At 69.3% G+C, this 56771-nt stretch carries 54 protein-coding genes and 3 pseudogenes (2 of these 57 cut by a window edge); 8 read left to right on the top strand and 49 right to left on the bottom strand.

Annotated elements, in window-relative coordinates:
• A protein-coding gene (locus QM714_RS03250; RefSeq protein WP_415097518.1) for a VOC family protein crosses the window boundary here: on the top strand, window positions 1-399 show its 3' portion. 132 nt of this gene lie to the left of the window's left edge; the window shows 399 of its 531 coding nt (coding positions 133-531); its start codon lies beyond the left edge, outside the window; it ends in the stop codon at window positions 397-399.
• A gap of 143 nt (window positions 400-542) precedes the next feature.
• Here QM714_RS03250 and QM714_RS03245 read toward each other — a convergent pair whose 3' ends face one another.
• From QM714_RS03245 to QM714_RS03225, 5 genes and pseudogenes are all read right to left on the bottom strand, one after another.
• Entirely contained in the window at window positions 543-956 is a 414-nt protein-coding gene (locus tag QM714_RS03245) for a type II toxin-antitoxin system VapC family toxin (protein ID WP_415097516.1), read from the bottom strand.
• Window positions 953-1225 carry a FitA-like ribbon-helix-helix domain-containing protein gene (locus tag QM714_RS03240; protein WP_415097514.1) on the bottom strand — a complete coding sequence of 91 codons (273 nt, stop codon included), beginning with the start codon at window positions 1223-1225 and terminating at the stop codon, window positions 953-955. The genes QM714_RS03245 and QM714_RS03240 overlap by 4 nt, the downstream gene beginning before the upstream one ends.
• Before the next feature lie 154 nt (window positions 1226-1379).
• A complete protein-coding gene (locus QM714_RS03235; RefSeq protein WP_415097512.1) occupies window positions 1380-3005 on the bottom strand; it encodes an ABC-F family ATP-binding cassette domain-containing protein in 1626 nt (541 codons plus the stop codon).
• A gap of 150 nt (window positions 3006-3155) precedes the next feature.
• A complete protein-coding gene (locus QM714_RS03230; protein WP_415097510.1) occupies window positions 3156-3605 on the bottom strand; it encodes a GntR family transcriptional regulator in 450 nt (149 codons plus the stop codon).
• Window positions 3606-3672: 67 nt separating this feature from the next.
• Window positions 3673-3867: pseudogene (locus QM714_RS03225) on the bottom strand (GntR family transcriptional regulator); the annotation flags it as partial.
• Window positions 3868-3985: 118 nt separating this feature from the next.
• On the opposite strand from QM714_RS03225, the gene QM714_RS03220 reads away from it, so the two are divergent.
• From QM714_RS03220 to QM714_RS03205, 4 genes are read left to right on the top strand one after another with little or no spacing between them, the layout of a single operon-like run.
• Complete coding sequence (locus tag QM714_RS03220) at window positions 3986-5467, top strand: amino acid permease (protein ID WP_415097508.1); 1482 nt, start codon at window positions 3986-3988, stop codon at window positions 5465-5467.
• Between the two features lie 3 nt (window positions 5468-5470).
• Window positions 5471-6919, top strand: coding sequence for an FGGY family carbohydrate kinase (locus QM714_RS03215; RefSeq protein ID WP_415097506.1), 1449 nt, complete (start codon window positions 5471-5473; stop codon window positions 6917-6919).
• A complete protein-coding gene (locus QM714_RS03210) occupies window positions 6916-8313 on the top strand; it encodes an NAD(P)/FAD-dependent oxidoreductase (protein ID WP_415097504.1) in 1398 nt (465 codons plus the stop codon). Before QM714_RS03215 ends, QM714_RS03210 begins: the two co-directional genes overlap by 4 nt.
• The gene (locus QM714_RS03205; protein ID WP_415097502.1) at window positions 8306-9613 is read left to right on the top strand and encodes an NAD(P)/FAD-dependent oxidoreductase; all 1308 of its coding nucleotides are present in this window, start codon (window positions 8306-8308) and stop codon (window positions 9611-9613) included. The genes QM714_RS03210 and QM714_RS03205 overlap by 8 nt, the downstream gene beginning before the upstream one ends.
• Before the next feature lie 15 nt (window positions 9614-9628).
• Here QM714_RS03205 and QM714_RS03200 read toward each other — a convergent pair whose 3' ends face one another.
• The 20 genes from QM714_RS03200 to QM714_RS03105 form a co-directional block, all read right to left on the bottom strand.
• Window positions 9629-10918 carry a dihydroorotase gene (locus QM714_RS03200; protein ID WP_415097501.1) on the bottom strand — a complete coding sequence of 430 codons (1290 nt, stop codon included), beginning with the start codon at window positions 10916-10918 and terminating at the stop codon, window positions 9629-9631.
• A complete protein-coding gene (locus QM714_RS03195; RefSeq protein ID WP_415097499.1) occupies window positions 10915-11865 on the bottom strand; it encodes an aspartate carbamoyltransferase catalytic subunit in 951 nt (316 codons plus the stop codon). The genes QM714_RS03200 and QM714_RS03195 overlap by 4 nt, the downstream gene beginning before the upstream one ends.
• Window positions 11862-12452 carry a bifunctional pyr operon transcriptional regulator/uracil phosphoribosyltransferase PyrR gene (gene pyrR / locus QM714_RS03190; RefSeq protein WP_415097497.1) on the bottom strand — a complete coding sequence of 197 codons (591 nt, stop codon included), beginning with the start codon at window positions 12450-12452 and terminating at the stop codon, window positions 11862-11864. Before pyrR ends, QM714_RS03195 begins: the two co-directional genes overlap by 4 nt.
• A 251-nt stretch (window positions 12453-12703) precedes the next feature.
• Window positions 12704-14095 carry a MinD/ParA family ATP-binding protein gene (locus QM714_RS03185; RefSeq protein WP_415097495.1) on the bottom strand — a complete coding sequence of 464 codons (1392 nt, stop codon included), beginning with the start codon at window positions 14093-14095 and terminating at the stop codon, window positions 12704-12706.
• Window positions 14096-14203: 108 nt separating this feature from the next.
• Window positions 14204-14689 carry a transcription antitermination factor NusB gene (gene nusB, locus QM714_RS03180; protein ID WP_415097493.1) on the bottom strand — a complete coding sequence of 162 codons (486 nt, stop codon included), beginning with the start codon at window positions 14687-14689 and terminating at the stop codon, window positions 14204-14206.
• Window positions 14689-15252 (bottom strand): elongation factor P, encoded by a 564-nt coding sequence (gene efp / locus QM714_RS03175; RefSeq protein WP_415097491.1) that lies wholly within the window; start codon window positions 15250-15252, stop codon window positions 14689-14691. Before efp ends, nusB begins: the two co-directional genes overlap by 1 nt.
• A gap of 144 nt (window positions 15253-15396) precedes the next feature.
• A complete protein-coding gene (locus QM714_RS03170) occupies window positions 15397-16179 on the bottom strand; it encodes an SIMPL domain-containing protein (protein ID WP_415097489.1) in 783 nt (260 codons plus the stop codon).
• A gap of 66 nt (window positions 16180-16245) precedes the next feature.
• Complete coding sequence (locus QM714_RS03165; protein ID WP_415097487.1) at window positions 16246-16692, bottom strand: type II 3-dehydroquinate dehydratase; 447 nt, start codon at window positions 16690-16692, stop codon at window positions 16246-16248.
• Window positions 16689-17807: a 3-dehydroquinate synthase gene (gene aroB / locus QM714_RS03160; protein ID WP_415097485.1), complete on the bottom strand. Its 1119-nt coding sequence runs from the start codon at window positions 17805-17807 to the stop codon at window positions 16689-16691. The genes QM714_RS03165 and aroB overlap by 4 nt, the downstream gene beginning before the upstream one ends.
• Window positions 17800-18339: a shikimate kinase gene (locus QM714_RS03155; protein WP_415097483.1), complete on the bottom strand. Its 540-nt coding sequence runs from the start codon at window positions 18337-18339 to the stop codon at window positions 17800-17802. Before QM714_RS03155 ends, aroB begins: the two co-directional genes overlap by 8 nt.
• Complete coding sequence (gene aroC / locus QM714_RS03150; protein WP_415097481.1) at window positions 18336-19514, bottom strand: chorismate synthase; 1179 nt, start codon at window positions 19512-19514, stop codon at window positions 18336-18338. Before aroC ends, QM714_RS03155 begins: the two co-directional genes overlap by 4 nt.
• 34 nt (window positions 19515-19548) lie before the next feature.
• Window positions 19549-20301, bottom strand: coding sequence for a prepilin peptidase (locus QM714_RS03145; protein WP_415097479.1), 753 nt, complete (start codon window positions 20299-20301; stop codon window positions 19549-19551).
• A gap of 16 nt (window positions 20302-20317) precedes the next feature.
• Window positions 20318-21175, bottom strand: a complete 858-nt coding sequence (locus QM714_RS03140; RefSeq protein ID WP_415097477.1) for a shikimate dehydrogenase — start codon at window positions 21173-21175, stop codon at window positions 20318-20320.
• On the bottom strand, window positions 21169-22407 hold the full coding sequence (gene mltG / locus QM714_RS03135; protein ID WP_415097475.1) for an endolytic transglycosylase MltG: 1239 nt from the start codon (window positions 22405-22407) through the stop codon (window positions 21169-21171). Before mltG ends, QM714_RS03140 begins: the two co-directional genes overlap by 7 nt.
• Window positions 22404-22862: a Holliday junction resolvase RuvX gene (gene ruvX / locus QM714_RS03130; RefSeq protein WP_415097473.1), complete on the bottom strand. Its 459-nt coding sequence runs from the start codon at window positions 22860-22862 to the stop codon at window positions 22404-22406. The genes mltG and ruvX overlap by 4 nt, the downstream gene beginning before the upstream one ends.
• A gap of 3 nt (window positions 22863-22865) precedes the next feature.
• Window positions 22866-25544 (bottom strand): alanine--tRNA ligase, encoded by a 2679-nt coding sequence (alaS, locus tag QM714_RS03125; RefSeq protein WP_415097470.1) that lies wholly within the window; start codon window positions 25542-25544, stop codon window positions 22866-22868.
• 60 nt (window positions 25545-25604) lie between these two features.
• Window positions 25605-26957, bottom strand: coding sequence for a replication-associated recombination protein A (locus QM714_RS03120; protein WP_415097468.1), 1353 nt, complete (start codon window positions 26955-26957; stop codon window positions 25605-25607).
• Between the two features lie 49 nt (window positions 26958-27006).
• The gene (locus QM714_RS03115; protein WP_415097466.1) at window positions 27007-28152 is read right to left on the bottom strand and encodes an acyl-CoA dehydrogenase family protein; all 1146 of its coding nucleotides are present in this window, start codon (window positions 28150-28152) and stop codon (window positions 27007-27009) included.
• A gap of 33 nt (window positions 28153-28185) precedes the next feature.
• Window positions 28186-28821, bottom strand: coding sequence for a response regulator (locus QM714_RS03110; protein ID WP_415097464.1), 636 nt, complete (start codon window positions 28819-28821; stop codon window positions 28186-28188).
• Window position 28822: 1 nt separating this feature from the next.
• Window positions 28823-30034 (bottom strand): sensor histidine kinase, encoded by a 1212-nt coding sequence (locus tag QM714_RS03105; protein ID WP_415097462.1) that lies wholly within the window; start codon window positions 30032-30034, stop codon window positions 28823-28825.
• 157 nt (window positions 30035-30191) lie between these two features.
• Here QM714_RS03105 and QM714_RS03100 point away from each other — a divergent pair, with 157 nt between their 5' ends.
• Both QM714_RS03100 and QM714_RS03095 read left to right on the top strand, forming a co-directional pair.
• Entirely contained in the window at window positions 30192-30986 is a 795-nt protein-coding gene (locus QM714_RS03100; RefSeq protein WP_415097460.1) for an ABC transporter ATP-binding protein, read from the top strand.
• Complete coding sequence (locus QM714_RS03095; protein ID WP_415097458.1) at window positions 30983-32401, top strand: FtsX-like permease family protein; 1419 nt, start codon at window positions 30983-30985, stop codon at window positions 32399-32401. Before QM714_RS03100 ends, QM714_RS03095 begins: the two co-directional genes overlap by 4 nt.
• A 120-nt stretch (window positions 32402-32521) precedes the next feature.
• On the opposite strand, the gene QM714_RS03090 is transcribed toward QM714_RS03095, so the two are convergent.
• The 9 genes and pseudogenes from QM714_RS03090 to QM714_RS03050 form a co-directional block, all read right to left on the bottom strand.
• Window positions 32522-33691 (bottom strand): ABC transporter ATP-binding protein, encoded by a 1170-nt coding sequence (locus QM714_RS03090; RefSeq protein WP_415100955.1) that lies wholly within the window; start codon window positions 33689-33691, stop codon window positions 32522-32524.
• Between the two features lie 146 nt (window positions 33692-33837).
• Window positions 33838-34614, bottom strand: a complete 777-nt coding sequence (locus QM714_RS03085) for an ABC transporter ATP-binding protein (RefSeq protein ID WP_415097456.1) — start codon at window positions 34612-34614, stop codon at window positions 33838-33840.
• Window positions 34615-34720: 106 nt separating this feature from the next.
• Window positions 34721-34951 (bottom strand): annotated as a pseudogene (locus tag QM714_RS03080) (ATP-binding cassette domain-containing protein); the annotation flags it as partial.
• Window positions 34948-35949 (bottom strand): ABC transporter permease, encoded by a 1002-nt coding sequence (locus QM714_RS03075; RefSeq protein ID WP_415097454.1) that lies wholly within the window; start codon window positions 35947-35949, stop codon window positions 34948-34950. The gene QM714_RS03075 and the pseudogene QM714_RS03080, both read right to left, overlap by 4 nt.
• 111 nt (window positions 35950-36060) lie before the next feature.
• Window positions 36061-37857, bottom strand: a complete 1797-nt coding sequence (locus QM714_RS03070) for an ABC transporter substrate-binding protein (RefSeq protein WP_415097452.1) — start codon at window positions 37855-37857, stop codon at window positions 36061-36063.
• A gap of 59 nt (window positions 37858-37916) precedes the next feature.
• A complete protein-coding gene (locus QM714_RS03065) occupies window positions 37917-38927 on the bottom strand; it encodes an ABC transporter permease (protein ID WP_415097450.1) in 1011 nt (336 codons plus the stop codon).
• Window positions 38928-39084: 157 nt separating this feature from the next.
• Window positions 39085-40872, bottom strand: coding sequence for an aspartate--tRNA ligase (gene aspS / locus QM714_RS03060; protein ID WP_415097448.1), 1788 nt, complete (start codon window positions 40870-40872; stop codon window positions 39085-39087).
• Window positions 40869-42272 carry a histidine--tRNA ligase gene (hisS, locus tag QM714_RS03055; protein ID WP_415097446.1) on the bottom strand — a complete coding sequence of 468 codons (1404 nt, stop codon included), beginning with the start codon at window positions 42270-42272 and terminating at the stop codon, window positions 40869-40871. Before hisS ends, aspS begins: the two co-directional genes overlap by 4 nt.
• Before the next feature lie 7 nt (window positions 42273-42279).
• Window positions 42280-42999 carry an MBL fold metallo-hydrolase gene (locus QM714_RS03050; RefSeq protein ID WP_415097444.1) on the bottom strand — a complete coding sequence of 240 codons (720 nt, stop codon included), beginning with the start codon at window positions 42997-42999 and terminating at the stop codon, window positions 42280-42282.
• A gap of 166 nt (window positions 43000-43165) precedes the next feature.
• Between QM714_RS03050 and QM714_RS03045 the strand changes: the two genes are divergently transcribed.
• A complete protein-coding gene (locus QM714_RS03045) occupies window positions 43166-44395 on the top strand; it encodes a DUF349 domain-containing protein (RefSeq protein ID WP_415097442.1) in 1230 nt (409 codons plus the stop codon).
• Window positions 44396-44408: 13 nt separating this feature from the next.
• On the opposite strand, the gene QM714_RS03040 is transcribed toward QM714_RS03045, so the two are convergent.
• The 15 genes and pseudogenes from QM714_RS03040 to pdxS form a co-directional block, all read right to left on the bottom strand.
• Complete coding sequence (locus QM714_RS03040; protein WP_415097440.1) at window positions 44409-46709, bottom strand: RelA/SpoT family protein; 2301 nt, start codon at window positions 46707-46709, stop codon at window positions 44409-44411.
• A gap of 138 nt (window positions 46710-46847) precedes the next feature.
• Window positions 46848-47411 carry an adenine phosphoribosyltransferase gene (locus QM714_RS03035; protein ID WP_415097438.1) on the bottom strand — a complete coding sequence of 188 codons (564 nt, stop codon included), beginning with the start codon at window positions 47409-47411 and terminating at the stop codon, window positions 46848-46850.
• Complete coding sequence (gene secF / locus QM714_RS03030; protein WP_415097436.1) at window positions 47408-48640, bottom strand: protein translocase subunit SecF; 1233 nt, start codon at window positions 48638-48640, stop codon at window positions 47408-47410. The genes QM714_RS03035 and secF overlap by 4 nt, the downstream gene beginning before the upstream one ends.
• Window positions 48640-50418, bottom strand: coding sequence for a protein translocase subunit SecD (gene secD / locus QM714_RS03025; protein ID WP_415097434.1), 1779 nt, complete (start codon window positions 50416-50418; stop codon window positions 48640-48642). The genes secF and secD overlap by 1 nt, the downstream gene beginning before the upstream one ends.
• A gap of 1 nt (window position 50419) precedes the next feature.
• Window positions 50420-50785 carry a preprotein translocase subunit YajC gene (gene yajC, locus QM714_RS03020; RefSeq protein ID WP_415097432.1) on the bottom strand — a complete coding sequence of 122 codons (366 nt, stop codon included), beginning with the start codon at window positions 50783-50785 and terminating at the stop codon, window positions 50420-50422.
• 85 nt (window positions 50786-50870) lie between these two features.
• Window positions 50871-51950, bottom strand: coding sequence for a Holliday junction branch migration DNA helicase RuvB (gene ruvB, locus QM714_RS03015; RefSeq protein ID WP_415097430.1), 1080 nt, complete (start codon window positions 51948-51950; stop codon window positions 50871-50873).
• Window positions 51951-51952: 2 nt separating this feature from the next.
• Entirely contained in the window at window positions 51953-52555 is a 603-nt protein-coding gene (gene ruvA, locus QM714_RS03010) for a Holliday junction branch migration protein RuvA (protein ID WP_415097428.1), read from the bottom strand.
• The gene (gene ruvC / locus QM714_RS03005) at window positions 52552-53088 is read right to left on the bottom strand and encodes a crossover junction endodeoxyribonuclease RuvC (protein WP_415097426.1); all 537 of its coding nucleotides are present in this window, start codon (window positions 53086-53088) and stop codon (window positions 52552-52554) included. Before ruvC ends, ruvA begins: the two co-directional genes overlap by 4 nt.
• 98 nt (window positions 53089-53186) lie before the next feature.
• Entirely contained in the window at window positions 53187-53951 is a 765-nt protein-coding gene (locus QM714_RS03000; protein WP_415097424.1) for a YebC/PmpR family DNA-binding transcriptional regulator, read from the bottom strand.
• 72 nt (window positions 53952-54023) lie between these two features.
• Window positions 54024-54647 carry a pyridoxal 5'-phosphate synthase glutaminase subunit PdxT gene (pdxT, locus tag QM714_RS02995; protein ID WP_415100954.1) on the bottom strand — a complete coding sequence of 208 codons (624 nt, stop codon included), beginning with the start codon at window positions 54645-54647 and terminating at the stop codon, window positions 54024-54026.
• A 484-nt stretch (window positions 54648-55131) separates the two neighbouring features.
• Window positions 55132-55215: pseudogene (locus QM714_RS02990) on the bottom strand (SipW-dependent-type signal peptide-containing protein); the annotation flags it as partial.
• A 196-nt stretch (window positions 55216-55411) separates the two neighbouring features.
• A complete protein-coding gene (locus QM714_RS02985) occupies window positions 55412-55483 on the bottom strand; it encodes a SipW-dependent-type signal peptide-containing protein (RefSeq protein ID WP_415100953.1) in 72 nt (23 codons plus the stop codon).
• A gap of 102 nt (window positions 55484-55585) precedes the next feature.
• The gene (locus QM714_RS02980; RefSeq protein WP_415097422.1) at window positions 55586-55927 is read right to left on the bottom strand and encodes a type II toxin-antitoxin system PemK/MazF family toxin; all 342 of its coding nucleotides are present in this window, start codon (window positions 55925-55927) and stop codon (window positions 55586-55588) included.
• Window positions 55924-56172 carry a CopG family ribbon-helix-helix protein gene (locus tag QM714_RS02975; protein WP_415097419.1) on the bottom strand — a complete coding sequence of 83 codons (249 nt, stop codon included), beginning with the start codon at window positions 56170-56172 and terminating at the stop codon, window positions 55924-55926. The genes QM714_RS02980 and QM714_RS02975 overlap by 4 nt, the downstream gene beginning before the upstream one ends.
• Before the next feature lie 40 nt (window positions 56173-56212).
• Window positions 56213-56771, bottom strand: the 3' portion of a protein-coding gene (gene pdxS, locus QM714_RS02970; protein WP_415097417.1) for a pyridoxal 5'-phosphate synthase lyase subunit PdxS. It continues 383 nt past the right edge of the window; 559 of the gene's 942 nt are visible here — the last part of the coding sequence; its start codon lies off the right edge, out of view; the stop codon is at window positions 56213-56215.

The raw sequence follows: 56771 nt of genomic DNA, 5'->3' as shown, positions 1-56771 counted from the left end.
GACTTCTTCGGCGTCGAGTCCGACGACCCGTCACTGAAGATCGGCTGGCTGCGCTTCCCCGGCGGCGCGGTGGCCGAGATCTTCGAGTTCACCCCAGGACTGCCCGCCGAGGAGGTGGTCTGGAACCGCCAGGGCATCACGCACTACTCCCTCAACGTGCGCGGCACCGAGAGGTGGCACGACCACTGCGTCAAGAAGGGGGTCGAGATCGTCGCCCCGCCCCTGCAGTCACCCAAGGGGCACACCTTCTTCTTCGTCAAGGACCCCGACGGCAACCTGATCGAGCTGATCGACAACAAGCACATGCGGCCGATCCTGAAGTGGCTCGGCCCCTTCGGCGGCTGGGTCTTCCGGCACACGATGTACAAGAGGTACTACCAGCCGTCCGCCGAGGGCTGAGCCGGCCCGGCACTCATCTCTCGCTGGTCTGTGGGTGCTCGCACCCAACTGGTGCGCGGCTATCAGGGCTGGGCGCCAGGTAGACCAGGCACTCAGCGCCCACAGGGGCGCAGGAGACGCATGAAGACGGCGGCAGCGCCGGGCTAGCGCGCCCAGGGGTCGACGAGATCCAGTCCGAGCCCGGAGAAGTCGGCGAGGTTCCTCGTCGCGAGCGTGGCTGCGGACTCGCGGACGATCGAGGCGATCAAAGCGTCCATGGCCGCGATGGGCCGACCCATCGCACGACGCGCTGCGGTGATGTCCGCGAAGTGCTCGGCGCAGCGGTCGGTGAGCGGCAACACCACTCCCAGTTGGCCGAATGCCGTCGTTGCGGCCGTCTGCAGCCGTCGCTTGGTCTGTCCGTTCGGAAGCACCGCGAGACCGGCCAAGACCTCGGCGCGATTGATCACCGTGGTCACCGGCCGGGTCCGGAGCCGACGGAGGAAGGCGCGGACGCGCTCGTCGGCGGACAGACCACGCATCGCCTCGGAGACGACGTTGGTGTCCAGGACGATCACTCGGCGACGGCCCGTTCGTCAACCAGTGCGGTGAGATCAGGCGCGTCGTAGGCCTCGCGAGCCGCTGGCTCCAGCTCAACCCCTCCAACCTCATCGGCCACAGCCATCAACTGCTCGATCCAGGTGAGATCGGCGCGCACCGGCTCCGCCAGGGCGGTGGTCAGGATGTCCCTGGCTTCGGCCTCCATCGACTGCCCGTGTGCCGCAGCCCGCATCCGCAACCGTTGCTTGGCGTCGTCGGGCAGTTTCCGGATCGTGATGGCGGCCATGCAGCAATGATATCAATGCGTCAGCTGCAGGTGCTGTCTGCTCCACAGGAGGGCGGCGCAGGTTCGCCGTTTGGGCCCAAACCGCATGCGACACGCCGATGGAGTTGCCGTTTGGGCCCAAACCGCAACGATCACCGGCCAGACGCTCCCCCGATCACAGCGCCACCACGGAGCCCTGCCATCGACGCCGGAGCCAGCGGTCGTGGGTGGCCACGACGACGGTTCCGGGGCTGCGCTGCAGTGCCGTCTCCAGCTCGTCAGCCAGTGACAGGCTGAGGTGGTTGGTCGGCTCGTCGAGGAGCAAGAGGTCCGGGGTGGCGGCGATCGCCAGCGCGAGGGAGAGCCGCCGCCGCTGGCCTACCGAAAGCAGGGCCACCGGCTTGCGCAGGTCGGCAGGTGGCAGCAGCCCAAGACCGCGCAACGGCCGCTGGTCCGCGAGCTGCTCCCCCACCGCGACGCGATAGGTCGCCTCGGCGGAGCGACGCGGATCGACGAACCGCGGATCCTGCTCGAGCTCCGCGACCCGCCGAGCCGTGACCTGGACGGTGCCCCGCCAGCCAGCGAGGCGACCCGACAACACCCCGAGCAGAGTGGACTTGCCCGACCCGTTCGGCCCGGCAACCAAGACGTGCTCCCCCGCGTGGACGTCGAGCCGGGCCAGCTCGATCCTGTCCGGCACCACCAGATCGCGGACCACGATCACCCGCCCGTCGCCACCACCGGACTCGGGCAGCGGAGCCGCGAAGACCAGCCGCGCGGGCGGCTTCCGGACCTGACCGCGCTCGGCTTCTTCGAGGCGCCGTTGCGCATCCTTCTTCCGCCGGGCCAGGGTGCGGTCGACCCGCGTGCCTTTGAAGCCGTAGATGAAGCGATCGTTGTCGCGCGGCCGGCGATCGTGCGCGATCGCGCCGGTGCCGATCCGGGACGTGGCGCGCAAGTCGGCGATCTGATCTTGCTGTTGGGCGTAGGTCTCCTCCCACCGACGACGGGCCGCCTGCCGATGATCGACGTACTCCGACCAGCCGCCGCCATACCGCCGGCCGCCGAATCCGTCCGTGCCGAGCTCGGCGGGGTCGAGATCGACCAGGTCGGTGCAGACATCGTCAAGCAGCACCCGGTCGTGGCTCGCCAACAGGACTACGCCGGGGAGGCTCACCACGAACTCGCCGAGGACCGTGATCGCGTCGTCGTCGAGGTGGTTGGTCGGCTCGTCGAGGAGCAGCGCTGACGGGCGCGTCGTCATCAACGAAGCCAGCGCTAGCCGGGTGCGCTGGCCGCCCGACAGCGTGCCGATCCGGCGTTGCGGGTCGAGCAGACCGAGCCCGAGACGCTCGGCGGCAGCAGCAGCGCGGCGGTCGGCATCCCAGGCGTCGTGCGCGACCGCCCAGTCCAGGGCGCACGCGTACGCCGCCCCAGCGTCGGGGCGGTCGAGCTCGGACGCCAACTTCTCGACGGCTGCCACCGCCTCATGGAGCGGGGCGAGGGCCATCGCCAGCACCTCGGCCACCGTGTCGCTCTCACCGAACGGTGGCTCCTGGCCGAGCATGGCGAGGTCGTCGGGCCGGTCGACCTGCCCGGTGGCCCGAGCGAGCCTCGGCAGGTCGCCGGCGATTGCTCGAAGCAGCGTGGACTTGCCGACGCCGTTCTCGCCGACCAAGCCGATCCGACGGCCGGGTTGGCCGACCAGGTCGATCCCGGTGAGCACCTCCCGGTCGCGGAAGGCGACCGAAAGATCTCGGACGACGACGGGACGGAGTGTTGCTGCGGCGGGATTGGACATGCACCGACCTCGAAGAAGGCAGAGCGAGGACTCAGCGGGCGAAATGCCGCGGGCGTGAGCCGGGTCAGCGTGCGATCCACATGATGCGGCCAGCCTAGACATCCGCAGCATTGGGCGCGACCGAGTTTCACGGCCCGGCGCAACGACCGGTCAGGGCTCGGGGATGATCGCCTCGACCTGGAAGCGGGCCCGGTCGGCGCGATAGACGTCGCGGGCGAACTCGACGCATCGGCCGGACTCGTCCCGACTGCATCGGGTCAGCAGGATGCCGGCGGAGGCAGAGCGGACGTTGAGGCGCGCGCAGCTGGCGTCGTCGATCACGATCGACTCGATGGTCGCGGTGGCGCTCACCGGCACGACGTCGTACTTCGCGCGAAGCAGCTCCCACAACGAGCCGTGCAGCTCCTCGTCGAGCATCCCGGGGGTGAGCTCGGCGGGGAAGTACGTCGTCTCGATCGCGATCGGCTCGTCGTCGGCATAGCGCAACCGTTGCAGCGCGTGCACGGCGTCGTCCGGCCCCATCTCGAACGCCTCCTGGGCCGACACCGTCGGTGCACGACGCTCGGCCCAGAGCACCTCGGCCCCGGGCTCGCGACCCATCCGGACGATCTCGTCGGTGAAGCTTCCCGATCCGGAACGGCACCCGCGGCTCCGCGACGAAGGTGCCCCGCGGCGGCCGACGGTAGACGTACCCCTCGTTCTCCAGCAGCGAGAGCGCATGTCGCGCAGTCATCCTGCTCACGGAGTACTGCTCACCCAACTCGCGCTCCGACGGGAGCAGCGTGTGCGGCGCCAGGCCCTGACCGAGGATCCGGTCACGCAAGTCCCCTGCGATGCGGACATAGGCCCGCGGGACCGCCACCGGACGGTCGGAGGCCGAGCCGCGGCTCCGACGAGAACTGGTCGACACCCTTGACACCCTAGTTCACTCCGCTATACAAAGCGGTCTAGTGCATATGGTCTATACCAAGGGAGACGACATGTCAGACCACTCCGCGCAAGACGCGCAAGAGCTGGCCCGGTTCGGCTACAAGCAGGAGATGGATCGCCGCACCGGCAAGTTCGCCTCGTTCGCGGTGGCCTTCGCCTTCGTGTCCATCGCGACCGGCATCTTCACCACCTTCGGCTCGGTGCTCAACACCTCCGGACCGATGGGCATCTGGACCTGGCCGATCGCGACTATCGGGCAGCTGGCGGTGGCCTTCCTGCTCGGCGGCCTCGCCGCGAGGATCCCGGTGACGGGCTACCACTACCAATGGTGCTCGCGCCTGGCCAACCCGGTGCTGGGCTGGATCTTGGGCTGGATCTCGTTCACGTTCTTGGCGATCGTGGTGGTCGCGGTCGACTACACCGTCGCGTCCACCGTCTTCCCCGTGCTCTTCAACTTCGAGGGCACCGCCAACAACTGCTGGGTGGTGACCGGGTTGATCATCTTGGCCCAGGCCGTCCTCATCGCCGTCTCCACGAAGGCCACCGAGCGGGTCAACAACACCGCGGTCAGCTTGGAGCTGATCGGCATGGTCGTGCTGACCGTGCTGCTCTTCATCGTCGCGGCCGCCCGCGGCATGACCGACTTCTCGAACCTGACCAGCAAGGGCGTCGTGCCCGCCGAGGGCTACTGGAGCTTCGGTGAGCTGACCTCGGCCGGGCCGTGGATGCTCGGCTTCCTGCTCGGCGCCTTCACCATCGTCGGCTTCGAGTCGGCCGCCAACCTGGCCGAGGAGACGAACGACCCCGAGACCGTCGTACCCCGTGCCATGTGGCAGGCCGTCGCCGCCTCCGGCGGCCTCGGCTTCCTCTTCATCGTCGCGGTCACCCTGGCCATCAAGGACCCGGTCGCGCTGGCCCAGTCGGGCACACCGATCGCCGACGTCATCCAAGACACCCTCGGCGGTTTCATCAGCACCTTGTTGCTGGTGCTGGTCAGCATCGCGATCTTCGCCTGTGGCCTGGTGATCATGCTGACCGGCGTCCGGCTCACCTGGGCGATGTCGCGCGACGAGCGGTTCCCCGGCTGGCAGGTGCTGCACCGGATCCACCCGACCTATCGCACGCCGCTGGCGGCCACCGTCTTCTTCATGGTGCTCGCCGAGGCCGTGCTGGCGATCTTCTCCCAGGACACCGACGTGCTGTTCACCCTCTTCGGTGCCGCCACGCTGCTGCCCGCGATCATGTACGCCAGCACGGTCACGCTCTACATCGTCAAGCGGAACAAGCTCCCCCACAGCGACAAGTTCGACCTCGGCGCCTGGGAGATGCCGCTGATCGTGGTGGCGGTGATCTGGCTGGTCTTCGAGCTGCTGCTGTTCCGCGACGCCAGCTTCGCCGACGCCTGGAAGTATGTCCTCGTGATGATGGCGATCGGCGCGGTCTACCTCGCCTACCTGCTGGTCTCGAAGGGAGTGCACGGACTCTCCATGCCAGACATGCACTCCATCGACGCAGAGCTGGACAACGAGTAGTCCATGAGCGCGATCCTGGCCATCGACCAAGGCACCTCGGGGACCAAGGCGATCGTCGTCGGTGAGGACGGCGCTGTCCTCGCCATCGCGGAGGAGCCGGTCCGACCGGACTACCTCGCCGGCGACGGGGTCGAGGTGGATCCGGAAGCGCTCTGGCGGTCGGTGTTGGACAGCGGGCATCGGGCCGTCGCCGAGGCAGGCGTCCCGTTGGCGGCGGTGGCGCTGGCCAACCAGGGCGAGACGGTGCTCGCCTGGGATCGAGCGACCGGTCGGCCGCTGACCCGCGCGGTGGTGTGGCAAGACGGTCGGTCGCGCAGCGTCACCGGCCGGCTGGCCGCGGACGCGGAGACGGTGGCCGCCCGGACCGGGCTGGTGCTCGATCCCTACTTCTCTGCGCCGAAGATGCGCTGGATCAGGGAGAACTGGACCAGCTCCGGCGTGGTGACGACCACGGACACCTGGCTCGTGCACCGGCTGTGCGGGGCATTCGTCACCGACGTCTCCACGGCCAGCCGCTCCCTGGCGTTGGCCATCGACGAGGTCGCCTGGGACGCCGGGCTGCTCGACCTGTTCGGGCTCGGTGGAGAGGAACTGCCGACCATCGTCGCCTGTGACGACGTGGTCGGCACTACCTCGGTCTTCGGGGCCGAGGTGCCGGTGTGCGGTCTGGTCGTCGACCAGCAGGCCGCCCTGCTGGCGCAGTCCTGTCTCGAGGCGGGCACGGCCAAGTGCACCTTCGGGACGGGTGCCTTCTTGCTGGCCAACGTCGGTGATCACGCAGTCCGGTCGAGCACCGGGCTGACCACCTCGGTCGCCTGGCGGCTGTGCGGCGAGACGACGTACTGCATCGACGGGCAGGTCTACACCGCCGCCTCGGCCGTGCGCTGGCTGGTGGATCTCGGCCTCCTCTCCGACGCCAGGGAGCTCGACGCGGTCGCGGCGGCAGAGTCCGGCGGTGTGCTCGCGGTGCCCACGCTGGCCGGCGCGGCGGCTCCGTGGTGGCGGTCGGACGCGACCGCCTCCTGGCACGGGATGACGCTGGCCACCGGACGCGGCGAGCTGGTCCGGGCAGTGCTGGAGGGCATCGCCACCCAGGTCGCCGTGCTCGCGCGCTCGGTGGCGACCGACCTGGGCAGCCCGACCTCGGTGCTGCGGGTGGACGGCGGGCTCACCCAGTCGGCTGCCCTGATGCAGGCCCAGGCCGACATCGCCCAGACGCCTGTCGAGCTCTATCCCGGTGCCCATGCCACGGCGCTCGGCGCCGCCGCGGCTGCTCGACTGGCGATCGATCCCGATCTCTCTGTCGCGGACGCGGTGGGCGACTGGGAGCCCGAGCGCCTCTACCAGCCGCAGTGGTCGGCCGATCGTGCGGCGACCCATCTCGACCGGTGGATCCGAACTCTCGAGTCCGGTCTCTCCGCCGACGAAGACTCTCCCTCGGGCGTCGCATGACGACCTACGACGTCGCGGTCGTCGGCGCGGGAATCGTGGGCGCGGCCATCGCGCGAGAGCTCGCCGGAGCCGACCTCTCGGTGGCCCTGGTCGAGGCGCGGGTGGACGTCGGTGACGGCACCAGCAAGGCCAACACCGCCATCTTGCACACCGGCTTCGACGCCAAACCGGGCACGCTCGAGTCGCGGCTGGTCGCCCGTGGCTACGAGTTGCTCGGCGCCTATGCCGAGCAGACCGGGATCCCCGTCGAGCGGACCGGCGCCCTCCTGGTCGCCTGGACCGAGGAGGAGCTCGCCGCACTCCCCGCGCTGAAGGAGAAGGCCGAGGCCAACGGCTACCACGCCTGCGAGCTGGTCGACGCCGATGCCGTCTATGCGACCGTTCCTGCCCTCGGCCCGGGCGCCCTCGGCGGCCTGACCGTGCCCGGCGAGTCGATCATCTGCACCTGGACCACCAACCTCGCCCTGGCCACCGACGCCCATCGACGTGGTGCCGCCGTGCTCACCCGACACCCGGTCAGTGGTGTCGAGGTGGGCGACGGTGTGACGCACTTAGAGACCCCGAGCGGCCGGGTGTCGGCCCGCTGGCTCGTCAATGCGGCTGGTCTCGGCGCGGACCACCTCGACGCGTTGTTGGGCTTCGACCGGTTCACGGTCACCCCCCGCCGCGGAGAGCTGCTCGTCTTCGACAAGCTCAGCCGCCCGATGGCACCAGTGGTGGTGCTCCCGGTGCCCTCCTCGAAGGGCAAGGGGGTGCTGATCAGCCCCACCATCTACGGCAACGTCATGCTCGGCCCCACCGCGGAGGATCTGACCGACCGAGGTGCGACGGGCACCAGTGAGGCCGGCTTCGACTTCCTGCTCGGCAAGGGCGGCACCCTGATGCCCGACCTGCTGGACGAAGAGGTCACGGCTGCCTACAGCGGTCTGCGCGCGGCTATCGACCATCCTGACTACCTGATCGAGCTGGACGCCGATCTGCGCTACCTGTTGGTCGGCGGCATTCGGTCGACCGGCCTGACCGCCGGGATGGCGATCGCCGAGCATGTCGTCGGGATGCTCACCGACGCTGGCCTGGACTGCACCCAGCGCGCGGAGCTGCCGGCCCCGCCGCAGATGCCCAACCTCGGCGAGGCGACGCTCCGGCCCTACCAGGACGACGCGCGGATCGCCAACGATCCGGCCTACGGCACGGTCGTGTGCTTCTGCGAGCGGGTCACTGCCGGGGAGATCCGGGACGCGCTCGCCTCCGACCTGCCCCCCGCCGACCTGGACGGACTGCGCCGCCGGACACGCGCGATGAACGGGCGCTGCCAGGGCTTCTACTGCGGTGCCGTGGTGAGTGAGTGTCTGGCCGAGGGATCGGTGCCGCCGGAGGTGATCGCCCATGGCTGAGAGCGACCTGCGGCGGGTTCGGGTGCTGGTGATCGGGGGCGGGCCGTCAGGGCTCGCAGCGGCGACCGCGCTGGCCGACTCCGGCCAGGTCGTCGTGGTCGAGCGCGAGCAGTGGGCCGGCGGGATCCCTCGACACAGCGACCACACCGGCTACGGCCTGCGCGACCTGCGCCGGGTGATGCGCGGACCGGCGTACGCCGAAACGTGGCGCTCCCGTGCGCTGGACGCCGGGGTCGAGCTGCTCGAGTCCACGATGGCGACCGAGTGGGCCGGCGACCGGACCGTCCGGCTCACCTCGCCGCGTGGGCGGACGACGATCACCGCCGACGCGGTCGTGCTCGCCACCGGTGCCCGAGAGCGGCCACGGACCGCCCGCCGCATCCCCGGGGACCGGCCACCCGGCGTCCTCACCACGGGGCAACTGCAGAACCTGGTGCACCTCCAGCACGCTTCGGTAGGCAACCGGGCCGTCGTGGTCGGCGCGGAGCTGGTCAGCTGGTCGGCCGCGCTGACGCTTCGCGAGGCAGGCTGCCGGACGGTCGCGATGACCACCGTGCACGAGAAGAGCGAGTCCTACTCCGCCTTCCGTCTCGCCGGCCGCGCCGCGCTGCGAGCGCCGGTGCTCACCCGCACCGAGGTAGTGCGCATCGACGGTCGCGAGCGAGTGGAGTCGGTGCTCGTCCGCGATCTCGACACGGGTGCCGAGCGCGCGCTCGCCTGCGACACCGTGGTGATGACGGGCGACTGGATCCCGGACCACGAGCTCGCCCGCTCGGGTGGCCTCGACTTAGACGCCGGCACCCTGGGCCCGAGCGTCGACGCCGCGCTGCGCACCAGCGCGCCCGGGGTCTTCGCGGTCGGCAACCTGCTCCACCCGGTGGACACCGCCGACGTCGCAGCACTCGACGGCCTGCACGTCGCACCGGCCGTGCTGGAGTGGTTCGCGACCGGCTCTACCCGCTCCGGTGTCCCCCTCACCGCGGCCGCCCCGCTGCGCTGGATCGCACCCCAACAGGTGGATCCGCGCGGCGCCGGCCCAGCCCGAGACCGGCTGCTCACCTGGTGCGATGCCTTCGTGTCGCTGCCCGTCGTCGAGATCCACCAAGGCGGCGCCCTGGTGACCCGCCGTCGGCTCCCCTGGCCGGCCGCGCCGGGCCGCGTCTTCCGGATACCCGCCAATGTGCTGGACGGCGTCGACCCGGCCGGTCCACCAGTCGAGGTCTCCCTCGCCGGTCGATCATCACCTGACGCCGGCCTCCTGGTGCGTACGGCGCGGCAGGTGGGCCGTACGCACCAGTAGACCGGCCCGGCCAACTCAGGTGAGCTTGCCGTCCAGGACGGTCGGGCGTCCGTGCAGGAACGTCGCGAGGACCCGCCCGGGCAGCTCCATGCCGGCGTACGGCGTGTTGCGCGACAGCGAGGCCAGCGAGCCGGAGTCGACGACACTGCGCGCCGAGGGGTCGTAGAGCACCACGTTGGCGGGCTCACCCACCTCGAGCGGCCGACCGTGGTCGCTGAGCCGACCGATCCGCGCCGGGGCATAGGACATCCGCTCGGCGACGCCGGCCCAGTCCAGCAGGCCGGGGTCGACCAGGGTCTCCTGGACGACGGAGAGCGCGGTCTCCAGCCCGAGCATCCCGAACGCGGCCGCCGCCCACTCGCAGTCCTTGTCCTCGAGCGGATGCGGCGCATGGTCGGTGGCGACGATGTCGATGGTGCCGTCCGCCAACGCCGCGCGGAGGACCTCCACGTCGGCGCCGGAGCGCAGCGGCGGGTTGACCTTGTAGATCGGGTCGTAGGTGGTCGCCAGCTCGTCGGTCAGCAGCAGGTGGTGCGGGGTCACCTCGGCGGTGACCTGCCATCCGTTGGCCTTGGCCTGCCGGACGATCTCCACCGACCCGGCCGTCGAGACGTGGCAGACGTGCAGGCGAGAGCCGACGTGGGCGGCGAGCAGGCAGTCGCGCGCGATGACCGCCTCCTCCGCCACCGCCGGCCAGCCGGCCAGGCCGAGCTTGCCGGAGAGCTCGCCCTCGTTCATCTGGGCGTTCTCGGTCAGCCGCGGCTCCTGGGCGTGCTGGGCGATGACGCCGTCGAACGCCTTGACGTACTCCAACGCGCGGCGCATCAGCAGCGGGTCGCTGACGCACTGGCCGTCGTCGGAGAACACCCGGACCCGGGCGGCGGAGTCGGCCATCGCGCCCAGCTCGGCCAACCGCTCCCCGGCGAGCCCGATGGTGACCGCGCCGACCGGGAACACGTCACAGTGCCCGGCCTCCCGACCGAGCCGCCAGACCTGCTCCACCACACCCGCCGTGTCGGCGACGGGGTCGGTGTTGGCCATCGCGTGGACCGCGGTGAACCCCCCGAGCGCGGCTGCCTGGGTGCCTGACTCGACAGTCTCGGCGTCCTCTCGACCGGGCTCGCGCAGGTGGGTGTGCAGGTCGACCAGTCCGGGCAGCGCGATCAGACCGCTCGCGTCGACCACCTCCGCGCCTTCCGCACTCAATCCCGCGCCGATCTCGGCGATGACGCCGTCGCGCAGCAGCAGGTCGGTCGGCTCGCCGCCGAGGATCGAAGCACCGCGGATCAGATAGATCGTGCTCATGCCTCGGCTCCTTCAGCCTCGTCGGTGCTGTCGGAGCCGCTCAGCAGCAGGTAGAGCACTGCCATCCGGACGGCCACGCCGTTGGTGACCTGCTCGACGATGACCGATCGCTCCGAGTCGGCCACGTCCGCGGTGATCTCCATGCCGCGCACCATCGGGCCCGGGTGCATCACGATAGTGTGGTCTTGGAGAGTGGCCATCCGACGACCGTCGAGGCCGTAGCGGCGGGAGTACTCCCTCGCGCTCGGGAAGAACGCGGCGTGCATCCGCTCCCGCTGCACCCGCAGCATCATCACCACGTCTGCCTTCGAGATCACCGCATCGAGGTCGAACGACGTCTCGACCGGCCAGCTGTCGACCCCGACCGGGAGGAGCGTCGGCGGGCCGACCAGGGTGACCTCTGCGCCGAGCGTGTTGAGCAGCAGCGCGTTGGAGCGGGCGACCCGCGAGTGCAACACGTCTCCGACGATGGCCACCCGGCGGCCGTCCAGCGAGCCGAGGTGCCGGGTCATCGTGAACGCGTCGAGGAGAGCCTGGGTGGGGTGCTCGTGGGTCCCGTCCCCGGCGTTGAGCACGGCAGAGTTGACCCAGCCCGAGTTGGCCAGCCGGTGCGGGGCGCCCGAGGCGCCGTGTCGGATCACGACGGCGTCGCAGCCCATCGCCTCCAAGGTGAGCGCGGTGTCCTTGAGCGACTCGCCCTTGGACAGCGAGGAGCCCTTGGCCGCGAAGTTGATCACGTCTGCCGAGAGTCGCTTGGCCGCCGCCTCGAAGGAGATCCGGGTCCGCGTCGAGTCCTCGAAGAACAGGTTGACCACGGTCCGGCCACGCAGCGCCGGCAACTTCTTGATCGGTCGGTCGGCGAGCGAGCGCAGCTCGGCTGCCGTGGAGAGGACCAACTCGGCCTCGTCGCGGTTCAGATCACCGGCGGAGAGAAGGTGGCGCTTCACGACTGGTCACCTCCCGGGGTGCCCTCGATGGTGACGGCGTCCGCCTCGTCGACGCCAGCGAGGGTGACCTGCACCCGCTCGACCAGCGAGGTGGGCAGGTTCTTCCCGACGAAGTCCGCCCGGATCGGGAGCTCGCGGTGGCCACGGTCGACCAGCACCGCGAGGCGCACCGCTCGCGGTCTGCCGATGTCACCGAGCGCGTCCAATGCCGCCCGGATCGTGCGACCGGAGAACAGCACGTCGTCGACCAGCACCACGACCTTGTCGTCGATGCCTCCCGAGGGGATCTCGGTCGGCAGCAGGGGCCGGGCCGGCTTGAGCCTCAGGTCGTCGCGATACATCGTGATGTCCACGGAGCCCACCGGGACGTCGTACCCCTCGACGGCGGAGACGCGCTCGGCGATGCGATGCGCGAGCGGGACACCCCTGCTGGGGATCCCGAGCAGGACCAAGTCGTCGGCGCCCTTGTTGCGCTCGAGGATCTCGTGCGCGATGCGGTTGAGTGCTCGGGAGATGTCCCTCGCGTCGAGGACGACTCGGCCCTCGGATGGGGCGGCCTCGGCGGCCGCGGTCTCGGGTGCGGGCATCGGAATGCCGGACCTCCTTCTCCGCCTCGCTGGACGGCTCGTTAAAGGATGTCGATGACGCCCTCTCGGCGTCGAGGCGACGCTATCAGAGGGCGCAGGCCCCAGCCATCATCCGGCTCGTGCTGTGGTGGCCCCGACCCATCTCCCGCGGTCCTGTGGTGGCTTGGGACCCGATACACGAGGCACTTTGCCACCACAAGACCGCGGCAGACGCACGAACACCGCGGCAGACGCCCACCCAGGTGCAGGTATCAGAGGGCGCGCGCCATGGCGGCACAGGCGGTCAGCCACGATCGTCTGGTCGGCTCGGAGAGCTGGCCATAAGGCACTATCGATCCGGAGACCAGGGCCGGGTCGTAGGGCACGCGGTGCACGCCTCGGGTGCGCTGCTCGTAGACCGACGTCAGGTCGCGGGCCAGCGCAGGGTCGACCGTGGGCGAGGGATCGCACAGCACCGTGAGCGTCTTCTGCTTCAGGTCGGCGTAGCCGGCGTCTTGCAGGGCATCGAGCATCCACAGCCCGCTGTAGCCGGTGTCTTCACGGACCGTCGACGTCACCACGAGCAGGTCCGCGGTCTCGGCCGCGGCCAGCCAGTTCTCGGCCCGCATGTTGTTGCCGGTGTCGACCAGGATCACCCGGTAGAACCGCTGCAAGAGCCGGTGGACGGCGGTGAAGTCCTCGGCACGGATCATCCCGGTCACATCGGGTCGTTCGTCGGAGGCGAGCACGTCGAAGTGGGCGTCGCCCTGGGCACGCACGAACGCCCCCAGATCACCGATCCGGGACTGGTAGACGTCACTGAACCGCTCGAGATCCTCCAGCAGCTCGCGCGTGGTGTTGCGGTGGGTGCTCCGCATGCCGCGGATGCCGAGCGTGCCTCGCGTCTCGTTGTTGTCCCACGCGATCACTCCACCGCCACGGACGGTGCCGAAGGTGTAGCCCGCCGCCAACACACCCGTCGTCTTGGCCGCACCACCCTTGGGGTTCACGAAGGCGATGGTCCGCGGACCGTCGAAGTCACGCTGGATCATCCGCCGCGCCTGCAGGTGGGCACGCTCATCGGCGCCCATCCCTGGCCGCACCAGGCCACCGGTCCACCGACGCACCCGTCCCCGCCAGCCCCAGTGGGCCGGGCCGTCCTCTCCGGAGTCGCTGCGGCGGTCCAAGAAGTCGGTCGCCGTCACCACCCGGTGGGCCCCCGGTGCGTGCCGGGCGGCCGGCGGCGGAGTCGCGGGCAGTGGAGCGGCAGGCGATGGGGCCGGAACCTCCTCAGGCGCGGGCTGCATCGCCGTGGGAGGCATCGCCCTCGCAGGTGCGGCCAAGGGCGGACCGATCGGCGAGGCGCCGAAACCCGGCACGGGGTGCGACTCCTCGTGGGCGGCTGGTGGCACGTCCGACATCGGGGCGTACGGCGCCTCGGCGGCCGGTGGCTCGTCCAGGTCGGACCCGATCGGCTGCCGGGGAACCGTGGAGACCTCGCCCTCCTCGGAAGCCTCGGCCTCGTGGGCGTGCCGAGCGCTGTAGCTGTCCAGGTCGTCAGCGATGCCGAGCGGGTCGTCGTACATCTGCGGACCCGCTGCCGGTTGTTCGTATGCCATCTCGGAGCCCTCCCAGGCGCGCGGCGCACCTCCCGATCGGTGCATCCTGGCTCCCCCACCCTAGACGAAAGCAGCCTGCCGCCGCGGTAGCGCGGTTCGCCGAGCCGCCAAGCAGCGTCTTCGCCACCACCACCGAACCCGAGCGCTCCCCTCCTAGGGGGCCGGAGCCTCTACGGCGTCCTCCGCGGCCGCCTCACCCACCACGGCCTCGTCGAGCGCCTCGGGCTCGTCGAGGTCGAGCAGGTCCTTGTCGCGCAGCAGCGCCCCGAGGATGCCGTTGACGAAGCCCGGCGAGTCGTCGGTGGACAGCTCGCGCACCAGCGCGATCGCCTCGGAGACGGCCACCGGGTCGGGCACGTCGTCCTCCCAGAGCAGCTCGTAGCCGCCGATCCGCAGCGCGGTGCGGTCGATGGCCGGCATCCGCTCCAGCACCCAGCCCTCGGAGTAGGCGCGCAGCAACTCGTCGATCCGGCCCTGGTGCGCAGCGACCCCGCGGACCAGGAGGGCGGTGTAGTCGTTGGTCGGTCCCTCGCCCTCGGCGATCCGCTGCTCCAGCGTCGCCACCGGGTCGTCCCCCCGCAGTTCACAGGCGTAGAGCAGGTCGAGGGCGCGCTTGCGTGCCTTGGAGCGCGCCGCCATCAGCTGCTGACGCGACCGAGATAGGAGGAGTCGCGGGTGTCGACCTTGACCTTCTCGCCGGTCGTGATGAACAGGGGGACCGCGATGGTGTGACCGGTCTCCACGGTGGCGGGCTTGGTGCCGCCAGTGGAGCGGTCGCCCTGCAGCCCAGGCTCGGTGTAGGTGATCTCCAGCTCCACCGACGCGGGCAACTCGATGTAGAGCACTCGGCCCTCGTTGGTGGCCACGATGGCTTCCTGGTTCTCCAGCAGGAAGTTGCTGGCATCCCCGACGATGTCGTCGGCGATCTCGAGCTGGTCGTAGGTGCCGGTGTCCATGAAGACGTAGGACGAGCCGTCGTGGTAGAGGTACTGCATCGTCCGCTTGTCGACGTTGGCCACCTCGACCTTGACGTCGGCGTTGAAGGTCCGGTCCACAGTCTTGCCGGACTCGACCGACTTCAGCTTGGTGCGGACAACCGCGCCACCCTTGCCGGGCTTGTGGTGCTGGAACCAGATGACCTGCCAGAGCTGGCCGTCCAGCTTGAGCACCATGCCGTTCTTGAGGTCGTTGGTTGTTGCCATGCGCGCGTGTCAGCCTTACGTCGTCGAAGAATGGGTCCGTCGAGGGGATCGTCCGCCGACGGAAGTCGTACGCCGCCCCGCGGTCGGCCGATTCTATCGCCCACGCCCTCCGGATCCCAGTTCCCACCCGCGTCCGGCCGGTGGTCAGCCGAGCGACCAGATCACCTCGACCCGGACGGAGAGGTCACTCTCACCGGCCCGGATCGGCACCTTCATGCCGGCGGAATCGGCGGCCGTGCGATAGGAGAGATCGCGAGACACGGGCGCGGACACCGATAGTTCGCGGATCTTCTGCACCGTGCCCAGCTCCTGGCCGGCCGCACCGGCGTACTGCTCTGCCTTCGTCTTCGCCTGGTCGATCGCCGCGTCTCGCGCCTCGGCGAGGGCCTTCTCGGGGTCGGACACCTGGAGGCGGATGCCTCGCACCCGGACGTCGTTGCCGCCGGCATCGACGGCGGCGGTGATCGCAGCGCCAGCCTTCGACAAAGTGCGCACCTCGACCCGCGCCCGCTGGGTCACCCGATAGCCGGTGAGGGTGGGCGGACTGCTCTCGTGATAGGCGTACTCCGGATCCATCGACAGTCCGGTCGTCTGCACATCACCCTTCTCCACGCCATAGTCCGCGAGCTTGTCGAGCACCCGCTTCATGGTGGCGCTGGAGTCCGCCAAGGCCGAATCGAGATCGGTGCGCTTCACCGTCACCGAGAGGCTGAACGTCAGCATGTCAGGCACCGCACTGACCTCTCCGCGCCCCACCATCCGGACCATCCCCGAGCCGCCTTCGGGGGTCGCGTCAGGCTCAGCCGCATTCGCCGCACCACTTCCGCCTCCGTTGACCGCGCCGATCAGATAGGCGACCGCAAGCGCGAGCGCCACCACGACCGCCAGCAGGAGACTGCTCATCCGCACCGTCACCGGTCGATCCATCGCACTACCCCTCTCAACTCGTCCGAGGGTGGGACGGCCGGCGATGCGACCCGGTTCCCTCCCGTCCTAGAGAGTGGCGAGGAGCTCGAGGGCCTGGCGGTAGCCGTCGATGCCCTGGCCGGCGATGGTGGCGAGCGCGTAGGGCTCCACTACCGATGTGTGCCGGAAGACCTCGGGGCGTTGGCGTGGATCGGAGATGTGCACTTCGACGAGGGGAGCGGTGAGCTGGGCGCAGGCGTCGAAGATCGCCCAGGAGTAGTGCGTCCACGCGGCGGCGTTGAGCACGACCGGCGTCTCGTCGTCGGCGGCCGCGTTGAGCCAGTCGAGCAGCTCACCCTCGTGGTTGGTCTGCCGCACCTCGACGGCCAACCCGAGCTCCCGACCCCAGGAGACACACAGATCGGCCAGCGCGGCGTGGGTGGTGTGGCCGTAGATCTCCGGCTGGCGACGCCCCAGCCGGCCCAGGTTGGGACCGTTGAGGACCAGCACGGGCGTGGCCTCGACCTCGGTCACGAGCCCACCTCCGCGATCGCGTCGAAGGCCGCGATCAGTGCCTCCTCGGGGGGGGCGGTGAGCACCCGTGGACGCGCGACGTCGTCGAGCACCAGGAACCGCGCCGTGGAGCCGCGCGCCTTCTTGTCGATCGCCATGGTCTCTCGCAGTTCGACGAAGGGCACGGCAGAGTACGACGTCGGCAGGCCGACGCGCGCAAACGCCGACCGGTGCCGAGCCACGACCTCCGGCGGCAGGGACCCCACCCGGCCCGCGAGCTCGGCGGCGTAGACACAGCCGATCGCCACTGCCTCGCCGTGCCGGATCGTGTAGTCCTCGGCACGCTCGATGGCATGGGCGAGGGTGTGTCCGTAGTTGAGCACTTCGCGCCCCGGGTGCCCGTCGGTGCCGCCGGTCTCCTTGAGGTCGGCGACGACCACGTCGATCTTCACCGCGATCGCACGCTCGACCAGCTCACGCAGCACGGGTGAGTCGGCATCCAGACTCTCCGGATCGGTCGACTCGACCAGGTCCAGGATCGTCGGATCGGCGATGAAGCCGCACTTGACCACCTCGCCGAGGCCCGCCACCAGCTCCTCGCGCGGCAGGGTGCGCAGCAGAGCCAGGTCGCAGAGCACTCCGGCGGGCTCGTAGAAGGAGCCGACCAGGTTCTTCCCGGCGCCGGTGTTGATGCCGGTCTTCCCACCGACCGCCGCGTCGACCATCGCCAGCAACGTCGTGGGCATATGGATCACCCGCACGCCTCGCAGCCAGGTCGCTGCCACGAAGCCACCGAGGTCGGTGGTCGCCCCTCCGCCGAAGGTGACCACGGCGTCGGAGCGGGTGAAGCCGGCCCGACCCAGCGACTCCCAGCACTCGGCGGCCACCGCGGCCGTCTTCGCCTCTTCGCCGGGCGGCAGGCCGAGCGCGAGCACCTCGTAGTGGTCTCGCAGGACCACCCGGACGCCCTCGGCCAAGTCGTCGAGCTCCAGCGCATGGATCAGCGCGACCCGTTGCACGCCTGGCCCGAGCAGCCCTGGCAGACGGTCGGCCAAGCCGCTGCCGACCACGACGTCGTACGGGGCCGCGCCACGCACCGGCAGCACCGTCGGCTCATTCATCACCGGCTCAGCCATCGTCGGCACCGTTCGGGTCGGCCAATGCGGCGAGGATCTCGTCGGCGACCTCCTGCGGCGTGCGGCCGTCGGTGTCGACCACGACCGTGGCGACGGACTCGTAGATCGGCGTCCGCTCGTCCAGCAGTGCCTTCACCCGGGCTCGGACGTTGCCGAGCAGGAGCGGCCGACCGGTGCCGAGGCCGACTCGCTGGACTGCGTCGGCCAGGCCAACCCGCAAGAACACCACGCTCTGATCGGCCAGCAGCTTCCGGGTGCGGTCGTCCAGCACCGCGCCACCGCCGAGGGAGAGGACGCCGGTGTGCTGCGCCAACGCGGCGGCGACAGCGGTCGCCTCCAGCTCCCGGAAGTGCTCCTCGCCGGAGTCGACGAAGATGTCGGCCACCGACCGACCCTCGCGGGTGACGACGTCGGCGTCGGTGTCGCGCAGGGGCAGACCCCACGCCTCGGCGATCAGGTGACCGACAGTGGTCTTCCCGGCGCCCATCGGCCCGATCAGCACCACGCGCGGTCGGGTAGGCGCCGCGCTCACCGGAACCTCAACGTGTCCAGATAGCTCTCCGCGTTGCGCCGCGTCTCTCGGACCGAGTCGCCTCCGAACTTCTCCAGCACGGCATCGGCGAGCACCAGCGCCACCATCGCCTCGGCGACGATGCCGGACGCGGGAACGGCGCAGACGTCCGAGCGCTGGTGGTGTGCCACCGTCTCTTCACCCGTGCTGACGTCGACGGTCCGCAGGGCGCGAGGCACGGTGGCGATGGGCTTCATCGCGGCGCGCACCCGCAGCACCTCACCGGTGCTCATGCCGCCCTCGGTGCCACCGGCGCGCCCGGAGGTCCGACGCAGACCGTCCTCACCGGGCACGATCTCGTCGTGGGCTTGTGAGCCGGGGGTGGCCGCGAGGTCGAAGCCGTCGCCCACCTCGACGCCCTTGATCGCCTGGATCCCCATCAGCGCCCCGGCCAGCCGGGAGTCGAGCCGTCGGTCCCAGTGCACGTGCGAGCCGAGCCCCGGCGGCAGATCATAGGCCAGCACCTCGACCACACCGCCGAGGGTGTCGCCGTCGGAGTGCGCCTGGTCGATGGCGGCGACCATCGCCGCGCCGGCCTCCTGGTCGAGACAGCGCACCGGGTGGGCGTCCAGGCGCTCCTGGTCCTCCGGCACGGGTACGACGCCCGCGGGCGCCGCCGCCGATCCGATCCGCACCACGTGGGAGACGATGCGTGCCCCGACCGACTGCTCCAGGAACTGCATCGCCACCCGACCGAGCGCGACCCGAGCGGCGGTCTCCCGGGCGGAGGCCCGCTCGAGGATCGGCCGTGCCTCGGGGAAGTCGTACTTCTGCATTCCGACCAGGTCGGCGTGGCCGGGGCGGGGCCGCGTGAGTGGCGCGTTGCGGGCCAGCGCTTCGAGCTCGACCGGGTCGACGGGGTCGGCCGACATCACCTTCTCCCACTTGGGCCACTCGGTGTTGCCGACCTCGATCGCGACCGGGCCCCCCTGGGTCTGCCCGTGCCGGACACCGCCGACCAGCCGCACCTCGTCGGCCTCGAACTTCATCCGCGCGCCTCGGCCGTAGCCGAGCCGTCGGCGCGCCAACGCGTCGGCGATGTCGGTCGAGGTCACCTGGACGTGGGCCGGCAACCCCTCGAGGATCGCGACCAGAGACGGTCCGTGGGACTCTCCCGCGGTGAGCCAGCGCAGCATGGGGCCAAGTCTTTCACGCTCCCGCCGGGCGGCATCACCGGGAGACGAGCGCCGTCCAGATCGGCTGGCCCCACAGCACGCCGACCAGAGCGCCGACGATCATTGCCGGGCCGTAGGGATAGGCGACCTTGAGCAGCTTGCGGTCCCAGCGGGCGATCGCGACCACCAGGCCGGGCAACCCGAAGACCAGGAAGCCGGCGTAGATGCCCACCACCAGGGCGCCGATGCCGAGGTAGCCCAGCATCAGTCCGAGGACCCCGCTCAACCGGACATCCCCGAATCCCATCCCGCGGGGGTAGATGAACCACAGCACGAAGTAGAGGACGAAGCAGACCAGGGCCGAGATCGCCGCACGCATCACCGCGGCGCCGTCGCCGGTGGCCACCGCCGCGATCAGGATGCCGGCGACGACGACGGCGTAGGTCGGCCAGATCAGCCGCACCGGAAGCAGACGGGTCCGCAGGTCGATGACCGACAGCGCGGTCAACAGCGGCACAGCGGGCACCAGCAGGACCAGCGCCCAAGACGCCCCCTGTGACCACCCGACGAGGCCACCGACGGCCGCACCGATCAGCGCAGACTGCCAACCAAGACCCGAGCGGGCGGCAATGTCGGCGTAGAGCTCCTTCGCCGGCTCGTCAGCGTCATCGTGGGCCAACACCTTGATGTCGTCCAGGTTCTCTCGCCCGGGGTCGGGCTCGGGCAGCCGACCGATCAGGAGCGGCACCAGGAGCCCTCCGAGCCCCCCGATCACGGCACAGATCAGCGCCACGAACCCGCTCGCCACCGCTCAGCCCTCCCGGTCAGCCACGCGCTCGCAGCGCGGCCTCGCCAGCATCCCGCATCGCGGCCAGGGGCGCAGCCGATCCGGTGAACAGCTCGAACTGGACCGCGGCCTGGTGGACCAGCAGGTCCAGCCCCGACACCAACGGCAGCCCCGCAGCCGAAGCCCACTCCGCCAGCGCCGTCGGCCACGGGTCGTAGAGCACCTCGAAGACGGCGCCCGGGCGATCCACGGAGGACAGCAGGGGCCGTTGGGCGAGCGCGGGGATCGTCGAGACCAGCAGGTCGGCCCGGACCGCGTCACCTAGCCGACCCACCCGGACGTCGAGCGCCTCGGGGAACCGTCCTGCGGCGGCCACCGTGTCCGCGGCCCGCGCCGGGTCGCGAACCAGGAGCTCCACCGAGCGGCAGCCCAGTTCGGCGACCGCCAGCAAGGCGGAGCCCGCTGTCGCGCCGCCACCCCAGATGACGACCCGTCCGAGGGACCCGGCGAACCGCTCGCGGATCGCAGCGACGGCGCCCGGGATGTCGGTGTTGTCGCCGCGCACCAGGAGACCGTCCGGGCCGGTGCCCGCGGATCGCTCGAACAGCAGTGTGTTCGCCGCCCCGGCCTGCTCGGCGCGCGGTGAGACGCGGTCCACCACCGCCATCGCCTCCCGCTTCAGCGGCATCGTCAGCGACAGACCGCGCCAGGTGCCGTCGAGCCCGGCCAGGAAGTCGCTCAGGCCGCCGGCCGGCACCCGGACGGCGTCGTACTCCCAGCCGGTCAGCCCGAGCGCGGCGTAGCCGGCCCGGTGCAGAACCGGCGACAGCGAGTGCTCGACGGGATCCCCGAGCACCGCACAGCGCATTGCCGCATCGCCAGCCGGGGTCAACATGCGTCGGAGGTCTCGCAGTACTCCTTGAACTCCGCCTTGTACTCCAAGAACTCGTCGTAGGTCTCGGCGAACTTCGTCTCGCCGGTGCGCAGGTTGACCGTGACGTAGTAGTACCAGTCGCCGTCCGCCGGATGGGTGGCCGCCTGGATCGCGGCGTCACCGGGATTCTCGATCGGCCCGGGCGGGAGCCCCTCGTGCAGGTAGGTGTTGTACGGCGAGTCGACCTGCAGATCCTCCTCGGTCAACGCGACCCCGAGCTTGCGGTCCAACGCGAAGTTCACCGTCGCATCGATCTGCAGCCGACCGTTGGTGCCTGCCGTGCCGGGGTTCTCGAGCCGGTTGTAGATCACCCGGGCCACCTTGGGCATGTCGTCACCACGAGCCTCCGACTGCACCAGGCTGGCCACCACCATCAGCTCTGCCGGCGTGTAGCCGAGCCGCTGGGACGCCTCCTCGAGATTCGCCGCCTCGGCGGACTGGTGCCACCGCTTGATCATGGCGCTCAAGATGCCCTTGGCGGTCGGATGCGCGCCCAGGTCGTAGGTCGCGGGGAACAGGTAGCCCTCCGGGTTGCCGTCGGCGAAGTCGGGCAGACCCAGTTGGTCGGCCTTGTCCAGCCAGGTCTCGAACTCCTGTCGAGGGATGCCGGTCTTGTCGACGAGCAGGTCGACGGTGTCAGAGACCCGGAGCCCCTCCGGGATAGTCACCCGATTCTTGATCAGGTTGTCCGGGTTGACCAGGATCGCGAGCGCCGCCTCTCCCGACATCTCCTCCTTCATCTCGTAGCTGCCGACCTGGATCCCCGTCGAGCGTGGATCGGACTCCGCCGCCGCCAAGAACGCGTCGACGGACTTCACCACTCCGGCGGACTTCAGGCCGCGGCCGATGTCGGCGGACGTGTCGCCCTTGTGCACCTCGAACATCACCGAGCCGTGTCCCTTGCCGGCATAGTCCTCTGGGCCGCCGAGCCGGTCCTTGACCAGCGTGACGCCCTTCCAGACGGCGAAGGCGACCACCAGTGCGACCACCAGCAGCCCGATCAGGGCGGGCAGGCAGCCCATCCGCGAGCTCTTCTTCCGTCGGCCGCCGGGCTGGTACTCCGCCGGCTCCTGGTAGCCCTCCGGAGCTTCGGTGTAGACCGGCTGGGTGTGTCGAGGGTCGTAGCTTTCGGGATCCCCGGCCCCCGACCGATACCCGTCCGGTCCGAATCCGTCCGGCTGGTAGTCCGTCATCGTTCAACCTCGACGATCTCTCCTGGCGGCGTACCCGTAGCTCGCTCGGTGTCCAGTGCGTGCTGCAGGATCAGCACGGCGGCGGCCTGGTCGACCACGCTGCGTCGGTCCTGCCCCTTGCGTCCGCGATCACGGAGCATCGCCTCGGCCGAGACGGTGGTCAGTCGCTCGTCGCACAGCCGCACCGGCACCGGAGCGCAGGTCCGGGCCAGCCGCGTGGCGAACTCCCGGGTCTTCCGAGCCGCGGGGCCCTCGCTGCCCGACAGTGAGCGCGGTAGCCCGACGACGACCTCCACCGCCTCCGCGTCGCGGACCAGGGTGCGCAGGCGGCCGAGATCGCCCCGACCGCGCCGCACGGTCTCGACCGGTGTCGCGAGGAAGCCGGACGGGTCGCTTCGCGCGACGCCGATCCGAGCGTCCCCCGGGTCGAGGCCGAGGCGCACTCCAGGTCGCATCGGTCAGCTCCGCCCTGCCATGCGAGCGACCTCGGTCGGGATCAGGGCGACTGCCTCGTCGAGGTGGGTGGCGTCGCTGCCGCCGCCCTGGGCGACGTCGTCCTTGCCACCGCCCTTCCCTCCGATCAGTGGTCCGACGGCGCGGACCAACTCGTTGGCCGAGACGCCGACGGCGCGTCCTTCGTCGTTGACGGCCGCGACCACCGAGACCTTGCCATCGACGCTGCCGAGGAGCACGACCGCACCCGGTCGACCCTGTGGGAGTCGACCCCGGACGTCGAGAGCCAGCGTGCGGACATCACCTCCGCCGGCGCCGTCGACCCGCTCGGCCACCACGGCGACACCCGAGACATCGAGCGCCCCGGTGGCCAGATCCGCGCCGGCGGCAAGCAACTGACCGAGCCGCACCTTCTCGATCTCCTTCTCCGCCGCGCGGAGTCGCTCGACGAGGTCGCTGACCCGCTCGGGCAGCTCCTCGGGGCGGGCCTTGAGCGTCTCGGAGAGCTGGGCGACCAAGAGGTGCTCGCGGGCGAGGAACTGGTAGGCGTCGGTGCCGACCAGCGCCTCGACTCGGCGCACACCCGACCCGATCGAGGACTCCCCCAACAGCTTGATCACACCGAGCTGACCGGAGCGACCGGCGTGGGTGCCGCCACAGAGCTCGCGGGCCCAGTCGCCCACGGAGATCACCCGGACCACGTCGCCGTACTTCTCACCGAACAGGGCCATCGCACCGGACTTCACCGCCTCGGCCTGGCTCATCAGCTCCGCATGCACGACGAGGTCGTCGAGGACGACCTCGTTGACGCGAGCCTCGACGTCGGCCATCACCGAGTGCGGGACGGAGCCGGTCGCGGAGAAGTCGAAGCGGAACCGGCCGGGCGCGTTCTCCGAGCCGGCTTGGGTGGCCGTCTCGCCGAGCGCCTCGCGGAAGGCCTTGTGCACCATATGCGTGGCGGTGTGTGAGCGCGAGATCGCGCGGCGCCGACCGAGGTCGACCAACGCCTGCGCGCCGCCTCCCAGGCCGACCTCACCGGCGACCACGACGGCCCGGTGCACGATCAGGCCGGTGACCGGTGACTGCACATCACGCACCTCGAGGCGAGCTCCGTTGTCGAGCTCGATGATGCCGTGATCCGCCAGCTGACCGCCGCCCTCGGCGTAGAACGGGGTGCGGTCCAAGACCAGCTCGATCTCGTCGCCCTCGTGGGCGGCATCGACCACGCCGCCGTCCGCGACAATGCCGCGCACGGTTCCTTCCGAGACGACCTCTTCGTAGCCGGTGAACTCGACCGGATGGCCGATGGCGTCGGCGATGTCACGGTAGGCCGTCGCGTCGCGGTGGGCGCCCTTCTTGGCCTTCGCGTCGGCCTTCGCCCGCTCACGCTGCTCGGTCATCAGCCGGCGGAAGCCGGCCTCGTCGACGGTCAGCCCCTGCTCGGCGGCCATCTCCAAGGTGAGGTCGATCGGGAAGCCGTAGGTGTCGTGCAGGGCGAACGCCCGGTCCCCGGACAGCTGGGTGCCACCACTGCCCTTCACCTCGGTGGTCGCCAGGTCGAAGATCTGGGTGCCGGCCCGGAGCGTCTGCCGGAAGGCGTCCTCCTCGGCGTAGGCGACCGCGGAGATCCGTGGCCAGTCGCGTTCGACCTCGGGGTAGCCGAGCTTCATCTTGTCCCGGCTGACCGGCATCAGCTCGGGCAGCACCCGGTCCTCGGTCCCGAGCAGCCGCATCGACCGCACCGCCCGTCGGAGCAGGCGGCGCAGCACGTAGCCGCGAGCCTCGTTGCCCGGGGTGACGCCGTCGCCGATCAGCATCAGCGCACTGCGGACGTGGTCGGCGACGACCCGGAAGCGGACGTCGTCGGCCGGTGAGGCGCCGTACCGCCGCCCGGTGAGCTCCTCGGCCCGCTCGATGACGGGGAACATCTCGTCGATCTCGTACATGTTGTCCTTGCCCTGGAGCAGGTAGGCCACCCGCTCCAGGCCGAGACCGGTGTCGATGTTCTTCGACGGCAGCGGACCGGAGATGTCGAAGTCGTCCTTCTTGCGGATCTCCGACAAGGACTCCTGCATGAAGACGAGGTTCCAGATCTCCAAGAAGCGGTCCTCGTCGACGATCGGGCCGCCGTCGGGGCCGTGCTCGGGACCCCGGTCGAAGTAGATCTCGCTGCACGGACCGCCCGGGCCCGGCACCCCCATATGCCAGTAGTTGTCCAGCAGTCCCCGTCGCTGGATCCGCTCCAGCGGCAGGCCGGCCTCGGTGTGCCACAACTCGAGCGCCTCGTCGTCGCCGTCCAGCACCGTGACCCAGATCCGGTCGGGGTCGAAGCCGTAGCCACCGTCCGCCTGGCTCGTGGTCACCAGCTCCCAGGCCAGCCGGATGGCGCCCTGCTTGAAGTAGTCGCCGAAGGAGAAGTTGCCGCACATCTGGAAGAAGGTGCCGTGCCGGGTGGTCTTGCCGACCTCCTCGATGTCTAGCGTGCGCACGCACTTCTGCACACTCGCCGCACGACGGAACGGGGGCCGCTCCTGACCGAGGAAGTAGGGCTTGAACGGCACCATGCCCGCGTTGACGAACAGCAGGGTGGGATCGTCGAGCAGCAGCGATGCCGACGGCACCACCGTGTGGTCGTTGGCCTCGAAGTGGGCCACGAACCGCCGGCGGATCTCCGCGGTGTCCATCAACTGGTGCCTTTCGGTGTCAGTGGGTGGTGCCATTGCCTGGCGACATCACGGGGCACCCTACCGTCCCCGGATCAAGCGCCTAATCCTCTCCCAGCGCTCCTTGACGCCGGCCTCGGCGCCCAGAGACGTCGGTTGGTAGTAGGCCGCGTCCGCGACGACATCGGGCAGATACTGCTGCTCGGCCACCCCGAAGGGCTCGTCGTGGCTGTATTTGTACCTCGCCCCGTGGCCGAGCTTCTCGGCACCGGAGTAGTGCGCGTCGCGCAGATGAGCGGGCACCGATCCGATCTTGCCCGCGCGGACGTCGGCCGAGGCGGCCTCGATCGCCTTGATGACGGCGTTGGACTTCGGTGCCACGGCGAGCGCGATGGTGGCCTGGGCGAGGTTGAGTCGGGCCTCGGGCATGCCGATCAGCTGCACGGCCTGCGCCGCCGCCACGGCCGTGGTGAGTGCGCTGGGATCGGCGAGCCCGATGTCCTCGCTGGCGAGGATGACCAGCCGCCGGGCGATGAACCGCGGGTCCTCCCCCGCCTCGATCATCCGGGCGAGGTAGTGCAGGGCCGCGTCCGCGTCCGAGCCGCGCACCGACTTGATGAACGCACTGATCACGTCGTAGTGCTGGTCGCCCTGTCGGTCGTAGCGCACCGCGGCCTGGTCGGCGGCGGTCTCGGCGGTCGCCAGGTCGATCTCGGCTGCGCCCTGGCTCCGGGCGGCGCCGGCGGCCGCCTCGAGGTAGGTCAGGGCTCGCCGGGCGTCCCCGCCGGCCAGACGGACCAGATGCTCTGCAGCATCCTCGGCGAGGGTCACCTCACCGGCGAGTCCCCGCTCGTCGGTCAAGGCCTGCGCCACCACGGCCCTGACGTCGTCGTCGCTCAGCGACTCCAGCCGCAGCAGCAGACTGCGCGACAACAGCGGTGAGATGACGGAGAAGAACGGGTTCTCGGTCGTGGCGGCGACCAGGGTCACCCAGCGGTTCTCGACCCCGGGCAGCAACGCGTCTTGTTGGGCCTTGGTGAAGCGGTGCACCTCGTCGACGAAGAGCACGGTCTCCCGACCGGTCGCCACCAGCTCCGCCCGGGCTGAGTCGATCGCGGCGCGCACCTCCTTCACGCCGGCCGCGACCGCGGAGACCTCGACGAATCGCCGGTTGGTCTGTCCGCTGACGATGCCGGCGATGGTGGTCTTGCCGGTGCCGGGCGGTCCCCACAACAGCAGCGACATCGACTGGTCACCCTCGACCAGCTGTCGCAGCGGCGAGCCTGGTGCTCGCAGCTGCTCCTGCCCGACCAGCTCGTCCAGCGTGCGTGGTCGCATCCGGACCGCCAACGGTGCCGAGGCATGGGTGTTGGCAGACAGCGAGCCACTGCCGCGGGTGGGTGCCTCCGCAGGCAGGTCGAACAGTCCGTCCACGGTCGTCAACCCTAGATGAGTCCTCCAGAAGGCCCGTGAAGCCGGGCGCTCAGCCCAGCTCGAGGGAGCGGCCGATGATCTCCTTCATGATCTCGCTCGTGCCGCCATAGATCCGCGCGATGCGGGAGTCGACATAGGCACGGGCGATCGGATACTCCAGCATGTAGCCGTAGCCGCCGTGCAGCTGGACGCAGGCGTCGATCACCCGACTCTGCAGCTCGGTCGACCACAGCTTCGCCTTCGCGGCGTCGGTTGCGCTGAGCCGTCCCGCGTTGAGCTCGACCACGCAGCGGTCGACGTACAGCTGGGTGATCTCGACCTCGGTCACCAGCTCCGCCAGGCGGAACCGGGTCGCTTGGAACTCGCCGATCGTCTTGCCGAAGGCCCGCCGCTCGCGGACGTACGCCGTGGTCCAGCGCAGCGCGGCGACGGCGCCGGCCACCGCGCCCACCGCCAGGGAGAGGCGCTCCTGGGGCAGGTTGTTGGTGAGCCCGAAGAAGCCCCGGCCCTCCTCGCCGAGCAGGTTGGCTACCGGCACCCGAGCTCCGGTGAAGGCGAGCTCGGCGGTGTCCTGCGCGTGCATGCCGACCTTCTCCAAGTGCCTCCCGCGCTCGAAGCCAGGGGTGTCCCGCTCGACGACTACGAGGCTCAGACCACGATGCGGGTCGTCACCCGTGCGGACCGCGGTGATCACCAGGTCGGCGTTGATGCCGTTGGTGATGAAGGTCTTCGCTCCGTCGATCACGTAGTGGTCCCCGTCCCGCACGGCACGGGTGCGGATCCCCGCCAGGTCCGAGCCGGCGCCCGGCTCGGTCATCGCGATCGCCACCACGGTCTCGCCCGAGGCGACACCGGGCAGCCAGCGCTGCTTCTGCTCCTCCGTGGTGAGCTCCAGCAGGTAGGGCATGCACACGTCGGCCTGCAGGGTCGGGCCGAGGATGGCCGGCGCGACACCGGCGTACGCCGCCTCCTCGCTCAGCACCGCGTTGTAGCGGAAGTCCCGCACGCCGGCACCGCCGTACTCCTCCGGCACCGCGGCGAAGCCACCGAGCTCGGCCACGGCGGTGAACAACTCCCGTGGCACGATCCCCGCCCGCTCCCACTCCGGATAGAACGGTGTCACCTCGGCAGCAAGGAAACTTCGCACGCTGCTGCGGTAGGCATCGTGGTCGGCATCGAAGATCACCCTGTCCATCGGGGCAGTCTCTCAGTGTGAGTGCCCGTGTGGTCAGCCCAGGTATCGATTCAGCAGCAGCGCGAGCCCGGTCCGATCGCGCTGGTTCAGTTTGCGCAGGAGACTCGACACGTGGTTCTTGACCGTGCCCTCCACCAGCACCAGCTCCCCGGCGATCTCTGCGTTGGTAGCACCGGTCGCCACCAGCATGGCGACCGCGCGCTCGGCAGGAGTGAGCAGGGCCAGCGGTGAGTTCGTGTCCGGATCGGGCTGGTTCGCGCGGCCGTGGCTGACAGCGGCTCGGGCGACCCGCGGGTCGATGACCAGTCCGCCGTCGGCGACCGCCTTGATGGCGACCACCAGCTCCTCGATGGAGGCATCCTTGAGGATGAACCCGGCCGCGCCCGCTTCCAGGGCGCTGCGAACGAGCCGATCCTGGTCGAACGTGGTCAGGATGATCGTCGGCGGCGCGTCCGGCCGCCCAGCAAGCTCCCCGAGCAAGCCCAACCCGTCCATGCCGGGCATCTGGGCGTCGGTCAGCACCACCTCGGGGTTGGTCTTGCCGATCACCGCCAGAGCCTCCTTGCCGTCGGCGGCCTCGCCCACCACCTCCACGTCCTCCGTGGTCTCCAAGAGCAGCCGGAGGCCGCGTCGGATCAGCTCCTGGTCATCGACGACGACCACTCTCACGTCAGCCGTCCCCCTCGGTTGCCATCGGCAGGACCGCGGTGAGCTCGAAGCCGCCCGAGGAGGGTCGGCCGGTGCCGACGGTGCCGCCCAGCAGTGCCGCTCGCTCTCGGAGCGAGCGAAGGCCGAAGCCGTCTCCACGGCGCATCCGGCTCAGATCCTCTTCGGCGAGGCCACAGCCGTCGTCGCTGATCGCCAGCCGCAACTGATGGGGGCTCTGCTGGACGTCGATCTCCACGACGGTGGCCTCCGCATGCCGGAGCACGTTGGTCAGGCCTTCCTGCAGGAAGCGGGTCGCGAAGAGCGAGGCATCGATCGGAAGCAGGTGCTGCTCGCCTCGATGTCGCACGCGGACGTCGAGACCCGTGCCTCGGAAGGAGCCGGCGATAGCCTCGAAGGCGTCCCGTCCTCCCAGCGTGTGAGCCTCGCCCGGCGGATCGAGCGCACGCACCCACTGCCGCATGAGTTCTAGCGCCTCAGCGTTGATCCTCGCGGCCTCCGCCACCTCGGCCCACGCTCGCTCCGGGTCACGGTCACGGAGCCGCTGGGCCAGCTCGAGAGACATCGAGGCCAGGGTCAGGCTGTGTCCCAGACCGTCATGGAGATCACGAGCCGAGCGCGCTCGCTCCTCGGCCAGCACCAGTTCACCCTCGACGAGCAGGGCTCGACGCAACTGGACATTGGCCGCCGCGAGCTCGGCTCGCGCCTCTTCGGTGTCAGATCTCGCCCGATCCGTCGTGCGGACCAAGTGCCCGACGACAGCCGCGAGGATCAGGAGCAGCCCGAGGCCGCCGGCTTGGAAGAGGATGTCGGCGGCTACGCCGTCGTAGAGCACCGCGACCTCGACCGCGATGGCGACCGCGTAGAGGCCGGTGACCGCGGCGGCGAACGTGAACCCCCACTCCACGGCCAGGACGAACACGCCCAGCAAGGCCATCAGCACCACGCCGGCCGCGACGTCTGGCACCAGCGTCAGACCGAGCGCGACCGCGCTGAAGCCCGCCGTCCACCACCCCGTCCGGTGCTGTTGTCGGCGGCGCAGCCAGAGCAGCGTGGCCGCGCCGAGCAACACCAGACAGGTCAGGGCCTCGAGGTGATCGCCGTACCGGATCGTGGGGAGGACACCGAGCAGCAGTGCAGCCGCGATGGCGAACCCGAACGCAGCGTCGAGGCCGCCGACCAGTGGCGAACGCCCCGAGTCCCGCTGCGCACACATCCAGCACAGGCTAGGTCTTGCTGGGGTCGCCCGATCCACCGTCTCGGCTCGTGGCGGACCTGGGCAGCGCCTGTCATGACTCGGGTCATGGGTCGGGGTCCGATCTCATGACCCCAGCAGGACGCGGAGCCACGGCCAGATCCGTAGCGTCCCCGACATGACGACCACTCCGTTGCAGCAACCAGACACCCACGCGGACCGGCAGCCGTCATCGATGGTGACGGCTTCCGACGTGACCAAGACCTACCAGGCCGGCAACCGCAGCCTGGAGATCCTGCACGGGGTCTCGCTGGAGGTGCGCACGAGTGAGATGTGCGCGGTCATGGGGCCCTCCGGCTCCGGCAAGTCCACGCTGCTCTACTGCCTCGCCGGGCTGGAGCAGCCGAGCACCGGCGAGGTCCGCCTGCTCGGCAAGCCGACCCATCAGCTGTCTCGCGCCGCCTCGGCCAAGATGCGCCGCGCGGAGGTCGGCTTCGTGTTCCAGTCCTACAACCTGGTGCCGTCGCTGACGGCCTTCGAGAACGTGGCGCTGCCGATGCGGCTTCGTGGCGAGCGCCCGGACAGGTCGGTGATCGAGAACGCGTTGGCCACGGTCGGGCTGGCTGCCCAGAGCAACGCGCGCCCCGCGGTGATGTCCGGCGGGGAGCAGCAGCGCGTGGCGCTCGCGCGCGTGCTTGCTCAGCAGCCCAGGGTCCTCTTCGCGGACGAACCCACCGGGGCATTGGACACCGCGAGTGGTGAGGTCGTGCTCAGCGAGCTACGACAGATCGCCCATCAGCCCGGCCAGAGCGTGCTCACCGTGACTCACGACCCGCAGGTGGCGGCCCGCTGCGACCGCGTGCTGTTCCTCCGAGACGGCTACCTAGTTCGCGAGTTGGCTGCACCCAGCGCCGAACTCGTCGCGGAGACACTGACCGAGATCACCGAGGTCAACTCGGTGGTGCGGTCATGACGGCCACCCGTCTCGCCCTCGCCGACCTGCGTGACTCGTGGTCGGCGTGGCTCGCGGTCAGCCTGACCTTCATCGCCACCTGCGCCGCCGTCGGCCTCTGCGCGCTCGGCCTGGCCTCGACCCTCGCGGACTCGACGCTGGCCGTCGACTCCGACGGTGGTGATCCGCGGCTGTTGTTCTTGGTCTCCTCCGGCTTCAACCTGGTCATCACGTCCTGCGTTGCGATGGCGGTGATCGGCTCCTCGGTGGGGCTGGTGGTCACCTCGCGCCGGGCGGCGTTCGCTCGGTTGCTCCTGGCCGGCGCCGCTCCCGCACAGGTGGTGCGAGCACTCGCCGTCCAGCTCGTCGTGGTGACTGCGCTCTGCTCCCTGATCGGCAACGCGATCGCGGTCTTGCTGCAGCCGCCGGTGCTCCGCGCCATCGCCGAGGACCGCGGCTACCAGGCGCCGACACCGATCATCTCGCCCGTCGCGCTCCTCGCGACCAGCGTGTGCTGCGTTGTCTTGGCGGTCGCGGGTGGGCTGCGGCAGAGCATCCGGGCCACCAAGATCCCGCCCGTCGAGGGTCTGCGCGCTGCGTCGGGTGCGCCAGAGCGTCGTACGTCGACCTGGCGGCACGCGCTGCGGATCGGCTTCCTCGTTCTCTGTCTGGCGGTGGTGGCGGTCGCCGTGGTCGGCTTCCTCAACCGGGCCGAGGAGATCGGTGAGGACGCACAGAGCACGCTCATGCAGGTCGCCTTCTACTCCCTGCCGGTGGCCGGGCTAGGGCTGGCCGTGGCGGCACCGACTCTCGCCGCGCCGCTCACCCGGCTATGGACCCGGCTGCTGCCGGTCCCCGGTCCGGCCTGGCACCTGACGCGGCACACCGTGGCTGCCCGAGCCGATCGGCTGGTCAAGTCCGTCGTCCCGGTGATGTTCTCCGTCGGGCTGGTCTTCGGCATGATGATGCTGACCGACACCCTGACCCGCACGATGGCCCTCAACGGGTTCACGGACCTCGAGGGCACCTCGATCACCTCCCTGATGTCCCTCATCGGCCTGCCGCTGACAGTCGCGGTCGCCGGCTCGGTCGGGAATCTGGTGATGATGTCGCGACAGCGTGACGCCGAGTTGGCTCTGGGCGGCGTGATCGGTGCGACACCGGCCCAGCAGCACCTGCTGCCGGCGCTGGAAGGCACCGTCGTCGTCGGGACCGCCGCCCTGCTCGGGCTGATCATGGCCACGGTGCCTGCGCTCGTGCTCATGGTCGGCATGCGCCATGCCTTTGCGAGGACCGCGTTCGGCTTCCCGATCGAATCGCTGGTCGTGGTGCTCGCCCTGACCTGGCTCATCACCGTCGCGGCCGCGCTGCTGCCGAGCCTGCCCTCCCTGCGCCGCCCGGCACCCCCAGTGCTCGCCCGCCTGGTGGCCAGCTAGGAGGCGCCGCCTCTCTGAGGCACCCAAAGGACCGACGGGGGAGATCGACTGGTGGCGGCGATATGCCGCCACCAGTCTCATGCCCGAGAGATTCAGAACGCGCGTTCTCAGCCCGTGGGGCTACTTGCCAGCCATCTGGTGGTGGTCGAGGTCGAACCAGGTGTCGGCATACCCCGGGATCGACGGCGGTGCGGTCGGAGTCGCTCCAGCGATCGGACTCCCCGTCTCGTCGACGGCGAGCAGCTCGGCCGTGGGGGGCACGGTCGGATGATGACCGACCTCGCCCGGGAAGTGGCAGGCGACCTTGTGGCGCTCGCCCACCTGGAGTAGGGGCGGCTCCACCCGCGTGCAGATCTCCTGCGCGAGCGAGCAGCGCGTCCGGAAGCGGCAGCCCGAGGGCGGATTGATCGGGCTGGGCACGTCGCCTTCCAGCCGGATCCGCTCCCGCCGCCCGCCGATCGCGGCCTGCCGCACGTCGGGGACGGCGCTCAACAGGGCTTGCGTGTAGGGGTGGTAGGCGTGCTGGTAGATGCTCTCCCGATCCCCGATCTCGACGATCTTGCCGAGGTACATCACCGCGACCTCGGGGCAGAAGTGGCGCACCACCGCGAGGTCGTGGGCGATGAACAAGAAGGCGATGTCGAACTCTCGCTGGAGGTCCTGCAGCAGGTTGATCACCTGTGCCTGGATGGACACATCCAGCGCCGAGACCGGCTCGTCAGCGACCAGGAGCTTCGGGTTGAGGGTCAGTGCACGGGCGATGCCGATGCGTTGTCGCTGCCCACCGGAGAACTCGTTGGGGTAGCGGTTGTAGTGCTCGGGGTTGAGCCCCACCACCTCGAGCAGCTCCTGCACCCGCGACAGGATCTGCTTCTTCGGGACCACGTGGTGCACCGCCAGCGGCGACCCGACGATGGAGCCGACCGTGTGGCGGGGGTTCAACGAGGTGTAGGGGTCCTGGAAGATCATCTGCACGTCGCGACGCAACGGTTTCATCTCCCGGTTGGAGATCTTCGCCAGGTCGTGACCCTCGAACATGATCGAGCCGCCGGTCGGCGTCAGCAGCCGCACGATCGCCTGGCCGGTGGTGGACTTGCCGCAGCCAGACTCGCCCACCAGGCCGAGGGAGCCGGCGCGGGCCACCTCGAAGGAAACCCCGTCGACGGCCTGCACGGAGCCGATCGTGCGGCGAAGCAGGCCCGAGGACTTCACCGGGAAGTGCATCCGGAGCTGGTCGATGGTCAGCACCGGCTCGGCGGTGGGATCGAGCTCGGTGGCGGCGTGGCTCATCTCGACCATGTCGGAGAAGCTCTCCACGGTCTGACCGACCTCGTGCGCGGCGACATCCTCCACTTCGTCGCCGGCATCCGTCGTCGAGTCCACCTCGGTCAGCGCTTCGAGGTCCGGCTGGCTGGGACCGCCGCTGCTCGGATCGCTCACGACGTCGCCTCCTCGATGAGCTCCGGTGCGATCTCGGGCAGCACCTCGGACAGGTAGATGGTCTCGGGGTCGGCCAGATGACAGCGCTTGAGGTGGCCTTCCCCGTTGCGCGCCGCCTCGAGGTCGGGGAGCTGGGTGGCGCACAGGTTGGCCGGCACCTTCTCCACGTGGGCGCAGCGCGGATGGAACGGGCATCCCGGAGGCGGCAGGAGCAGGCTGGGTGGGTTCCCCGGGATCGGAATCAGCCGGGCATCGGTGTCGGAGCTGACGTCCGGCACGCTCGACAGCAGTCCCCAGGTGTAAGGCATCTCCGGATGGGTGAGGATGTCCTTGACCGCGCCGTACTCCACGGCGCGACCGCCGTACATCACCAGCACGTGGTCGGCCATCTCAGCGATCACGCCCAGGTCGTGGGTGATGATGACCACTGCGGAGTTGAACTCTCGTTGCAGATCGTTGAGCAGGTCCAGGATCTGAGCCTGCACGGTGACGTCCAGGGCCGTCGTCGGCTCGTCCGCGATCAGCAGCGACGGGTCGTTGATCAGCCCCATCGCGATCATCGCGCGCTGGCGCATGCCGCCGGAGAACTGGTGCGGGAAGTCGTCGACCCGCTGGTCGGGGTGCGGGATGCCGACCCGGTCGAGCATCTCGATCGCCCGCCTGCGGGCATCCCGCTTGGAGGCCTCGGGGTGGTGGACCAGGTAGGCCTCCGCGAGCTGGGCACCCACCTTGTAGAACGGGTGCAGCGCGGCCAGCGCGTCCTGGAAGATCATCGCCACCTGGTTGCCGCGGAAGCTTGCGCATCCGAGACTCAGGGAGGTCGACGACCTCCACGCCGCCCACGCGGATGGACCCGGTGATCCGGCTGCTCTTCGCGTCGTGCAGCCCCAACACGGCCATGCTGGAGACGGACTTGCCGGAGCCGGACTCGCCGACGATCCCGATCGTCTTGCCCAACTCGACGCTGTAGCTCAAGTCGTTGACCGCCTGAACCAGGCCGTCCGCGGTCGGGAACCGCACGGTGAGGTTCTCCACCACCAGGAACGGCTCGTCGGCCTCGCCGTGCCCGCCGGCGGATGCAGTGCCGGGACCAGAGTTGGTGTCTGTCATTGCAGCCTCACTCGGGGGTCGAGCCAGCTGTAGGCGATATCGACCACGATGTTGGCGAGCACCACGGCGACTGCCAGCACCAACGAGGTGGCCTGCACGACCGGGAGGTCCTTGATGTAGGTCGCCTCGACGCCCCACTTGCCGATCCCCTCCAGGGAGAAGATCTTCTCGGTGAAGACGGTGCCGCCGAGGAGGAACGCGAAGTCGATGCCGAAGATCGTCACGACCGGGACCAGCGCCGCACGCAGCGCATGGCGCATGGTCACGGTCCGGGGCGGTAGGCCCTTGGCCTTGGCCGTGCGCACGTAGTCCTCGCTCAGTGCCTCGATCATCGAGCCACGGGCAAACCGTGTGTAGGACGTGGAGCCGTAGATGCCCAGCACCAGCCAGACCAGGAGCAGGCCGGTGAACCACTTGAAGGGGTTGTCGAAGAAGGGGTGATAGGCCACTCTCGGGAAGACGTTGGTGCTGATCGTCAGCAACAGCATCGACAAGAGAGCGACCAGATAGTAGGGCACCGAACTGAACACCAGGGTCGATGCCACCAGCGATCTGTCCACCCAGGTCCCGCGTCTTCGTGCCGACCAGACGCCGACGGCAACGCCGACCAGGAGATAGAGCGCGGCCGCGCCCACAGCGAGGCTCAGGGTGACCGGGAACCGGTCCTTGAGCTGCTCGGTGACCTGGGTGCGGTCACGATAGGACAGTCCCAGGCACGGGGCGTCGCAGTCGTAGGGTCGAGCGCCGATCATGATCTCCCGGCCGGTGAAGATGCCCTTGGCCCATTTGGCGTACTCGACGTAGATCGGGTTGTCGTAGCCCAGTCGCTCTTCGTACTGCGCCAGCTTCTCCGGGGAGCAGCGGTTGTTGGTGTCTCGGCGACACAACTCGAGGGCGGGACTCTTGGGGCCGTACCAGAAGAGTGCATACACCGCGATCGAGACCAGCACGACGATGAGGAACCCGGACAGGATCCTCCTGATCAAATACGCGAGCACGAACTCTCCTTCCGCCGATCCCGCACGCCGGGTCGGGTGGGACGCAGTGTCCCACCCGACCCGCGCGCGGTGTGGTTGCGGCCTACCGCATCAGGTGAACTGACTTGTCGGTCACTTCACGAAGATGTTGCGGTAGTTGGGGGCACCACCGACGGAGGTGTCGTTGGCGAAGCCACCGATGTTGGAACCGAAGCCGAAGATCACCTGGTAGTAGCCCCGGTTGATCACCGGCTGGTAGTCCGTCATGACCTCCTGCTCCAGATCGCCCCAGGCGTCGGCCTGCTCGTCGAGCGGCAGCGTCTTGATCTCGTCCATCCGCTTGTCGACACTCGGCTCGTCGAAGCCGCCGGTGTTGTAAGCACTGCCCTTGCCGAACAGCACTGGCAGGAACGTCGCGGCCGACGGCCAGTCCTGGCACCAGGCCACGCCCTGGATGTTGATCTTCTTGTGCAGCGGGTTGTCCGGGTCGGTCCAGACGTCGTAGAGGCTGCCACCGGTGTAGGGATAGGCGGTCGCCTTGAAACCCGACTTCTCGTAGGCCAACTTCACCTGCTCGGCAGCCGCCTTGCCCTCCGGGGTGCTGGCGTCGTAGACCCACGAGACTTCGTACTCACCGGGTTCGTAACCGGCCTTCGCCAACAGCTTCTTGGCGACGTCTGGGTCGTAGTGGATGGTCTCGCCCTCGATCTTGGGGTTGAAGACCTGACGGCCGGCCATGCCGGGAGGCAGCACACCGAAGCCCAGCGACGGGTCGGTCACACCGTTGGCCAGAGTCACGCCGACGAGCTCGCCGGCCGCGGACCAGGCGTCCTCGTAGGGATAGGCGAACGCGAGCGCCTGCCGGACCTCGAGCTCCTTGATCTTGTCGTAGACCGGGTAGGAGAAGCCGGTGCAGGGCTGCGGGCCGACCAGGGTGCGGTCGCTGAGGCCGTCCTGCTGGGCCTTGGTGTAGCTCTGCGCCAGCATCGAGGTCACGATGGTGTTGTCGCCCTCACCGGCCGTGCTGAGCACCGTCTTGTCCGAGACCGACGGGTCGGTGTCGAAGCTGAAGGTGTACTTGTCGGGGTACTGGTGACGAGCCGGGTCGGTGGCCGGGTCCCACTGGTCGTTCTTGACCAGGGTCAGCGACTTGTTCGGCACGAACTTGTCGATCTTGTAGGGACCAGTGGCCAACGGGTGCAGACCGTAGTCGGGTGGTGCCGTGTCGCCCTTGACCGGGACCGGGCCCATCGCTGGGAAGATCCCGTAGTAGTCCATCTCCGGGAACGGGGTGGACATCTTCAGGGTCAACGTGTTGCCGTCGACGGTGATCGCCGGGAACTTGTCACCGGAGCTGTAGGGGCCTTGGTACTTCGCGCCGCCCTTGAAGTAGGGGTTGGAGTACGAGGTGCCGGGGCCGGTCGCGAAGTTCTCGGAGTCGAAGGAGCGCTTCATGCCGTAGGCGACATCCTCAGCGGTCACGGGGTCGCCGTTCTCCCACTTGATGCCGTCCTTGATGGTGAACTTCCACTCGGTGAAGTCGTCGTTCGGCGTGCCCAGGTCGGTGGCCAGGTCGGGCACCAGCACGTAGGAGCCCGTGTCCGGGTCGAGCCGGAACTGGGTGAGCGAGCGGAACAGCAGGCTCTGCGCAAGTCCGTTGCCCGTCACTGACCACAGGGCGGCAGGATCGAGTGTGTCGGGACCAGAGTCAGGGTCGGGAACCAGAACATCGATCTCTCCCCCGGTCTTGGCGCCCTCCACCTCGGGGGCCGGCCCCTCTGCTGTGGGATCCTTGGCCTTGTCCCCGCTCGCGCCTTCGGTGAAGCCTCCCGAGCTCTCGCCCTCCTCGGACCCGCCTCCGCCTCCGCAGGCGGCGAGCGCGAAGAGCGCGGCCGCCGCGAGGATGCCTACGCCTTTCTTGCGATTCATCTGTTCTGCCTCTCTTGTTGTCCCGCCGATTCGTGGTCGGCTGAGGTCTGTCTGCCCGGTCAGCGCCGGGTCTTCGGGTCGAGCGCGTCGCGGATGGCGTCGCCCAGCAGGTTGAGCGCGACGACGAGCACGGTGATGCCGATCACCGGCTGCCAAAGATAGAGCGGGTAGGTCTCCCAGTACTTCGTCGCGGCGTCGATGGTCTGCCCCCACGACTCGCGGCCTACCACGCCGATGCCGAGGTAGGACAGGCCGGCCTCCGCAGCCACGAAGGCGGGTAGCCCGAGCGAGATGGAGACCACGATCGGCGCAACCAGGTTGGGCAGGATCTCGCGCAGCAAGATGCGGTGCGTGGGCACACCCATCACCCGGGCGGCCTTGACGAACTCCCGCTCACGCAGCGACAGCACCTCACCGCGGATCAGACGCGCCATCCCCATCCAGCCGAAGAACACCAAGATTCCGATCAGGGAATAGAAGGTCAGCTCTTGCCACAGGTCGATGTTGGTGCCGAATCGATCCGCGAGAATCGGGGCCACCGCCAGCGCACCCAAGATGAACGGGAAGGTGAGAAAGAGGTCGGTGACGAAGGAGATGACCGTGTCCACCTTGCCGCCGAGGAATCCGGCGAGCAGGCCGAGGCCGACCCCGATGAAGGTGGACAGCAGCGTCGCCACGGTCGCGAGGTAGAGCGAGGTTCGCGCGCCGTAGATCCAGACGGCCAGGTTGTCCACCCCGGTTGCCGGAGCCACCCCGAACGGGTGGTTGGGGTCGAACCCGTGGTTGGGCGGGCCGATCTTGGGCAGGCCGGTGACGAGGTCGATGCGCGTGCTCGCGAGCACTGGCTCGGGGGAGACGCCGAACAAGGCGCATAGCGGCCCCGCAAAGATGGCAATCAGCACGAAGAGCAACACGACGACGAAACAGACGACCGCGACCGGGTCGCGTTTCAGCCTGTCGAACGCGATCCGCAGCGGAGATCGCCCGGCGATCGAACGCTTCGTCGGCTCGTCCGACGCTGGTGGCGGCGAACCATCGGACGAAAGAACTTCCACGACCGGCAGGGTCATGCAGCCACCTTTCAGCCAAAGACGACGGACCACGAGCAAGTGTCAACTGTGAGGACTCTATGCGACGAGGCACCACTTCACGACTACCGCTCGGTTACGATCCGATTTCGACGCCGCCAGGCCGCCGCCTGGGGCGGAGGGGCAAGTCTGGAGCGCCTCAAGACTCCACGAGTGGCGATCCCGCCACTGGAGTCGCGTCGACGCCGGCTTCACGCCGCTGCTGGGCCGTGATCGGAGCGGGCGCCGCCGTCAGCGGGTCGAGGCCGCCACCCGACTTGGGGAACGCGATCACGTCCCGGATCGAATCGGTGTGGGCCAACAGCGCCACAATGCGGTCCCAACCGAACGCGATCCCCCCGTGGGGCGGTGCCCCGTAGGCGAACGCGTCGAGCAGGAAGCCGAACTTCTCCCTCGCCTCCGCCTCACTGATCCCCATCACCGCGAACACCCGCTCTTGGATGTCGCGCCGGTGGATACGGATCGAGCCGCCACCGATCTCGTGGCCGTTGCAGACGATGTCGTAGGCCCACGCCAGCGCCGACCCCGGGTCGGTGTCGAAGGAGATCAGCTCCTGTGGCGAGGTGAAGGCGTGGTGGACGGCTGTCCAGGCCCCCGAGCCCACCGCGACGTCGCCCGCTGCCGTCGCCTCGTCGGCGGGCTCGAACAGGGGTGCGTCGACGACCCAGACGAAGCTCCATGCGTCGTCGTCGAGGAGGTCGAGGCGGCGGCCGATCTCGAGCCGTGCGGCGCCGAGCAGTGCCCTGCTCGACTTGACCGGGCCTGCGGCGAAGAAGGCGCAGTCCCCGGGCTCGGCGCCGACGAGCCCGGCCAGTCCGGCTCGCTCCTCGTCGCTGAGGTTCTTTGCCACCGGACCGCCGAGCTCGCCGTCCTCCCCGAAGGTGACATAGGCGAGACCACGCGCACCACGTTGCTTGGCCCACTCCTGCCAGGCATCGAACTGACGCCGCGGCTGGTCTCCCCCACCGGGCATCACCACGGCGCCGACGTACGGCGCCTGGAAGACACGGAAAGGCGTGTCGGCGAAGTAGGCCGTGCAGTCGGTCAACTCCAGCCCCATCCGCAGGTCGGGCTTGTCCGAGCCGAAGCGCGCCATCGCGTCGGCATAGGTCATCCGCGGGATCGGTCGCGGCACGTCGTAGCCGATCTGGCGCCAGACGGCGGCCAGCACCTCTTCGGCCACCGCGATCACGTCGTCCTGGTCGACGAAGCTCATCTCGATGTCGAGCTGGGTGAACTCGGGTTGCCGGTCGGCTCGGAAGTCTTCGTCGCGGTAGCACCGCGCGATCTGGTAGTAGCGCTCCATCCCGGCCACCATCAGCAGCTGCTTGAACAGCTGCGGGCTCTGCGGCAGGGCATACCAGCTGCCGGGCTGTAGCCGCGCCGGGACCAGGAAGTCTCGCGCGCCCTCCGGCGTGGATCGCGTCAACGTCGGCGTCTCGATCTCCACGAAGCCGTCCACATCGAGGACGTCCCTGGCCGCCTTGTTGACCTTGCTGCGCAGTCGGAGCGCGTGGTTCGGGCCGCTGCGACGCAGGTCGAGGTAGCGGTGCTTGAGCCGGGCTTCCTCCCCCACCGAGCCCTCCTCGTGGCCCGTCTCGTCGATCGGGAACGGCAGCGGTGCCGACGGACCGAGCACCTCGACGTCGGTGGCAATCACCTCGACCTCACCGGACGGGAGCTGTGGGTTGGCGTTCCCCTCGGGACGCAGCGCCACCTCGCCGGTGACCTGGAGGCAGAACTCGTTGCGCAGCTGGTGGGCAACGCTCTCGTCTCGGACCACGACCTGGACGATGCCGCTGGCCTCACGCAGGTCCAGGAACGCCACGCCGCCGTGGTCTCGACGCCGAGCCACCCAGCCAGCCAGGGTCACCGTCTGTCCGGCGTTCTCGGCGCGCAGTGCCCCGGCGTCGTGCGTCCGCATCACGAGAGTTGCTCCTTTGTCCGGGTGTCGGTCTGTGTGTCTGTCTGTGTGTCGTCGGTCGAGCTGGTCGCGACCACCGCTCGGGCATGCAGGTCCTCGGCCGGCGGCGTCCACGAGTCCGGGTCCGCCGCGACCTGCTCGCCGCTGCGGATGTCCTTGACCTGGTGAGACCCGTCGGGCTGGGAGAACCAGACGAACGGGATGCCGCGGCGCTCGGCGTAGCGGATCTGGCGACCGAACTTCTGCGGGCTCGCGGCCACCTCGCACGGGATGCCTCTGGCCCGCAGCAGGGTCGCGACGGCGATGCTGCCTGGTCGTGACTGCTCGTCGGTCAGCGCGACGAGCACGGCGGACGGCACCGGGCGGCTCCCGGCAAGCACCCCGTCCGACAGCAGCGGGATCAGCGTCCGCGAGACTCCGAAGGAGACCCCGACTCCCGGATAGGTGGTGCGGCCGTCGCTGGCCAAGGCGTCGTACCGACCTCCGCCGCCGACCGACTTGAGGCGCTCGTAGCCGGCCATGAAGATCTCCAGCACCGTCCCGGTGTAGTAGTCGAGGCCGCGCGCGATCCGCAGATTGGCCTCCACCGTGACGTGGTCGTCGACCACGTCGACGCAGCCTTCGAGCACCGCAGCGAGCTCTGTCAGGCCCTCGTCGAGGAGGTCGTCGGTGACGCCGAGCGCTCGGACCCGATCGGCGAACGAGGCGTCACTGGCGCGGATGGATGCCAGCTCCAGACACACCTGTGCCTGCTCGACACTGGCGCCCGCCTGCTCGACCAACAGCTCGGCGACGGCTTCCGCGGGCTGCTTGTCCAGCTTGTCGATCGCCCTGATCGCCGCCGTGACGTCGGGAATGCCCAGGCCACGGTAGAACCCCTGGATCAGCTTGCGGTTGTTGACCTGGAAGGACAGGGCCGGGACCGGCAGCCGGCCGAGCGCCTCGACCATGACCCGGACCACCTCCACGTCATGGTGGAAGGGCAGCTCGTCGCGGCCGACGATGTCGATGTCGGCCTGGGTGAACTGACGGTAGCGACCCTCCTGCGGCCGCTCCCCACGCCAGACCGGCTGGATCTGGAACCGGCGGAAGGGAAACTCCAGATGGCCTGCGTGCTCGACCACATAGCGCGCGAACGGCACCGTCAGGTCGAAGTGCAGGCCGAGCGTCCGGTCCGAGCTGGCGTCGTCGGCCTCGCCCTGTGCGCGACGCAGGAGGTAGATCTCCTTGTCGATCTCGCCGCCCTTGGCCAGTCGATCGAGGGGCTCCACGGCGCGCGTCTCGATGTTGGCGAAGCCGTGCAGCTCGAAAGTCTCGGCAAGCGAGCCCGTCACGGCACGCTCCACCACCCGCTGGTCGGGCAGCAGCTCTGGAAACCCGCTCAGCGGGCTGATCTTGCTCATCTGGTGATCACAGGCCTCGCGTGGCTCGACCCGTCGGCTCCTGGGCGAGCAGGTCGAGCAGATAGGGATTGGTCGCACGCTCGCGACCGATGGACGTCTGGTCTCCGTGCCCCGGCAACACGACCACGTCGTCGCGCTGCGTGAGCACCTTCTCGCGCAAGCTGCACAGCATCGCGGCGTGGTCGCCGCCGGGCAGATCGGTGCGGCCGATCGAGCCCGCGAAGAGCAGATCACCCGAGAACATCACCGCGGAGATCGGCGGCCCACTCGGGTCGTCGTACGGCGTGTTGAAGGTCACCGAGCCTTCGGTGTGGCCGGGGGTGTGGTCGACGACCACCTCGAGACCAGCCAGCTCCAAGCGTTGCCCGTCACCAAGCTCACGCACGTCGTCGGGCTCGGCCCAGGTGTAGTCGCCCCCGAGCAGCATCCGTCCCGACTCCGACGAGAGCCCCGCCAACGGGTCGGTGAGCAGGTGCCGGTCATCGGGGTGGATCCAGGCGGTCGCGTCGTAGGTCCCGGCCACCGGCGTCACCGACCAGATGTGGTCCACGTGGCCATGGGTGAGCAGCACCGCGACCGGTTTGAGGTGGTGCTCGGCGACCACCTCGGCCACACCAGGAGCGGCGTCCTTGCCCGGATCGATGACCAGGCACTCCTGTCCCGGTCCGGTCGCTACGACATAGCAGTTCGCGGCCCAGGGACCTGCGGGGAAGCCGGCGATCAGCACCCGGGCAGCCTATCCGGCCGCCCTCACAACTCTCGAAGCGCCGGGTGACCTCGGACACTAGGCTCGGCCACCCTCGGGTCAACCCGAGGTCGGCGGGGCGGCTTGCCACTACCATGTGCGGTGCGCCCGGGGCAGCCGCGCCCCGACCAGCCGAATGAGGACTGACGTGACGAGCCATGAGTGGGGCCGGGTCGCCGACGATGGGACGGTCTTCGTGCGCACCGAGGAGGGTGAGCGCGCGGTCGGTCAGTACCCCGTCGGGACGCCCGAGGAGGCACTGAAGTTCTTCACCGACCGCTTCGACGCCCTCGAGTTCGAGGTCGGTTTGCTCGAGCAGCGGATCAATGCCGGAATGCTCAGCCCCGACGAGGCCACCGAGTCCGTCACCCGGGTGCGGACCCAGGTCGGCGAGGCCAACGCCGTCGGCGATCTCGCCAGTCTGGTGGCGCGGCTGGACGCGCTCGCACCCGCGATCGAGGAGCAGCGCTCGGCGCGGCAGGCCGAGCGGGCAGCGCGCGCCGCCGAGTCCCGCGCCGAGAAGGAGCGGATCGTCGGCGAGGCCGAGCGGCTGGCGCAGAGCAACGACTGGCGCAACGGCGCCAACCGGCTGCGGGACTTGCTGGACACCTGGAAGGCGCTCCCCCGGCTCGATCGGGCCACCGACGACGCGCTCTGGCGGCGCTTCTCGAGCGCTCGCACCACCTACACCCGACGGCGCAAGAGCCACTTCGCCGAACAGGCCGAGCAGCGCGCCGGAGCCCAGGTTGTCAAGGAGCGCCTGGCGACCCAGGCCGAGGGGCTCGCGGGCTCCACCGATTGGGGGCCCACTTCCGGTGTCTTCCGCGACCTGATGCGCGAGTGGAAGGCGGCGGGGCCGGCCCCGCGCGAGGTCGACGAGACCCTCTGGCGGCGGTTTCGGGCCGCTCAGGACGCCTTCTTCGGCGCGCGCGACGCTGCGAACGCCAAGCTCGACGAGGAGTATGCCGCCAACGCCGAGGTCAAGGAAGCCCTGCTGACCGAGGCCGAGGCGCTGGTGCCGGTCACCGACCTCGACGCCGCCAAGCGCGCCATTCGCGACCTCGCCGACCGTTGGGACGCGGTCGGCAAGGTCCCCCGTGATCGGATGAAGGAGCTCGAGGGCCGCCTGCGCCGAGTGGAGCAGGCCATCCGAGCCGTCGACGAGGAGCGCTGGCGGCGCTCCGACCCCGAGAAGTCTCGCCGCGCCGACGACATGGTCGCCAAGCTGGAAGCCGCCATCGCCAAGGTCGAGGCCGATCTGGAGGCGGCCCGCGCCGCCGGCGACGAGCGGAAGGTGCAGCGCCTCGAGGAGGATCTCGCCAGCCGGCAGGCATTCCTCGCCGCCGCCCGCCGCGCCTCCGACGAGTTCTCCGGCTGACCTGTCGGTCGGCCTACTGCGTCACCCGGTAGACGTCGAAGACGTTGGGCACCGCGCGGACCGCCTTCAACACGGTGTCGAGGTGCTTGGCGTCGGCCATCTCGAAGGTGAACCTGCTCTTGGCGACCCGGTCGCGGGTCGTGGTGAGCGAGGCGCTGAGGATGTTCACGTGCGCGTCGGAGAGCGCCATGGTGATGTCGGAGAGCAGGCGGGCTCGGTCCAGCGCCTCGACCTGGATGTTGACCAGGAAGGTGGACTGCGAGGTCGGTGCCCACTCCACCTCGATGAGCCGTTCCGAGCGAGCCTCCAGATCGGCGGCGTTGGTGCAGTCCTTGCGGTGCACCGACACTCCGCCGTTCTTGGTGACGAAGCCCAGGATCGGGTCGCCGGGGACAGGCGTACAGCACTTCGCGAGCTTGATCCAGACGTCCGCACCGCCCTTGACGATGACGCCCGCATCTCCACCAGGGGCGGCCTTCCCGCGTCCGCGGCGGCCGGTGATGGTGACGCCCTCGGCGAGGTCCTCCGCTGCGCCGTCGTCGCCACCGTGCAGGTCGATCACGCGACGCACGACGGCCTGCGCGGACAGGGTGCCCTCGCCGACGGCGGCATAGAGGGCTGACACGTCGGTCAGGTTGAAGTGCACGGCCGCCTGAGTCATCGACTCGTGCGTCATCACCCGCTTGAGGGCCATCCCCTCTTTGCGCATGAGCTTGAGGATCTGCTCCTTGCCGCGCTCGATCGCCTCTTCGCGGCGCTCCTTGGTGAACCAGTGCCGGATCTTCGAGCGCGCCCTGGAGGACTTGACGAAAGTGAGCCAGTCACGCGACGGCCCGGCTGCGGGGTTCTTGGAGGTGAAGACCTCGACCACGTCACCGTTGTCCAGATGCGACTCCAGCGGCACCAACCGACCGTTGACGCGAGCACCGATGGTGTGGTGGCCGACCTCCGTGTGCACGGCGTAGGCGAAGTCGACGGGAGTGGCGCCGGTGGGCAGTGCGATCACGTCACCCCGTGGGGTGAAGACGTAGACCTCGGCCCGGTTCATCTCGAACCTGAGCGACTCCAAGAACTCGCCCGGGTCCTCGACCTCGTTCTGCCAGTCGACAAGCTGCCGCATCCAGGCCATGTCGTCGAGGTTCGCGGAGCGGTCGGTGTCGACGCCGCTGCGCGCGTCTTCCTTGTACTTCCAGTGTGCGGCGACGCCGTACTCCGCGCGTCGGTGCATCGCATAGGTCCGGATCTGCAGCTCCACCGGCTTGCCCTGCGGCCCGATCACCGTGGTGTGCAGGGATTGGTACATGTTGAACTTCGGGAGCGCGATGTAGTCCTTGAAGCGCCCGAGGACCGGGTTCCACCGGGCGTGGAGCATGCCGAGCACGGCATAGCAGTCGCGTTCGGCCTCGACCAGGATCCGCACACCCACCAGGTCGTGGATGTCGGAGAAGTCCCGGCCGCCGACGATCATCTTCTGGTAGATCGAGTAGTAGTGCTTGGGTCGACCGGTCACGGTCGCCTTGATCTTGGTGTCCTTGAGGTCCTGCTCGACCTGAGCGATGACCTCGGTCAGGAACTGGTCACGCGACGGCGAGCGCTCGGCCACCAGCCGCACGATCTCGTCGTAGATCTTGGGGTGCAGGGTCGCAAAGGCGAGGTCCTCCAGCTCCCACTTGATGGTGTTCATGCCCAGGCGGTGGGCCAGCGGTGCGTAGATGTCGAGGGTCTGCTTGGCGGTGCGCTCTTGGCTCTCCCGTTTGACGTAGCGCAGGGTCCGCATGTTGTGCAGTCGGTCGGCGAGCTTGATCACCAGCACCCGGATGTCGCGCGACATCGCCACGATCATCTTGCGGATGGTCTCCGCTTCGGCGGTGTCGCCGTACTTCACCTTGTCGAGCTTGGTGACGCCGTCGACCAGCGCCGCGACCTCCTCGCCAAAGTCGTCACGCAGCTGCGCGAGGGTGTACGGCGTGTCCTCGACCGTGTCGTGCAACAAGGCGGCCACGAGCGTCGGCTCGGTCATGCCGATGTCGGCCAAGATGGTGGTCACGGCCAGCGGGTGGGTGATGTAGGGCTCGCCGCTCTTGCGGGTCTGGCCGGTGTGGTACTTCTCCGCGACCAGGTAGGCCCGCCCCAGCAAGGCCAGATCGGCCTTCGGATGGTTGGTGCGGACTGCGTTGAAGAGCGGCTCGAGGACGGGGTTCCCTACCTGTGCCTTGGTGCCGATCCTCGCGATCCGGCTGCGGATGCCGCGGGGCGCGAGGACAGGCTCCAGCACGCGCTCACGCACCGGCGGCGGCACCTTCTCCTCGGCCATCGCCCCAGTGTAGTTGTGCCCTTCGCCCGGACTCGCCCCGTCTGCCGCGGTGCTGTGGTGGGCTCGGGCCCGGTCCACAGGCAACTTTGCCACGACAAGACCGCGGCAGACGCCAGAAGACCGCGGCAGACCTGACGGTCAGAGGGTGGTGAGGACGGTGAGGGGCACCTCGCCGGCCGCCGAGCGGCCGTTGAGGGCGGCCAGCTCCATCAAGATGGCGATGCCGACGGCCACGCCACCACAACGGCGCACCAGCTCGAGAGTGGCTGCGACGGTGCCGCCGGTGGCGAGCACGTCGTCGACGAGCAGCACCCGGTCGCCCGGCTCGATGGCGTCGCGGTGGATCTCCAGCGTCGCCTGGCCGTACTCCAGGTCGTAGGTGACGGCATAGGTCTCGCGCGGCAGCTTTCCCTGCTTGCGGACGGGCACGAAGCCCACGCCGAGAGCCAAGGCGACCGGGGCGCCCAGGATGAAGCCGCGCGACTCCATCCCGACCACCTTGTCCACCTGTACGGCGCCGGAGTCGTCGCGGCCGGCGGTGGCCAGTGCCTCCATCACGGTGGTGAAGCCACCGTGGTCGGCCAACAGTGGGGTGATGTCACGGAACAGCACACCGGGCTCGGGAAAGTCGGGCACTTCGACGACCAGGCGCTCCATCGCCTCGTGCGCCCGGGCAACTAGGTAGGCCCCGGGGTCGGTCATCTCTTGCCCCGCTGTGAGCGGGACTGTCGGGTGGGCTGGGCCCGACCCGCGGACCCACTCTGCTTGACCTCGCCGTGCTGCTGCGGGGCGACCCGGCCGCGCCCCGTCGGTGGCTCTCGCCGGGCGACCGGCTCGGCCGCTGCCGGTGACGACTCTGCAGCTGCCTCCGTGGCCGAGGGCTCGTCGAAGACCGGCATGTCCTCGGCGAAGGCGGGCACGTTGGCGTAGCGGTCGGCGTCGTGCTTCTGGCGGGCCCGCGCTCGCCGATCGGAGGCCCGGACCTCCTTCTCGCTCGACTTCATGTGCGCGAGCAACGGCGTCGCGATGAAGATCGAGGAGTAGGCGCCGGCGGCCATGCCGACGAAGAGCGCCAGGGCCAGGTCCTTCAGGGAGCCGGAGCCTAGCTGCGCGACACCGACGTACAAGATTGCGCCCACGGGGATCAGCGCGACGATCGAGGTGTTGATCGAGCGCACCAGAGTCTGGTTGACGGCGAGGTTGGCGGCCTCGGCGTAGGTCTGTCGGGTGCGGCGGAGGTTCTTGGTGTTCTCCCGCACTTTGTCGAAGACCACGACGGTGTCGTAGAGCGAGAAGCCCAAGATGGTAAGGAAGCCGGTGACCGTCGCCGGCGTCACCTCGAAGCCCGACCAGGCATAGACGCCGACGGTGATCACCATGTCGTGCAGCAGCGCCACGATCGCCGCGACCGACATCTTCCATTCTCGGAAGTAGGCCCAGATGAAGAGCACCACCAAGACCAGGAAGACGATGAGTCCGATCAGGGACCGCTGGGCGACCTCACGGCCCCAGCTCGGTCCGATGTCGGACTGGGAGATGTCCTTGTCGGCGTCGACACCGGTGGCGTCCACGATCGCGTCGACGACCTTGGCGCTGTCACCGGGCGACAAGGACTGCACTTGGATCAGCACGCTGCTGGTCCCCGCCGTGGTGACCACCGGGGTCTCGGTGCCGGGGATGCCGGTGCCTGCGACCGCTTCGTTCAAGGTGTCGGCGACCTGTTGAGTCGCCTCGCCCGACGGGAGGGCGACGCGATACTCCGAGCCGCCCTCGAATTCGATGCCCAAGTGGAGCCCGCGGACCTGCAGTCCCGCAATCGCCGCGACGATGATGACGGCCGAGATGGCATACCAGAGCCAGCGCCGGCCGACGAAGTCGACCGAGCGGTGCCCGTTGTAGAGCTCGTTGCCGAGGCGGGAGAACTTGCCCATCAGGCGGTCCCTCCTGCCGGCAGGCGGTCGACGCCCAGCGCGCCGGCGTCGAGACCGGACAGCCGATGTCCCTTGTTGAAGAAGGGGAATCGGGCGCAGTAGGACACCAGCGGATGGGTGAAGTAGAAGAACACCAACACGTCGATGAGCGTCGAGAGGCCGAGCGCGAACGCGAAGCCCTTCACCACACCCGCCGCGAAGATGTACAGCACCACCGCCGCCAGCAGCGAGACGGCGTCGGCTGCCAGACAGGTGTTCCGCGCCCGCTTCCAGCCAGACTCGACGGCGACGCGCATCGACTTGCCGTCGCGCATCTCGTCTCGGATGCGCTCGAAGTAGACGATGAAGGAGTCGGCAGTGATGCCGACAGCCACGATCAATCCGGCGATGCCGGGCAGGGTGAGCGTGAAGCCGGCAGTCTTGGCGAGCAGCAGGACCAGCGCATAGGTCCACGCAGCCGCGACGAACAGCGAGGCGATGACGACCAGGCCGAGGCCGCGGTAGTAGACAAGGCAGTAGAGCATCACCAGGAACAGGCCGAGCAGGCCGGCCATGATCCCGCCCGAGAGCTGGTTGCCCGCGAGGGACGGGCCGACCGTCTCGATGAGCGGCTCACCGAAGGAGATCGGCAGCGCGCCGTACTTCAGGCTGGTCGCCAGCGACTTGGCGCTCTCCTCGCTGAAGTTGCCGGTGATCTCGGCGCTGCCACCCAGGATCGGTCCTTGGGTGACCCCGGCCGACTCGATCACGACGCCGTCGAGCACGACGGCGAACTGATTGCCGTTGTTGTAGAGAGCCGTGGTGATCTGGCCGAACCGCTTGGTGGCGCTCTTGTCGAAGGAGAGCGTGACAAACCAACCGGAGTGCTGTTGGTCGGGCGGGTTGGCCGCGGCCGTCTTCAGCTCGGTGCCCTCGATGAGCGCCTTCGACAACAGGTAGGTCGTGGTGTTGGCGGTGTCGCAGGTGACCAGCCGCTGGTCGGGGTCGTCGTCGACCCGCTTGCGGTTCTTGCCTGGCTCGGGGCAGGAGAAGTCGTTGAACTTCTTCACCGAGTCGGCATCCGGGTTGTCCACCCAGGCCAGCTCGGCGGCCACCCGGCCGGTTGCCTCCTCGCCGCTGTCGTCCCCGGTGTCCGCCGACGCGCTGTCCGACGGTGACGCACCGTCCGATGCGGAGACGTCATCGGAAGGTGAGGCGTCCTGCGACGGTGAGGCCGAGTCCGAGGCGCCGTCCTTGTCCTTGTTCTTCTTGTCGGTGGCGTACGCCGCCCGACCCTTGCCGGATCCCGACTTGTCAGATGACTTCGACTTGCCTGGTGACTTCGATGCGGACTCACTCGCGCCCGAAGCGTCGGGAGTCTTGGTCGGCAGCAGCACACCCGATCCCGGCGAACTGGTCTCGTTGCCGGTGGAGCTCGAGGTCCCCGTCCGGGCCACCAACCGGAACCGCAGCTGGGCCTGGCTCTGCACCAGGTTCGCCAGGCTGGCCTGGTTCTGGCCCGGGATCTCCACGGTCACGTAGCCGTTGCTGTCGGTGGTGACCTCCGCCTCGGCCACACCGGAGCCGTTCACCCGGGCGTCGATGATGGCGGCCGCTTCCTTCAAGGAGGCTGCCGACGGGTTGCCCTTGGCCTTCATCTGGATCCGGGTGCCGCCGCGCAGGTCGAGGCCGAGCGCCGGCTTCCAGGTGCCGGTCAGCGCGACCAGACCGAAGAGCACGGCCAGGGTCATGAAGAAGATGACCAGGGTGCGACCTGGTGAGTTGCGTCGCTTCGCCACGTCAGCGGTCCTCGGCGCTGCTCGTGCCCTCGTCCGAGCTCTCCTCGACAACCGGCTCGTCGGCAACGGGCTCGTCGAATGCAGGCTCGTCGAATGCAGGCTCGTCGGCGGGGTCCACCACTCGGTGGATGGCGGCGCGGGCCACCTCGGCGACGACGCCGTCGGCCAGCTCGATGCGCACGAGGTCGTCGTCGATGGCACGGACCGTGCCGTAGAACCCGGAGCTGAGCATCACCCGATCCCCGACACCTACGCTGCGTTGCAGCGTGGCCAGGTCACGGTTGCGCCGCTGGGCAGGCCTGATCAGCAGCAGCCAGAACACCGCCAGGATCAACACCAACGGCAGCAGTTGGGCGAGCCCCTTCACACCAAACCTCTCGACGAACGCGGGAACGCCGAAGTCTAACCGGCCCACCCCGAGAACCGCGAAGCGACGGACCGCCGCGTGGCGCCTACTCGTCGAACAGGCCCGGATCTGTCGCCTGGGGGCCGGCCTCCGGTGGGACACGCAGCCCGAGGTGCGTCCACGCCGCCGGTGTGGCGATCCGGCCGCGGGGAGTCCGGGCTAGGAACCCGCACCGGACCAGGAACGGCTCGGCGACCTCTTCCACGGTCTCCCGCTCCTCACCGACAGCCACGGCGAGGGTGGACACACCGACTGGGCCGCCACCGAAGCGCTCGCAGAGCACCTCCAGCACCGCGCGGTCCAGCCGATCGAGGCCGGACTCGTCGACTTCGTAGAGCTCGAGAGCCTCTCGCGCGACCGGGAGGGTCACCACGCCGTCGGCGCGCACCTGGGCGAAGTCGCGGACCCGCCGCAGCAGTCGATTGGCGATGCGAGGAGTGCCCCGCGATCGCGACGCGATCTCGGCGGCGCCCTCGGACGTCAGCTCGACCCCGAGCAGGTGGGCGGAGCGGTGCACGATCTCGTCGAGCTCACCGGCGTCGTAGAACTCGAGCCGGGCGGTGAACCCGAACCGATCGCGCAACGGCCCTGGAAGCAGACCCGCGCGCGTCGTCGCGCCGACCAGGGTGAAGGGCGGGATCTCGAGCGGGATCGCGGTGGCACCCGGCCCCTTGCCGATAACGACGTCGACGCGGAAGTCCTCCATCGCCATGTAGAGCATCTCTTCGGCCGGCCGCGACATCCGATGGATCTCGTCCACGAAGAGGACATCGCCGTCGTTCATCCCCGACAAGATGGCGGCCAGGTCGCCCGCGTGGGTGATTGCCGGGCCGCTGGTGAGTCGCAACGGCACCGTCATCTCGTGGGCGATGATCATGGCCAAGGTGGTCTTGCCGAGACCGGGCGGCCCCGACAACAGCACATGGTCGGGGGCGCGTCCGCGCTGGCGGGCGGCTTCCAGCACCAGGCCCAGTTGCGCGCGCACCCTGCCCTGGCCCACCACCTCGTCCAGGCTGCGGGGGCGCAGCGCTGCCTCGATGGTGCGCTCGTCACCGTCGGCCTCGGCTGCGGTCAGCGAGGCGAGGTGCTCCTCCTCCGCGGCGGTGAGGAAGTCTGCGTCATCCATGCTCACGCCTTGCTCAAGGTGCGCAGAGCGGCCCGGAGGAGTGCACCGACATCGGCCGGCTCACCGGCTTGGTCGGCCACCGCATCAACCGCGCGGTCGGCGTCCTTGGCCGACCAGCCGAGACCGACCAACCCCTGCTGGACCTGGTCTCGCCAGCCGCCGGCCACACTCGGCGCCGCACCGCCGGCGAAGGAGCCGCCGCTGGGGGGTCCGATCCGGTCCTTGAGTTCCAAGATGATCCGCTGAGCGCCCTTTTGGCCGATGCCGGGCACTCGGGTCAGGGTCTTGACGTCCTCGGCCGCGACCGCCTGCCGCAGGTCGTCGGGGGGCAGCACCGCGAGCATCGACTGCGCGAGCTTCGGCCCGACGCCCGAGGCGGTCTGGACGAGCTCGAACAGGGTCTTCTCGTCGTCGTCTAGGAAGCCGAACAGGGTCAGCGAGTCCTCCCGCACCACCATCGAGGTGGGCAGCGTCACCTGCTGGCCGCCACGCAGGGTCGCGAGAGTGCCTGGCGTGCACTGCAGCTCCAGCCCGACTCCCCCGACCTCGACGACCGCGCTGGACAGGGTCACTGCGGCGACCCGTCCGCTCACGAAAGCGATCACGACGTCCTCCCGGCGAGCACCTGCCGTTGACGGGCGACCGCTTGATCCAGGCGCGCCTGCGCACCACCGCGCCAGATGTGGGTGATCGCCAACGCCAGCGCGTCGGCGGCATCGGCCGGCTTCGGTGGGGCGTCCAGCCGGAGGATGCGCGCCACCATGGCACCGACCTGAGCCTTGCCGGCCCGGCCGCTGCCCGAGACCGCGGCCTTCACCTCACTCGGGGTGTGGGTGGCCAGCGGCAGTCCACGCCGGGCCGCGGCGACCATGGCGATGCCGCTGGCCTGCGCGGTGCCCATGATCGTGCTCGAGTCCGACCGGGCGAAGACGCGCTCGACCGCAACAGCGTCGGGAGAGAACTCGTCCAGCCAAGCATCGATGCCGCGCTCGATGGTGACCAAACGGGTCGCCACCGGCTGATCGGCCGAGGTGCGCAGCACGTTGACATCCACCAGCGTGAGTGGTCGCCCGACGTCACCGTCGACGACTCCGAGCCCGCACCGGGTCAGGCCGGGATCGATCCCGAGCACGCGCATGCGAGCCTCCTCCGCGACTCTCGTCCGAACACCTGTTCGCACGACACGCTAGCCCGCCCCGCCGACGGCCTCCTGCCGACACGCCCGAGGCCGGTCGATCAGGCGTCGAGCTCGGCGAGCACCTCGTCGGGGATGTCGGCGTTGCTGAAGACGTTCTGCACGTCGTCGCAGTCCTCCAGGGCGTCCACCAGGCGGGTGAACTTGGTCGCACCCTCCTTGTCGAGCGCGACCTCCATGTCCGGCACGAACTCCGCCTCGGCCGAGTCGTAGTCCAGGCCGGCCCCCTGCAGCGCCGATCGGACGGCGACCAGGTCACTGGCCTCGGAGACCACCTCGATGGAGGCCCCGAGATCGGTGACGTCATCCGCACCGGCGTCGAGGGCGGCCTTGAGGACGTCGTCCTCGGTGACTGTCCGACCCTCCTGCTCCGTGGGCACGATCACCACGCCCTTGCGGTTGAACAGGAAGGAGACGGAGCCGGGATCTGCCAGGGAGCCGCCGTTGCGCGTCATCGCGGTCCGGACCTCCATCGCCGCCCGGTTGCGATTGTCGGTGAGACACTCGATCAGCATCGCGACGCCGGAGGGGCCATAGCCTTCGTACATGATCGTCTGATACTCGGCGCCGCCGGCCTCGGCACCGGAGCCTCGCTTGACGGCCCGGTCGATGTTGTCGTTGGGCACCGAGGACTTCTTGGCCTTCTGGATGGCGTCGTAGAGCGTCGGGTTGCCGGTCGGGTCACCGCCGCCCATCTTCGCGGCGACCTCGATGTTCTTGATCAGCTTGGCGAACAGCTTGCCCCGGCGGGCGTCGACCACAGCCTTCTTGTGCTTGGTGGTCGCCCATTTCGAGTGGCCAGACATCCCGCGTCCCTCTTCTGTGCCGTGTCTTGTCGTTGGATCGCCGACGATGCTACCGAGTGTGGGCCTGTTCGATCAGCGCCGGCCGGTCGCCATGTCCACGAACATCTGGTGCAACCGACCGTCCTCGCCGACTTCGGGGTGGAACGACGTGGCGAGCACGGCGCCCTGACGTACGGCGACCGCGTGGCCGGACGCCGGGCCCTCGTCGATCCGGGCGAGCACCTCGACCTCCGGGCCGGCCTCCTCGACCCAGGGAGCCCGGATGAAGACCGCGTGCACCGATCCCTCGACCCCACGCACCTGGAGGTCGGTCTCGAAGGAGTCCACCTGTCGCCCGAAGGCGTTGCGGCGCACGGTGATGTCCAGCCCGCCGATGGTCTCCTGGCCCTCGACGCCGTCGGCGATCCGGTCGGCAAGCATGATCATCCCGGCGCAGGTGCCGAAGGTGGGCATGCCGGTCTTGACCCGGTCGCGGAGCGGCTCGAGCAGGTCGAAGGAGCGCGCGAGCTTCCACATCGTGGTGGACTCGCCGCCCGGCAGGACCAGTGCGTCGCAGACGGCCAGCTCGGTCGGTCGGCGTACGGCGAGGACGTCGGCGCCCAAAGAGCCGAGGGTCCGCAAGTGCTCTCGCACGTCGCCCTGCACGGCGAGCACGCCGATAGTGATGGCCACCGCGCCACTGTAGTTGCCGAGCATCGAGAAGGTCAGCACGGCGGACTTGCCCTGCATGCTGGTGGGGGACGTGCTCGCCAACGCCACTCGCACGCAGTAGGTCTTGGAGGTCCCGCCAGTAGGGGCCTCTTGGTCGCGCCCGGTGTGAGCTGCTGAAGCGCGGAGTGGACGTTGGCGGCCGTGGTGCTGGCGTTGTAGTTGGTGAGCGAGGTCGCCGTCGTGGTCCCACCGCAGGTGCCGGCCCGGTTCGCTGCGGCCTGAGCCGCCCTCGGCGACGGTGACCTGCAGCCCCGGCGTGCTTGGCGTTGTACAGGTCGTTGTTGGAGGACACCAGGGTCCCGTTGAAGCGCAACGGCACCGAGCCGCCGTTGCTGACCACGAGCTGGCTGGCCACGCTCTCGCCCGGCGACGTGGCGGTCAGCGTCAGGTTGGCGTGAGTCCAGGTGCCACCCTGGCCGGACAACTGGTTGGCGCTGCCCGCACCGACTGTCAGATCCAGGGTGCCCGTGGTGAACGGTCCGGTTGCGACGGTGGCATCGTCGGTCCAGGCGGCCATCGTGCCCACCTGGGCCAGGCCGAGGATCATGCCGATGCTCAGCAGGACGCGGACCCGGCCTCGGCGATGTTCCGCTCAGGTTGTCGCCAGTGGCCTCGATGTCGAAGCGGCACTGCTTCTGCAGAACGTCACCCGGCACGATCAACGCTACAGAGTGGCCGGCTCCGGCGTGGCCGGCGGCGTACACCCAGCCGGCGTCGCAGACCGCATCGCTCAGAGCGAGGGTGTCGGTCTACACCGACCCGCCGTTCACGTTCGTGGCGTCGGACCAGTAGGCCAGCGTGCCCTGGGAGGACTTCTTCATGACGGGGTTCCATTTCGTAGAGCGGTGTCGGTCGAGCAAACCGGTCGTACGAAAAGTAGAACGGCGTTCTCTCCAACCCGTGATGCGAAACCCCGCGGAAGGTCACAGGTCCAGGACGCGTCGCAGACCCGCATCGATGGCGTCCATCAGGCTGTCAGGCAGCTCCACGCCAGTGTCGTCGAGGTCGGACCGGTCGACGGTCATCGGCTGTGAGACGTTGACGACCGAGTCCTTTGGCAAGCCGGATGCCTGCGCTGGAACGAACACGTTGCCCGGGTGTCGTGCGAACGAGGTGTTGGAGGTGAACGGCAGAACGACTGCCGTGGAGATTCGCGACGAGTTGTAGCGGTCGGACTGCATGATGACGGCCGGGCGCCGCTTGCCGGGAGCGCTGCCTTTGGGTTCACCGAAGTCAACCCAGCACACCTCCCCGCGTCTGATCACCACTCGTCCGACATCTCAGCCAAGCGGGCGTTTGCGGTGTGCCGCAGATCGGCGAGCTCCTCGCCGGGCTGCCCGACCGCGTCGATCGCATCGTTGATCTGCGCCGTCAGGTCCGCATCGGCCAACTCGTCTGCGTACTGCTCGGCGGCGCGCCGGTAGAACTCCGAGCGCGTCATCCCATGCCGCTGTGCGATGCGGTCGAACCGCTCTGCGGCGTGATCCGGAAGGCTGATGGCCGTCCTCATAACCCCATGGTATGACTTTTCATACCTGAGGACCAGGGCTCTACCAGCCGCGCTCGGCCAGCCGGTGCGGCTGCGGGATCTCCTCGACGTTGATGCCGACCATCGCCTCGCCGAGACCACGGCTGACCTTCGCCACCACGTCAGGGTCGTCGTAGAAGGTGGTCGCCTTCACGATCGCCTCGGCCCGCTCGGCCGGGTTGCCCGATTTGAAGATTCCGGACCCGACGAAGACACCCTCCGCGCCGAGCTGCATCATCATCGCCGCGTCGGCGGGGGTCGCAATGCCACCCGCAGTGAACAGCACGACCGGCAGCTTGCCGAGCTCGGCGACCTCGCAGACCAGGTCGTAGGGTGCCTGCAGCTCCTTCGCCGCGACGTACAGCTCGTCGGCCGACAGGCTGCGCAGCCGACGGATCTCGCCACCGATCGAGCGCATGTGCGTCACCGCGTTGGACACGTCACCGGTGCCGGCCTCGCCCTTCGAGCGAATCATCGCCGCACCCTCGGTGATCCGGCGCAGCGCCTCGCCCAGGTTGGTCGCGCCACACACGAACGGCACCGTGAAGGCCCACTTGTCGATGTGGTTGGCGTAGTCGGCC

The organism is Nocardioides sp., assembly GCF_047602075.1.
Lineage (GTDB): Bacteria > Actinomycetota > Actinomycetes > Propionibacteriales > Nocardioidaceae > Nocardioides.
The sequence above is the reverse complement of the archived record's forward strand: the minus strand, read 5'-3'. Positions and strand labels throughout refer to the sequence as shown.

Coding starts and splice junctions, on each gene's coding strand:
- QM714_RS03240 (WP_415097514.1), bottom strand. CDS start 1,225: ATGGCCGCCATCACGATCCGGAAACTGCCCGACGACGCCAAGCAACGG.
- QM714_RS03235 (WP_415097512.1), bottom strand. CDS start 3,005: ATGTCCAATCCCGCCGCAGCAACACTCCGTCCCGTCGTCGTCCGAGAT.
- QM714_RS03230 (WP_415097510.1), bottom strand. CDS start 3,605: ATGGGTCGCGAGCCCGGGGCCGAGGTGCTCTGGGCCGAGCGTCGTGCA.
- QM714_RS03220 (WP_415097508.1), top strand. CDS start 3,986: ATGTCAGACCACTCCGCGCAAGACGCGCAAGAGCTGGCCCGGTTCGGC.
- QM714_RS03215 (WP_415097506.1), top strand. CDS start 5,471: ATGAGCGCGATCCTGGCCATCGACCAAGGCACCTCGGGGACCAAGGCG.
- QM714_RS03210 (WP_415097504.1), top strand. CDS start 6,916: ATGACGACCTACGACGTCGCGGTCGTCGGCGCGGGAATCGTGGGCGCG.
- QM714_RS03205 (WP_415097502.1), top strand. CDS start 8,306: ATGGCTGAGAGCGACCTGCGGCGGGTTCGGGTGCTGGTGATCGGGGGC.
- QM714_RS03200 (WP_415097501.1), bottom strand. CDS start 10,918: ATGAGCACGATCTATCTGATCCGCGGTGCTTCGATCCTCGGCGGCGAG.
- pyrR (WP_415097497.1), bottom strand. CDS start 12,452: ATGCCCGCACCCGAGACCGCGGCCGCCGAGGCCGCCCCATCCGAGGGC.
- QM714_RS03185 (WP_415097495.1), bottom strand. CDS start 14,095: ATGCACCGATCGGGAGGTGCGCCGCGCGCCTGGGAGGGCTCCGAGATG.
- nusB (WP_415097493.1), bottom strand. CDS start 14,689: ATGGCGGCGCGCTCCAAGGCACGCAAGCGCGCCCTCGACCTGCTCTAC.
- efp (WP_415097491.1), bottom strand. CDS start 15,252: ATGGCAACAACCAACGACCTCAAGAACGGCATGGTGCTCAAGCTGGAC.
- QM714_RS03170 (WP_415097489.1), bottom strand. CDS start 16,179: ATGGATCGACCGGTGACGGTGCGGATGAGCAGTCTCCTGCTGGCGGTC.
- aroB (WP_415097485.1), bottom strand. CDS start 17,807: ATGGCTGAGCCGGTGATGAATGAGCCGACGGTGCTGCCGGTGCGTGGC.
- aroC (WP_415097481.1), bottom strand. CDS start 19,514: ATGCTGCGCTGGCTCACCGCGGGAGAGTCCCACGGACCGTCTCTGGTC.
- QM714_RS03140 (WP_415097477.1), bottom strand. CDS start 21,175: ATGTTGACCCCGGCTGGCGATGCGGCAATGCGCTGTGCGGTGCTCGGG.
- mltG (WP_415097475.1), bottom strand. CDS start 22,407: ATGACGGACTACCAGCCGGACGGATTCGGACCGGACGGGTATCGGTCG.
- ruvX (WP_415097473.1), bottom strand. CDS start 22,862: ATGCGACCTGGAGTGCGCCTCGGCCTCGACCCGGGGGACGCTCGGATC.
- alaS (WP_415097470.1), bottom strand. CDS start 25,544: ATGGACACCGCGGAGATCCGCCGGCGGTTCGTGGCCCACTTCGAGGCC.
- QM714_RS03115 (WP_415097466.1), bottom strand. CDS start 28,152: ATGGACAGGGTGATCTTCGATGCCGACCACGATGCCTACCGCAGCAGC.
- QM714_RS03105 (WP_415097462.1), bottom strand. CDS start 30,034: ATGTGTGCGCAGCGGGACTCGGGGCGTTCGCCACTGGTCGGCGGCCTC.
- QM714_RS03100 (WP_415097460.1), top strand. CDS start 30,192: ATGACGACCACTCCGTTGCAGCAACCAGACACCCACGCGGACCGGCAG.
- QM714_RS03095 (WP_415097458.1), top strand. CDS start 30,983: ATGACGGCCACCCGTCTCGCCCTCGCCGACCTGCGTGACTCGTGGTCG.
- QM714_RS03090 (WP_415100955.1), bottom strand. CDS start 33,691: ATGAGCCACGCCGCCACCGAGCTCGATCCCACCGCCGAGCCGGTGCTG.
- QM714_RS03085 (WP_415097456.1), bottom strand. CDS start 34,614: ATGATCTTCCAGGACGCGCTGGCCGCGCTGCACCCGTTCTACAAGGTG.
- QM714_RS03070 (WP_415097452.1), bottom strand. CDS start 37,857: ATGAATCGCAAGAAAGGCGTAGGCATCCTCGCGGCGGCCGCGCTCTTC.
- QM714_RS03065 (WP_415097450.1), bottom strand. CDS start 38,927: ATGACCCTGCCGGTCGTGGAAGTTCTTTCGTCCGATGGTTCGCCGCCA.
- hisS (WP_415097446.1), bottom strand. CDS start 42,272: ATGAGCAAGATCAGCCCGCTGAGCGGGTTTCCAGAGCTGCTGCCCGAC.
- QM714_RS03040 (WP_415097440.1), bottom strand. CDS start 46,709: ATGGCCGAGGAGAAGGTGCCGCCGCCGGTGCGTGAGCGCGTGCTGGAG.
- QM714_RS03035 (WP_415097438.1), bottom strand. CDS start 47,411: ATGACCGACCCCGGGGCCTACCTAGTTGCCCGGGCGCACGAGGCGATG.
- secF (WP_415097436.1), bottom strand. CDS start 48,640: ATGGGCAAGTTCTCCCGCCTCGGCAACGAGCTCTACAACGGGCACCGC.
- ruvB (WP_415097430.1), bottom strand. CDS start 51,950: ATGGATGACGCAGACTTCCTCACCGCCGCGGAGGAGGAGCACCTCGCC.
- ruvC (WP_415097426.1), bottom strand. CDS start 53,088: ATGCGCGTGCTCGGGATCGATCCCGGCCTGACCCGGTGCGGGCTCGGA.
- QM714_RS03000 (WP_415097424.1), bottom strand. CDS start 53,951: ATGTCTGGCCACTCGAAATGGGCGACCACCAAGCACAAGAAGGCTGTG.
- pdxT (WP_415100954.1), bottom strand. CDS start 54,647: ATGCTCGGCAACTACAGTGGCGCGGTGGCCATCACTATCGGCGTGCTC.
- QM714_RS02975 (WP_415097419.1), bottom strand. CDS start 56,172: ATGAGGACGGCCATCAGCCTTCCGGATCACGCCGCAGAGCGGTTCGAC.